Raw genomic sequence first — 54,846 nt, forward strand, 5'->3', positions numbered from 1 at the left:
ACGGGTGTCGTCGTCCCCCGATCCGTCGGTGGTGGGTGAGTCGGTTTCGGTGACGGCGACGGTGGCGCCGGTGTCGCCGGGTGCGGGGACGCCGACGGGCACGGTCACGTTCGACTTCGGTGACGGGTCGCCTGCTGTCACCCAGACCCTCGCCGGGGGAACCGTGACAGCCAACCACACCTACACGGACGTGGCGGGGAGCCCCTACACCATCAGCGTCTCGTACGGCGGGGACGCGGACTTCGCCGGTGCCACGGGCACGGACACCCAGACGGTGAACCAGGCGACGACCACGGCCACGGTGTCGTCGTCCCCCGATCCGTCGGTGGTGGGTGAGTCGGTGTCGGTGACGGCGACGGTGGTGGCGGACGCCCCGGGTGCGGGGACGCCGACGGGGACGGTGGTCTTCGACTTCGGCGACGGTTCGGGGACGACCACCGCGACAGTGGCGGGCGGGGTGGCCACGGCCACCCACACCTACACCACGACGACCGGCAGCCCGTTCACCATCAGCGCGGCCTACGGCGGGGACGCGAACTTCGCCGGCGACACCGCGACGGACACCCACGTGGTGAACCAGGCGACGACCACGGCCACGGTGTCGTCGTCCCCCGATCCGTCGGCGGTGGGCGAGTCGGTGACGGTGGCGGCGACGGTGGTGGCGGACGCCCCGGGTGCGGGGACGCCGACGGGGACGGTGGTCTTCGACTTCGGCGACGGTTCGGGAACGACCACCGCGACAGTGGCGGGCGGGGTGGCCACGGCCACCCACACCTACACCACGACGACCGGCAGCCCGTTCACCATCAGCGCGGTCTACGGCGGGGACGCGGACTTCACCGGCGACACCGCGACGGACACCCACGTGGTGAGCTGAACAGTCACGTGGTGAGGCAGGAGGCCCGGCGCCCAGCCACAGCAGCGACCGGGCCTCCCTCGGGGAGCGGGGCCCGACCGGCAACACCGGTCGGGCGCCGCCCCTTTGTACGGGCGCCGACCGGATGGGCGGGTGTCAGGGACCCGTCGCGTGCAGAGTGGCCGCCGGGTCGTTCACCGGCTGGGGCGTGCCGGTGAGGTCCAGCACGAACAGAGGGACACCGAGGGCGTCCGCGCGGGTGCGGGCGTCCTCGGCGTACCCGGCCAGGGAGATGTAGACGCAGTCCGCCGGCTCCGTCATGGCTGTCAGCCACAGGCACTCCACGTCGCGCACCGAGGCGGGGCGGATCGTCGGGTCGACCTGGGCCAGCAGTCCGCACGCGGCCAGCCGGATGCCGGACGGGGGCCGCTCGTCGGCGCGCCGGATGTCCCCGTAACCCAGCCAGTGGAGGTAGAGGGCGGCGGCGGTGACGACGTCCCGGGCGGTGTGGATGGTCACGGGGTGGAAGGCGGGGCGGCCCTCGGGCGGGTCCGCCTCGGGGAGGGGCGGCGCGGACCGCGGAGGGCCGGGGGAACTTCCCGGGCGACGGGTGACCGGAAGGCCTCCCCTGACCGGGACCCGCAGCACCGTCCCACAGGAGCAGCCCAGTTCCGGATGCGGCCACTCGTCCAGCCGGCCGCAGGACGCGCAGCGCACGCCGACCCACTCCTCGTCCCAGACGCGGTGGACGAGCTCGGTGGGCGGGGCGCCCTGGTCCAGCGCCGGGGTCACCGGGGCGCCGCACGCGCAGGGATAGGCCGGCGCGGCGTAGACGTGCTCGCGCCGACAAGCCGGACAGCGCACCGGCACGCTCTCGGACATGGCCCACTCCACGGCGTCGCGTCGTAACAGCGCTCCCATCGTGCTCCCGCCGGGGCCCGCTTGTCCGGCTCTTGACGGCCTTCGGCGCACCTCATAACCTCGATTTCAGATAGCAGAAAAGAATTTCCGCAATGTGGAATCAGCGGAAGTGAGAGGGAATCATGTGCCGCGCGGGCGCGACGGGTGCGCATCCGACAGCCGAAGCAGGAGTACGAGATGGCTCGAATGACCGCCGCTCGCGCGGCAGTTGAGATCCTCAAGCGTGAGGGCGTGACCGACGCGTTCGGCGTCCCGGGCGCGGCGATCAATCCATTCTACGCGGCGCTCAAGGCCTCCGGCGGGATCACTCACACCCTCGCCCGCCATGTCGAGGGCGCCTCGCACATGGCGGAGGGCTACACGCGCACCGCACCGGGCAACATCGGCGTCTGCATCGGTACGTCCGGGCCCGCCGGAACCGACATGATCACCGGGCTCTACTCCGCGACGGGCGACTCGATCCCGATCCTCTGTGTCACGGGCCAGGCCCCCACCGCCATGATCCACAAGGAGGACTTCCAGGCCGTCGACATCGCGGCCATCGCCAGGCCGGTCACCAAGATGGCCGTCACCGTGCTGGAGGCGGCGCAGGTGCCGGGTGTCTTCCAGCAGGCCTTCCACCTCATGCGCTCCGGACGCCCCGGGCCCGTCCTCGTCGACCTGCCCGTCGACGTCCAGCTCACCGAGATCGAGTTCGACCCCGAGACGTACCAGCCGCTGCCGGTCTACAAGCCGGCCGCCGGCCGGGCCCAGATCGAGAAGGCCCTCACCCTCCTCGGCGACTCCGAACGGCCGCTGATCGTCGCAGGCGGCGGTGTCATCAACGCGGACGCCTGTGAACTGCTCGTGGAGTTCGCCGAGTTGACCGGCGTCCCGGTCGTCCCCACCCTCATGGGCTGGGGCGCCGTCCCCGACGACCACGAGCTGAACGCCGGCATGGTCGGCCTGCAGACCTCTCACCGCTACGGCAACGCGACGTTCCTGGCGTCCGACTTCGTCCTCGGCATCGGCAATCGCTGGGCCAACCGCCACACGGGCCGCCTCGACGTCTACACGGCCGGCCGGACGTTCGTGCACGTCGACATCGAACCCACCCAGATCGGCCGCGTCTTCGCCCCCGACTACGGCATCACCTCCGACGCCAGGGCCGCGCTGGAGCTGTTCGTGGAGGCGGCCCGGGAGTCGAAGGAGGCCGGCCGGCTGCCCGACCGGTCCGGCTGGGCCGCCGCCGTGCAGGAGAGGAAGGCCCGCCTCCAGCGCCGTACGCACTTCGACGACATCCCCATCAAACCGCAGCGCGTGTACGAGGAGATGAACAGGGTGTTCGGCCCGGAAACCCGGTACGTCACCACGATCGGCCTCTCACAGATCGCCGGCGCCCAGATGCTGCACGTCCACCGGCCGCGCCACTGGATCAACTGCGGGCAGGCCGGCCCCCTCGGCTGGACCGTCCCCGCCGCGCTCGGCGTCGCCAAGGCCGACCCCGAGGCGCTGGTCGTCGCGCTCTCCGGCGATTACGACTTCCAGTTCATGATCGAGGAGCTGGCCGTGGGGGCGCAGCACAAGATCCCGTACGTCCACGTCCTGGTCAACAACTCCTACCTGGGCCTGATCCGCCAGGCACAGCGGGCCTTCGGCATCGACTTCGAGGTCAACCTGGAGTTCGAGAACATCAACTCGCCCGAGCTGGGCGTCTACGGCGTCGACCACGTCAAGGTCGCCGAGGGACTCGGCTGCGGTGCGATCCGCGTGACCGACCCGAACGAGCTCCGCCCCGCCTTCGAGCAGGCGAGGAAGCTGGCCGCCGAACACCGGGTCCCGGTCGTCGTCGAGGTGATCCTGGAACGCGTCACCAACATCTCGATGTCCACGACCAACGACATCGGCGATGTCGTCGAGTTCGAGGAGATCGCCACCGAGCCGTGGCACGCGCCCACGTCGGTCAGGAGGCTGAAGGTCTGACGCTCGGCACGCCCCGCGACGGGGCGGCCGCCGTGCTCGACGCTTCCTGGCGCCCACACGGTGACGGTGTCGCCCCCTCACGCCCACGCGGGACGCTCCGCGCCTGCGGCGACCGCCGTGGTGGCGCGGAGCCCACCCGGCAGCGGTGTGACCTCGCGTTCCGCGAGCCGCTTCGTCGCACCGCTGCTCAGGGTTCCCCCGTATCCCCGTTCCCTCGTTCCCCCGTTTCGAGGCCCGCCGCCCCCGTGCCGGCGGGCCTCATGTGCCGAGAATGTGCCCGTCCCCGGGGGCTGTTGAAGCCTCCGGGCGTGTCTTCAGAGCTTGATTTGAGGGTGACGTAGACGGGCTACGTACGGGGGCGTACGCGCGACGGTGTGTCAGACCCGGGCGCCGGAGAGGCGCTCCACGGCGCGCAGCAGGGCCGAGTGGTCCAGGCCGCCGTCGCCCTGGGCGCGCAGGCTCGCGACGAGCTGGGCGACCACGGCGCCGACGGGGAGGGCGGCGCCCACGGCGCGGGCCGCGTCCGTCACGATGCCCATGTCCTTGTGGTGCAGGTCTACGCGGAAGCCCGGCTGGAAGTCGCGGTTCAGGAAGTTGTCCTTCTTCCGCGTGAGCACGGTGGAGCCCGCGAGCCCGCCGCTCAGGACGTCGAGTGCCGCCGCGAGGTCGACCCCCGACCTCTCCAGGAAGACCACGGCCTCGGCGCACGCCTGGATGTTCACGGCGACCATCAGCTGGTTCGCGGCCTTCACGGTCTGGCCCGAGCCGTGCGGGCCGCACCGTACGATCGTCCTGCCGAGCGCCTCGAAGACCGGCCGCGCGGCGTCGAAGTCGGACTGCTCGCCGCCCACCATGATGGACAGCACGGCCTCGATCGCGCCGGCCTCACCGCCGGACACGGGAGCGTCCAGGACGCGGATGCCCTTCTCCCTTGCAGCCGCCGCCAGCTCGATCGACGTCCGCGGGGTGACGGAGGACATGTCGATCAGCAGGGCGCCCGGCCCGGCGTTCTCCAGGATGCCGTCCGGGCCGTACGCGACGGCCTCGACCTGCGGCGAGGCGGGCACCATCGTGATGATCACGTCGGCGTCCCGCACGGCCTCCGCGACGGACCCGGCCACGGTGCCTCCGGCGGCGGCCAGCCGGTCCAGCTTCTCCTGCTCCAGGGTGAATCCGGCGACGTCGTAACCGGCCTTGATCAGGTTCTCGGACATGGGGGAGCCCATGATGCCGAGGCCTATCCAGCCGACCTTGGGAAGGTTGCTCATGGTGAGGGTGCCTCTCGCTCCAGGGGGCGGTGTTCAGCGGGCGGCGCGCGCCTCGCGCGGCAGCCATGCGAAGGCCTCGGCGCTCGGCCGGTCGCCCGGCTTGTACTCCAGGCCGACCCAGCCCGCGTAACCGGCCTTGTGGAGCTGGTCGAGCAACTCCTCCAGCGGGAGCGTGCCCGTGCCCGGCGCGCCACGGCCCGGGTTGTCGGCGATCTGTACGTGACCGGTCCTGTCCGCGTACGCGGCGATCACCTCCGGCAGGTCCTCGCCGTTCATGGACAGGTGGTACAGGTCCATCAGGAAGCGCGCGTTGCCGAGACCGGACGCCCGGTTGACCTTGTCGACGACCTCGACGGCGGCCGGTGCCGACACCAGTGGGTAGCGCGGCGACTCGGGCTCGTTGAGGGCCTCCACGAGCAGGGTCGCGCCGATCCGGTCGGCGGCCTGGGCCGCGAGCACCAGGTTCTCCAGGGCCAGCGCGTCCTGCTCGGCGGGGTCGGCGCCCTCGACCCGGTTGCCGTACAGGGCGTTGAGCGCCGTGCAGCCGAGGGAGGCGGCGAAGCCCGCGGCCACGTCGATGTTCGCGCGGAACCGCTCCGACTCCTCGCCGGGGACCGACAGGGCGCCGCGGTCCGGGCCGGGCAGCCGCCCCGCGTAGAAGTTCAGCCCCGTGAGCCGGACGCCCGCGTCCTCGACCGCCGCCCTCAGGGCGTCGAGCTCGGAACGCCCGGGGGTGGGGGAGCCGACCCACGGCCACCACAGCTCGACCGCGGTGAAGCCCGCCGCGGCGGCGGCCGCGGGGCGCTCCAGGAGCGGGAGTTCCGTGAAGAGGATGGACAGGTTGACGTTGAAGCGGTGCTCTGCGAATCCCACCGGCCCCGAGCCTCTCTCCGTGGACTTCTCTCCGTGGACTTCCGTGGAAGGCTCTTCCGAGCCTTCCATATTACGGAAACCAATTTCTGCGTAATGGAAGGCTGCCCAGGTGTGGTGGTGGCTGTCAAGAGCGCTCACACCAAGCGCCCCCGCACACGTGCGCGGGGGCGCTTGAAGGGGTGAGGGGCGTTGCTCAGAGCGCGTCCACGGCGCTCACCTTCCAGCCGCCGGAGGTGCGGGTCAGCGTCATCCGTACCCGGTTCAGATCCACGCGGGAGCCCGAGACCTGGGTGCTCCTGGTGACCTGGTTGACGAAGAGCAGCACCGTGACCCTGTCCGGCGAGGCCGACACGACGGAGGCCGTGGCGACCGTCGCCTCCACCACACCGCGGTACTTCTCGGCGGTCGGGCCGACCACGGTCGACGTGGTCTTCCGGTACTGGTCGCGGAAGTGCCCGGTGAGCCGGGCGCGGGCCCGGGCGAAGTCCCGGTCCAGGTGCCGGTAGTCGTACGACAGCACGACCGGCGCCGCCTTCCGCGCGGCCGCGAGGGCCTGCCCCCGTGCCTGCTCCGCCTGCCGCCCTTCCCGGTACTGCCACCCGAGCACACCGACGGCCACCAGACCCGCCACGAGCACGCCGCACAGCAGCAGAGCGAGCAGCGGCCGGCGCGGTCGGCGTGGCCGGCGCGCGGGAGCGCCTTCCGCCGGCTCCCGCTCGGACTCCGCCGCAGGCTCCGGCGGGTCGTCCCAGCCGTCCGGGGCCTCGATGACCACGGTGCGTCCGGAGGGCTGTCCCTCGTCCCGCTCGGGCTCCGCGCGCCGGGTGCGTTTGGCCGCCGCGCGGGCCGCCGCGGTCATGGCGCTGCGGGTGCCGGAGCCGCGGCCCCGGATGGTCGTCCTCGTCATGGTCGTCCTCCTCAACTCCGGTGCCGTCAGCCGACGAACTCGACGTCGGACGTCAGCCAGCGGCCGCCCTCGAGCACGAGGTCGAGCTGGAGCCGGTACGTGCGCGCCTCGCCCTTGGGCACGGCGGTGTTGGTCACCTTGCTGTCGGCGACGACCAGGACCCTGGCCGACCGCTCGTCGGACCGCACGATGCCCGCTTCGAGGACCTGTCCCTCGGACACGGACCTGTTCTGGGCGACGAGCTCGGTCAGCTGCCGGGTCTGCGCGGTGAACTGCTTCCTGAAGTCGCCGGTGGCGCCCTTGAGCACGTTCGCGCTGTCCCGGTCGTAGTGCCGGTAGTCGAGCGAGGTGAAGTTGAGCGCCGACTGGCGGGCCGCGGCGAGGACGTCCTGGCGCCGCTGGTCCGCCTCGCGCTGGTGGTGGAGCCCGAGGCTCAGCCAGAGGGCCAGCGCGGTGGTGAGGACGGCCGCCACGGCCAGTCCCACCATGAGGGCCCTGTTCATGCCATCGGGCCGACGAGCAGCCATTGCCACGACTCCTTTCCGAACACGGTCTGCTGGCCGCCCGTCGAGCCGATCTCGACGGGCGTCCCGTCCGGGCCGGTGGCGGTTCCGGTCTCCGGGTCGTACGGGGTGACGTAGGCGGCCCGGCCGGCACCGCCCGAACGGCCCGACGCGCCCGGGGCGTTCTGCGCGCCGCGCACGGACGTGCCGCTGCCGCGCGGGGCCGTGCAGCGGGCGTCGGTGTTCGCCGCACGGGTGCTGGTGTCCGCCGGGTCGCGGCGCCGCGTGCCGCCGTAGCCCTGGGTGCACGGCGGCGGGTCGTCGGCGTTCAGGACCAGCCCGAAGTGGGTGGTGCCGTCGCCGGGAACGACCGTGTAGCTGCCCGCGACGACCACCGGGAAGGTGACCAGGGCCTGTTCGACGCCCGGCAGCCGTGCCACGGTGACCTGACCGCCGCTGATGAGGTTGGCCAGCAGGACCGGGAGGTCCGGCCGGGTGGACTTCAGGAGCGAGTCGATCTCCTGCGCGGCGGGCACCGCGTTGCCGATCAGCCGCCGCAGGTCGCCGTCGCTCGACTTCAACTGCGCGGTGAGCGCCGCCAGATCGCGGGAGAACGCCTTGATGGACGAGCCCTGGTCGGCCTGCGTCCTGAGCACCTTCCGCGAGTCCTCGATCAGCGCGACCGTCTCCGGGAGCGCGTCGGACGCCGACTCGACGAGCTCGTTCCCCGAGTCCACCAGCCGGCTCAGCCGCGGCCCGGTGCCCGAGAAGGCCTTGCCCAACTCGTCGACGGTGACGCGCAGATCGTCCTTGCCGACGGAGTTCACCAGGCGGTCCAGGCTGAGGACGAGGTCCGTCGTCGGCAGCGGCACCCGGGTGCGCGCCCGCGGGATCGGGCTGCCGTCGGCCAGGTACGGGCCGCCCGACCGCCGCGGCTGCAGGTCGACGTACTGCTCGCCCACCGCCGAACGGTTGGCGACGACGGCCAGCGTGTCCGCCGGGATGCGCGGCGCGTCGTCGTCGATCTCCAGCGGCACCGACACCCCGTCGCCGGTCAGCCGCAGCGCGCCCACGCGGCCCACCGGCACACCGCGATAGGTGACCTCGGCGCCGGGGAAGACGCCCCCGGAGTCGGCGAAGTCGGCCCGCACGGTGTAGCCGCGGTCCAGGACGTCGTCCACCAGCCCCGTGTACTCGGCGCCGACGTACGACACCCCGACAGCGGTGACCGTGGCGAAGGCGAGCAGCTGTGCCTTGACCGTACGTGTGATCACGGCTGTATCCCCTTCAGCAGGAGCTCGGCGAGCGCGAGGTCGATGCCCGGCGGGAGGCGGGGCGCGTCCCCTCCGGTGCCATGGCCCGCGGTCCCGTAGTCCGCGGTGCACACCGGCGGGCACAGCACGTCACCGTCGTCCGTGGGCGCCGAGGGCGTGTCCGGTGTGTCCGGGGTGTCCGGGGTGCCCGGCAGCGCGGTCGGGGTCGGGAGGCCGGGCACGTCCGGCAGGTCCGGGACGCCGGGCGTGCCGGAGCCGCCGTCTCCCTTGCCCGAGCCGCCCGGTCCACCGGACCCGCCGTCCTCGTCGGTGAGGTTGCCGTAGAGGCCCGCCAGGTCGAGGTCGGCGGTGAGGTGCAGGTTGACGTAGTCACCCTTGATGGCGTCCGTCGCGTTGCGCGGGAACGGGTAAGTGGTCAGCAGCTCAAGGGAGTTGGGCAGGTCGCTGCCCGCCTTGTCCAGCTGCCGCAGGATCGGCCGCAGCGCCTTCAGGTTGGCGACGGTGTCGTCCCGCGAGGCGTTCACGACCCGGGTGCCGGTCTCGCCGAGCTTCGACAGGGCGGTGAGCATCCGGGTCAGGTCGCGGCGCTGGTCGGCGAGGACCTTCAGCGCGGGCGGCAGCGTGTCGACGGCCCTCGCGATCGTGTCCTTCTCCGTCCGCAGCCGTTCGGCCAGCCGGTCGACGCCCTCGATCGCGCGGACGATCTCCGCGCGCTGGTCGTCGAGCCCGCCGAGGAACGTGTCGAGCTCCCTCAGCAGCGATCCGACCCGGTTCTCCCGGCCCTCCAGGGCCTTGTTGAGCTCCACGGTGATCGTCTTCAGCTGGGCCACACCGCCGCCGTTGAGCAGCGCGGAGAGGGCGGACAACACCTCCTCGATCTCCGGGTTGCGGCCGCTGCGGGACAGCGGGATGCGGTCGCCGTCACGGAGCCGTCCCACGGGTTGGGCACCGGGCGGCGCGGACAGGGCCACGTACTTCTCGCCGAGCATGCTGGTCTGCCGCAGCTCCGCGACCGCGTTGCCGGGCAGCTTCACCGAGTCGGCGACCCGCAGCCGCACCCGGGCGTGCCAGCCGTCCAGTTCGACCTTCTCGACGGCGCCCACGGTCACGTTGTTGACCTTGACGGCCGACTGCGGCACCAGGTCCAGGACGTCCCGGAACTCGACCGTGACGCGGTAGGCGCGCCCGTCCGAGGCGGCCCCTCCGGGGAGGGGGATGTCGTACCAGCCGTTGAACTCGCAGCCGGTCAGCAGCAGCGAACCGGCCGCCGCCCACGCGGCCACGCTCGTCCTGCGGACGAGACTCCTGGGGGACGAACTCCTACGGGAGACACTCATGCGCCGGCCCCCAGGATTCCGCCGAGCGTCCGGTCGACCGTGCCCGTTCCGGATCCGGCCGCCGGCACCTCGGGCAGGGAGTCGAACACCTTCTTCAGCTCCTCGCAGTCGGGGTTCTTGCCGCCCTCGTCGCCGGTCGTCCTCAGCAGGGAACACAGCAGGGCGGCGGGGTCCTGCGCCTGCTGGGCGTTGTTGCGGGTGTCGAGGGTGCCGGCGGACGCGTTGTAGGTGTTCTGCAGGTTCGACAGGCCCGTCGGGGCGACCTCCAACAACTCCTCCAGCGCGGCCCGTTGGGTGACGAGGACCTTGGTGACCTTGCTGAGTCCCCGTACGTTGGAGGTCAGCGACTTCTTGTTGGCGCGCACGAACTCGGACACGTCGCCGAGGGCCGCGGCCAGATGCTTCAACGCCGCCGCGAGGTCCTCGCGCTCCCCGGCGAGCTGCTCCGCCACCTCCGCGAGGCTGCTGTTGAACGACCGCACGCTCTTGTCGTCGGCCGCCAGCGCGGCGGTGAACACCTGCAGGTTCCGCACGGTGCCGAACAGGTCGCCACGGCCGTCGGAGAGCGTCGTGACCGCCTGCGAGAGGTCCTCGACCGTCCGGTTGAGGTTCTCGCCCTGCCCGTGAAGGTTGTCCGCGCTCACGCCGAGCAGCCGTGACAGGGAGCCGTCCTGGTTGGCGCCCTTCGGGCCGAGCGCCTCGGACGTGGTGTGCAGGCTGTCGAAGATCCGGTCCAGCTCGACGGGGACGGCCGTGCGCGACTCGGGGATGACAGCGCCGTCCCGCAGCACCGGGCCCTTGCGGTACACCGGCAGCAGCTGCACGTAACGGTCGCTGACCACCGAGGAGTTGATGATCGCTGCCTGGGCGTCGGCGGGGACCCGGCGGCCCTCCTCGTACTCCAGCTCCACCCGGACCCGGCCGCCCTGAGGGGTGATCTCCTTCACTTCGCCGATCCGCACACCGAGGACGCGGACGTCCGAGCCGGGGTAGATGCCGACGGTGCGCGGGAAGTACGCCGTCACGCGGACCGTCCCGGCGCGCGGCCACAGCGTGACGGCCAGCGCGGCCACCACGGCTAGCGCGGTGAGCAGGGCCAGGGCGCGCCGTCGCGGGAAACGTCCGGTCATCGTGTGCCTCCCGTCCGCGGGGTGACCGGAGCCGCCACCATGTTCTGGACGTAGGAGTCGAACCAGCGGCCGTTGCCGAGGGTGTTGCTGAAGACCCTGACGTACGGGGCGAGCAGCTCGACGCTCCGGTCGAGGCTCGCCTGGTTGCGTTCGAGCATCCTGACGAACGTGTCGAGGTTCTTGAGGGCGGGACCGATCTCCTCGCGGTTGTCCTCGACCAGTCCCGACAACTCGACTCCCAGCAGGGCCGAGGTCTTGAGGAGCCGGTGGATCGCCTCGCGCCGCCTGCTGATCTCCTTGAACAGCTTGTCGCCGTCCCTCACCAGCGCGGTGAAGTCCGCCGAGCGCTCGGCCAGCACCTTGGTGACACCGTTCGCGTGGTCCAGGAGCCCGCGCAGCGCCTTGTCGCGCGAGGCGATGGTCCGCGAGACCCGCGACAGGCCCTCGATGGACGCCCGCACCTCCGCGGGCGAGTCCTGGAACGTGGTCGAGATGGTGTCCAGTGCCTTCGCGAGCCGCTCCGTGTCGACCCGCTCGGTCGTGGTCGTCAGGTCGCTGAAGGCCTGCACGACGTCGTACGCCGAAACGGTCCGCCGCAGCGGGATCTCACTCCCGGGCTTCAGCTGCCCCCGCCCCCGCGGGTGCAGCGCCAGGTACTTCGCGCCGAGGATGGTCCTGACCCGGATCGACGCGCCGGTGGCGGTGCCGAACGCGGGGTCGCCCTTGACCTTGAAGGTCACCTTCACGTGGTCGCCGTCCAGGTCGACCTCCTCGACCTTGCCGACCTTGACCCCGGCGATCCGCACCTCGTCGCCCGGCTTGAGCCCGCCCGCCTCCGAGAAGGCGGCGCTGTACGTCTCGCCGTCGCCGATCAGCGGCAGCCGGTCGGCGTTGAACGCGGCCACGGCCAGCAGCGCCAGGGTGGTGAGACCCACGGCACCGATGACCACGGGGTTCCTCTCACGGAACGGCGTCAGACGGTGCCCCCCGCGGGGCAGCAGTCTCGGCAGCCTCGGCGGCAGGACGCGGACCTTCACCAGCGGCTCGGGCCGGCGCTTCCCGCGCGGGAGCGGCCGTGGCCGCGGCCACGGCAGCCTGGGCAGCCTCGGCGGCAGGACGCGGACCTTCACCAGCGGCTCGGGCCGCCGCCTGCCGCGCGGCGCGATGCGTGACGTTCTCATCCGCCGCACCTCGCCCGTGCGACGTGGAGCTCGGGGGTGAGTACCTGTTTCGTCTTCGGCAGCACGATGCGGCCGTCGAAGTCGCACAGGTAGAAGTTGAACCACGAGCCGTAGGACGCCGTCCCCGTCAGTTCGTTGAGCTTGTTCGGCAGCCGCTTCAGCACGCCCTCCACGGTCTTCTCGTTGTCGTTCAGCGTTCCGGTGAGCTCCTTCAGCCCGGCGATGTCGTCCTTGAGCGGCGGGCGCGCGTCCTTAAGCAGCCCCGACGTGGCCTCCGTGAGGTCGCCGATGCTCACCAGGGACGCCCCGATCGGCTTGCGGTCGGCGGACAGCCCGGAGATCACCCGCCGCAGTTGCGTCAGCAGCTCCGAGAAACGCGCGCCCCGCCGGTCGAGCGTCTCCAGCACGCCGGTGAGGTTGTCGATCACGGAGCCGATCAGCTCGTCACGGTCGGCGAGGGTCGTCGTGAGTGACGCCGTGTGCGCGAGCAGGCTGTTCACCGTGCCGCCCTCGCCCTGCAGGGTGCGGATGATCTCGGTCGCCAGCTGGTTGACGTCGTTCGGGCTGAGCGCCGCGAACAGCGGCTTGAAGCCGTTCAGCAGCGCGTTCAGGTCCAGTGCGGGCCGGGTCCTGGACAGCGGGATGGTGTCGCCGGGACGGAGCCGCCGGGTGCCGTCGCCCGCGCCCTCGGTCAGCGCGACGTACCGCTGCCCGACCAGGTTCCGGTAGCGGACGACCGCGCCCGTACCGGCGAGCAGCGGGCGGTCCGCGGTGACGGTGAACGTGACCTCGGCCAGCGTCCTGTCCTTGATCCGGATGTCCTCCACCTCACCGACCCGCACCCCGGCGACACGGATGTCGTCGCCCTCCTCAAGGCCCGTCACATCGCTGAACACCGCGTGGTACGTGTGCTTCGCGGTGAAGGAGACGTTGACGATGGTGGCGGCGAGCAGAGCCGTCGCCAGGATCGTGACCAGCGCGAACAGACTGAACTTCACCAACGGCGCCATGGTGTGACGCGCTCCTGTCGTCCTCATGCGACACTCACCGCCGTCCCACGGGCCAGCGGACCGAACAGCAGGGTCGCGACGGGCGGCACCTCGTCCGCGGGCACACCCATGACGGGGGCCACGAGCGAGCCCACGGCCCGCTGTTCGGCCTCGGTGGCGGACACCCCGAGCCCGGCGAGCGGTCCGCCGCCGCCCGGACTCCCCGACGACGTACCGTCCTTGAGGCGGGTGTGCGGCCCGGGCACCCGCGGATGCGGCAGCCCCCGGCAGTTGGGCCCCGAGCGCTCCCCGTAGCGCGGTTCCTCACCGGGCTCGTACGCGGCCTGGGGACGGACGACTTCGAGGGTGATGTGCATCGTGCCGTTCCGGAACGCCTCCTGGGACGCCTTGTCCTGCCGGACCAGGCCTTCGAGGAGACAGGGGTACTCGGGGGAGTAGCGGGCGAAGAGCTCAAGCGTGGGGCGGGAGACCCGGCCGAGGGTGATCAGCCGGTCACCGTTCTCGGCGAGGACGTCCTCGGTGGTGCCCGCGACGGTCGCGGTGGAGCGGAGGGCGGCGGCGAGCCGGTCCTTCTTCTCCACGAGCGTGCGGCTGGTGGTGACCGTGTTCCGCAGGATTCTCATCAGGTCGGGCGCGGCGTCCCCGTACACCTCGGCCACGTCGGCGAAGCGGGAGATGTCCTCCTTCAGGGACGGCAGATGCGGGTTGAGGCGGCGCAGATAGCCCTCGACCCGGGTGAGGTTGTCGCCGATCCGGTCGCCGCGGCCCTCCAGCGCGGTGGCGAACGCCGAGAGCGTGGCGTTGAGTTCGCCGGGCTCGACGGTGCGCAGCAGCGGCAACAGGTCGTTCAGCAGCCGCTGCACCTCGATGCCGGCCCGGGTGCGGTCCTGGGTGATGACGTCACCGGCACGGATGGGCCGGGCCGCGGAGTTCCGCGGTGCGACGAGGTCGACGTACTTCTCGCCGAACAGCGTCTTGGGCAGCAGCCGCGCGTGCACGTCCGACGGGATGACCGCGACGTACTCCGGCTTCAGGGCGATGCCGAGCGTCGCCTTCTCCCCGTCCGCGCGCACCTCGCGCACCTCGCCGACCAGCAGCCCGCGCAGTTTGACGTCGGCGCGCGGATCGAGCTGGTTGCCGAGGCTGTCGGCCTCCAGGGTGATCCGTACGACGGAGGTGAACACCTGCTGGTAGGCGGCCACCGCGAGCGACAGCAGCAGGGCGAGGACGGCGACGAAGACGACGCCGTACAACCGCAGTCTGATCCTTCGCACCCGTCTCACCCCGCTATCCGTACGGTCGTGTTGGCGCCCCAGATCGCGAGGCTCAGGAAGAAGTCCAGGACGTTGACGGCCACGATGGACGTGCGCACCGCGCGGCCCACCGCGACACCGACGCCCGCCGGGCCGCCGCTCGCGTGGTAGCCGTAGTAGCAGTGCACCAGGATGATCAGGACGGCGAAGACGATCACCTTGCCGAAGGACCACAGCACGTCGACGGGCGGCAGGTACTGCTGGAAGTAGTGGTCGTACGTGCCCGTGGACTGCCCGTAGTAGCCGGTGGTGATGGTGCGGGCGGCCAGGTACGAGGACAGCAGCCCGACCACGTACAGCGGGATCACGGCCACGAAACCGGCGATCATCCGCGTCGTCACCAGGAACGGCACCGAGGGCACACCCATCACTTCGAGCGCGTCGGTCTCCTCGCTGATCCGCATCGCGCCCAGCTGCGCGGTGAACCCCGCGCCCACGGTGGCGGACAGGGCGAGCCCGGCGACCAGCGGGGCGATCTCCCGGGTGTTGAAGTACGCCGACAGGAACGCCACGAAGTTCGAGGTGCCGAGCTGGTTGAGCGCCGCGTAGCCCTGGAGACCGACCTCCGTGCCGGTGAAGAACGACAGGAAGGCGATGACGCCGACGGTGCCGCCCACGACCGCGAGAGCGCCACGGCCGAAGCTCACCTCGGCGAGCAGCCGCAGGATCTCCTTCTTGTAGCGGCGCAGGGTACGGCCGGTCCAGGCCAGCGACCGCCCGTAGAAGGAGAGCTGGGACCCCAGCTCCTCCAGACGATGCAACAACGCCATGCCTCAGCCCCTCTGCGGGACGACCTGGAAGTACACCGCGGTCATCACGAAGTTCGTCACGAACAGCAACATGAAAGTGATCACTACCGATTGGTTGACGGCGTCGCCCACGCCCTTGGGCCCGCCCTTGGCGGTCAGCCCCTTGTACGAGGCGACGATCCCCGAGATCGCCCCGAACACCAGCGCCTTGATCTCGGCCGCCCACAGGTCGGGGAGCTGGGCGAGCGTGGTGAAGGAGGCGAGGTAGGCGCCCGGAGTGCCGTTCTGCAGGACGACGTTGAAGAAGTAGCCGCCCGCGACGCCGACCACCGACACCAGGCCGTTGAGCAGCACGGCCACCACCATCGAGGCCAGCACACGAGGCACCACGAGCCGGTGCACGGGATCGATGCCGAGCACCTGCATCGCGTCGATCTCGTCCCGGATCTTCCGCGCCCCGAGATCGGCGCAGATCGCCGTGCCGCCCGCGCCCGCGATCAACAGCGCGGTGACGATGGGCGAGGCCTCCCGCAGCACGGCCAGCACGGACGCGGCGCCGGCGAACGACTGGGCGCCGAGCTGCCGGGTCAGGCTGCCGATCTGCAGCGCGATGACCGCGCCGAACGGGATGGAGACCAGGGCGGTCGGCAGGATGGTGACGCTCGCGACGAACCACGCCTGCTGGATGAACTCCCGCGCCTGGAAGGGCCGTCGGGGTAGGGTCCGCACGACGTCCAGCGCCATGGCGAACAGGTTCCCGGACTGCCGCAGCGCCCCGGTGGGGGAGAGGCTCACGCGCCCGCCACCTCCTTCCGGTGCAGCTCGGCCTCCCGTCTCGCGATCGCCTCCCAGCGGGGCGGACGGGTGATGCCCGGGCTCGGCAGCAGACGCGGCGTCAGTTCCCGTACGGGCGCAGGGTCGACGAGCGCGGCGAGCTCCTGTTCCACCTGGGCGGCGTCCTTCTCCTCCGCCATGCCGATCGGGCCCTGCATCCGGCCGCCCAGGAACTGCCGTACGACCGGTTCGTCGCTGCTCAGGAGCTGCTCGCGAGGCCCGAACATGACCAGTTCGCGGCGGAACAGCAGCCCGATGTTGTCCGGGACCTGGCGGGCCGAGGCGATGTCGTGCGTGACGATCAGGAAGGTCGCGTCGATCTGGGCGTTGAGGTCGACGATGAGCTGGTTGAGGTAGGCCACGCGGACGGGGTCGAGGCCCGAGTCGGGCTCGTCGAACAGGATGATCTCGGGGTCCAGGACCAGCGCACGCGCCAGCCCGGCCCGCTTGCGCATGCCGCCCGAGATCTCACCGGGCAGCTTGCCCTCGGCGCCGATCAGCCCGACCATGTCCATCTTCTCCAGCACGATGCGCCGGATCTCGCTCTCGGACTTGCGCGTGTGCTCACGCAGCGGGAACGCGATGTTGTCGTACAGGTTCATCGAGCCGAACAGGGCGCCGTCCTGGAACAGCACGCCGAACAGCTTCCGCACCTCGTACAGCTCGTGCTCGCGCAGCCTGGTGATGTCACGCCCCGCGACCGTCACGGAACCACGGTCCGGCTTGAGGAGCCCGACGAGCGTCTTGAGGAACACCGACTTGCCCGTGCCCGAGGGCCCGAGCATGACCGAGACCTCCCCGGCGGGCAGCGTCAGCGAGACGTCCTGCCAGATGACCTGGTGACCGAAGGACTTGGTCAGCCCTTCCACACAGATCTCGACACCCATCCGTTCCACCCTCCAGCCCGCGTACAGCCCATGGCGCAGCTCCTGACATCTGCTCTACGGGGAGGGGAGGGGCGTCCGTCGCGGGGAGTGCGGATTTTTTTCTGGCTGTGGCGGAGGGAGCTCGTGTGTGCCTGCGCGCGTGGTGTGGCCGGAGCCGCCGGGCGGCTCCGCCGTTTGTGGCTTGGGTGCCTACGCGTGGGTTCCTGGGGCGGGGGCGGGAGGGGCCTGTCTCCGGGCATTGCCTGCGCCATGGCTGTCGGTACGTTGTACTGCCGGGCGCGTCCATGCTTTAAGGGGCGCGGGGCTGTATCGATGTGCGGCTCCTCCCCCACTCTCGGCTTCGCTCGAGCGGGGGGACCCCCATCGTGGGCGCGACCAGCCACGATGAACCCGCAGCCGCCCGACGACAGACCCAGGCAGACGAGACGCCCCGCCCACCCGGAGCTACGGGAGCGACGGGCTCAGCGTGGGGACGACGATCTCCGCCGACGGGACGGCCGACGGGAGGCCGGGGACCTCCGGGGTCTCCGGGACCGCCGGGAGAACCGACCCGAGCGGCACATCGGGAAGCTCCGGCACGCCCGAGACCCGCGGCACCTCGGGAACCGCCGGTGCCGACAGAGACACCTCCGGCAGCGGCGGAACGGACAGCGGCACCAGCGAGCCGTCGCCGGGCGAGGCCGCGGGGCCGCGCCCGGGGGCCGCCGACGTCCTGGCGCCCGGTTCCCCCGCGCCTTCCGTACCGTCGCCGCCGTCCGCAGCCGGGGCCGTCGCCGGACCCGACACCCCGGGCGCCGGAGACGGACCGCTCCCGCTCCCGTCCAGCGCGTACGGCAGCACCAGCACCGCCGCCGCGAGCGTCACCGCCGTGGAGGCGGCGACCACGACCTGGGAATGGCCGCCGCCGCGCGGCCGGCCGCGCCCGAGGAGGAACAGCACGACCCCCAGCGTCCCCGCCAGCGAGGCGCGCAGCGTCCGCCGCGCCCGGGCCAGCAGCGACTCGACCGTCCGGTAACTGAGCCCCATCCGCACGGCCACCTGGCTCACGTCCAGGTCCTCGGACTTCAGCCGCAGTGCCTCGGCCTGCCGGGCGGGCAGCTCCCCGCTGCGCGTGGCCAGCCAGCGGGCCTCGTCCCGGTCGCACACCGCCTCCTCGACGGGCACCGGGCCGGGAGTGATCAGCGTGGGGCTGGTGTGCACCTCGGCCTCGCGGTTGACCTGCCGGTGGCGGTCGACGCACAACCGCATCGTCACGGTCGTCAGCCAGGCGCCGAGACGCTCGTCGTCGAGGTCCGGTCGCTCCGCGGCGCGCAGCATCGCCTCGTGCACGGCGTCCTCGGCGTCCTCCAGGCTCACCGACCTGCGCCGGGCCACCTTGAGCAACTGCTCGCGGTGGCTCCACATGCGCTGCCAACGGTCGTCGGCAGCCCCCGCCTGCCCCGGCGTGTCCGTCGCCATCGAGGACCCCTTCACGTTCACCCGCCGGAATCGTGCCGTCCGGCGGGTGGCGACATTACCGTTCGGTAGCCGCGGTTGTGGAGGGGCGGGCGCCTATCGAATCGGCATCGGACTCCCGTCGACGCCGGTCAGCGGGCCCGTGCTCGGCGTCACCCCGCCGCCCGGCACGTCGATGTCCGGTTCGGGCAGGGGGAGTTGAGGGCGCGCCGACGGCGTGGGCGCGGTGCTGTGTCGCGGCGACGGCGTGGACGACGGGGCCGACGGAGACGACGGGGACGGGGAGCCGGATCCCCCGCCGGCCCCGCTGCCCCCAGGGGCCGGGGAAGGGGACGCTTCGGGCCGGGGCGCACCGGGCGCTCGGGGGCCGCGGCGCGAGCCGTCCGGCGCGGTACCGCTCGCGGCCCCGGCGTCGGGCACCACCCGGTGCCCTTCCAGGAAGTACGAGAACCAGGCCCTGACCGTCCGCAGATAGGCCCGCGAGCGGTTGTAGCCGAGGATCGCCCGGTCCAGGTCGCCGGGGTCGGACAGGTTCCGGCCGCCCGCGCACAGGTAACGGCCTGCGGCGAGCGCCGCGTCGAAGACGTTGTGCGGGTCGGCGCGCCCGTCACCGTTGCCGTCGGAGCCCCAGACGGCCCACGTCGACGGGATGAACTGCATCGGGCCGACCGCGCGGTCGTACACCGTGTCCCCGTCGTACGCGCCGCCGTCGCTGTCGCGGATGACGGCGAAGGGGCCGCCGTCGAGCCGCGGCCCGAGGATCGGCGTCAGCGTCGTGCCGTTCGCCGACACCCGTCCGCCACCGGCCTGCCCGGACTCCACCTGCCCGATCGCGGCGAGCAGCTGCCAGCGCAGCCGGCACCCGGGCACCGTGCGCGCGAGCTCGGCCTCCGCCCGCCGGTAGGCGGCGAACACGCTCGCGGGCAGCGCGCCGCCCTCCGTCGCCGAGGCCCTGCCGGTCCCGGCCCGCCGGGGCGCCCGCAGGGGTGGGAGATCGGTGCGGTAGGGAGCGTCGCCGGAAACGCTCGGCCCGCCCCCGGGTGCTCGTACCGGCTCGGCGGCCCGCGCCGCCACCGCCCCCGGTGCCTGGGACGCGGTCAGCGCGGCCATGGCCGCCACCGCGATCACCGTCCCCTTCGTCCCCGTCGCCCTTCTCCGCCCTGTCACGTGGGCCCCTCCCTGGTCGTCGGCGCGGACCTCGGCACGCGCTCGTCCGCACACATCTGCTCATCCGCTCTACGCGGCAGACAGGCGCGTCCGTCGCGGCGGTCTCGGTCTCGGGCCGCGGTCCCGGTCGCGAAGGGCCGGCCGGCCGTGCCTACGCTGGAGAGGTGGCTCGGTCCAACGACGAGGTCGCCGCGCTGCTCCAGGAGTACGCGGACCTGATCTCGATCACCGGAGGCGACGCGTTCAAGGTGCGCGTCTACGAGAAGGCTGCCCGGTCGATCGGCGGCCACCACGCCGACGTCTCCACGCTCGACCTCAAGGGCCTGCAGGAGATCCCCAACGTCGGCAAGTCCATCGCCGGGAAGGTCCTCGAGTACTTCCGCACCGGCCGTGTCGCGGCGGTCGAGGAGCTGCGGTCCAAGATCCCCGCCGGTGTGCGGCGGCTGACGGCGATCCCCACGCTCGGCCCGAAGAAGGCGCACGCGCTGTACGAGGAGCTGGGCATCTCCACGATCGACGAACTGGTCGGCGCCATCCACGCGGAGCGCCTGCGCGACCTGAAGGGCTTCGGGCCCAGGACCGAGGAGAAGCTCCTCCACGGCATCGGCCTCCTGCGGTCCTCCGGAGACCGGGTCCTGCTCGACGTCGCCATGGACCTCGCCGAGGACGTCGTCTCCGCGCTGTCCGGGGTGACCGGCTGCCGGCGGTGCACGTACGCCGGATCGCTGCGCCGCCTGCGCGAGACGATCGGTGACATCGACATCCTGGCCGCGGCGAAGGAGTCGGGCCCGCTCATGCGGGCGTTCACCGAGCTGCCGTACGTCACGGAGGTCGTCGCGGCGGGCACCACCAAGACGTCCGTCCGCACCGACAGAGGCCTGTCGGTGGACCTGCGCGTCGTACCGCTGGACTCCTGGGGAGCGGCGCTGCAGTACTTCACCGGTTCCAAGGCGCACAACATCCGCACCCGGGAACGGGCCGTGCACCAGGGCCTGAAGCTCTCCGAGTACGGGCTGTTCGACGTCGAGAGCGGGAAGAAGATCGTCTCCAGGACGGAGGAGGACGTGTACGCCCGGCTCGGCCTGCCGTGGATCCCGCCGACGCTGCGTGAGGACCGCGGGGAGATCGAGGCGGGGCTGCGCGGCGAACTGCCCGCCCTGGTGGAGGAGGCGGACCTCAGGGGCGACCTGCACACGCACACCGACCTCACCGACGGCCTCGCCCCGCTGGAGGAGATGGTCCGCACGGCCGCCGACCGCGGGTACGCCTACTACGCGATCACCGATCACGGACCGGACCTGTACATGCAGCGGATGACCGACGAACGGATGCTGGCCCAGCGCGAGCGCGTCCGGGAACTCGACCGGGCCCGCGGCACCGGCGGCGGGCGCGGAGGCATGCGGCTGCTGCACGGCGCCGAGCTGAACATCGATCCCGACGGCGGCGTGGACTGGCCCGACGACTTCCTGGACGGCTTCGACCTGTGCGTGGCCTCGGTGCACTCGCACTTCAACCAGGGGCGCGAGGAGCTGACCCGCCGGTTCGTACGGGCCTGCGAGAACCCGTACGTCAACATCATCGGCCACCCCACCACCCGCATCATCGGCAAGCGGCCCGGACTCGACGCCGACCTCGACGCGATCTTCGCCGCCTGCGCGCGCACCGGCACCGCCCTGGAGATCAACGCCCATCCGGACCGCCTCGACCTGCGCGACGAGGACATCCTGCGGGCCAGGCGGCACGGGGTGAGGTTCGCCGTCGACAGCGACGCGCACGCCACCATCCACCTCGACGACATGCGCTACGGCGTGGGAACGGCACAGCGCGGCTGGCTCACCAAGGACGACGTGATCAACACCTGGCCCGAGGCCCGGCTGCGGCGCTTCCTGCGCAAGGGCCGGACGGAGCGCCGCTCCGCAACGGCGCCGAGGTGACGGCGCCCGCGCAGCCGGTTCAGCCCGCCGCAGCCGCCTCGTCACGGGAACCGGCGGACCGCAGGTGCCGCCGCAGCCAGAGCTCGGTGTTGCTGACGTGCAGCAGGGCGGCGGCCTGGCTCAGGGCGGCGTCACGGGCGCGGAGGGCGTCGTAGATCGCCTCGTGCTCGGCGAGGGTTCGTCCGGACGCCTGGTCGTCGACCAGGCCGCGCCAGACGCGGGCGCGCAGGGTGCGGCCCGAGATGCCCTCCAGGAGGGTGAGCAGGGTCTCGTTGCCCGTGGCCTCGACGACCGCGCGGTGGAAGGCCGCGTCGTGTGCGTTGAGCCGCTCGACGTCGTCACGCGCCTCGCGCATCGCGTCCAGGTGGCGCTTGACCTCCGCGAGTTGCCCGTCCGTGATCCTGGTGGCGGCGAGCCCGGTGGCGAGCGGTTCGAGCAGCCGCCGGACCTCCATCAGGTCCAGCAGAGCGCCCTTGTCGCTCTGGAGGAGCTCCACCGCACCGCCGAGCCCCTCCAGCAGGAGACTCGGCTGGAGGCTGGTGACGTACGTGCCGTCGCCCCGCCTGACCTCCAGCACCCGGGCGACGGCCAGCGCCTTGACCGCCTCGCGGGCCAGGTTGCGCGACAGACCCAGCTGCGCCGCCAGCTCCGGTTCCGGGGGCAGTTTCGCTCCGGGCGGCAGCGCGCCCGAGCGGATGAGCTCACGGATCTGCCCAATGGCCCTGTCCGTCAGGGACACCGACGTCTCCCTCCGTGAGTGTCCTGTGCGTCCGGGCTCCGGTCGTGCGTCGTCCGGGATGTCGCACGCGAGTGGCGATGAATGATAGTCCCCGCTGCGGACGCCGCCCTCCAGGGCATAGGGTCGTGCCGCCGGAGGAACGGGCCGGGACCGGGAGAACGCGCCGGTCGGGGCCGATGACATGGGGGCGCAGTGCGACTGAGAGTGGAGTTCACGACCGAACCCTTCGACCTCGACGAGGCGCCCGCGCACGCGTTGGTGGCCCGTGAGGTCATGGAGACGGCCGACCTCGACACCGTGGAGGTCGGGCCCTTCGGCAACACCGCGGAAGGCCGGTCCGACGCGGTGCTCAGTACGGTCGACGCCGTGCTGCGCAGGGCCCTGGAGGCCGGTGCCACCCGTGTGTCACTGCAGGTGAACGTGGTCGACGGGGGCGAGGGGGCCGGCAGGTGACCGGCAACGGGGACGACCCCTTCGTCGCGGCGGTGAAGCCGCTGGTCGACGCCATGGGCGGCGAGATGCTGCCGCCCGGCGAGGCCGGCCCCGATGACGTGGTGCTCTCCTGGGCGGGTGCCGACGTCGTGGCGGTACGGCTGCCGCAGCTCGCCGACTCGCTGGACCACATCCTGGCCGCCATGGAGCGCGCTCAGGGCAAGCCCCTGGCCGAGCTGGACCGCAGGGCCAAGCAGCAGATCGTGAAGACCCTGGAGGCCCGCGGCGCCTTCCTCGTACGGCATGGCGTGGAGACCGTGGCCGGGGCGCTGGGCGTCAGCCGCTTCACCGTCTACAACTACATCAACTACGCCAACGAGCAGCGGGCCAAGGCCCGTGAGAGCGACGAGCGGTCGCGCCCGGACGACTGAAGCGGCGCGGCGACGGCCCAAGCTCCCCGGCAACCCCCCCCAGCCCCCCAGGCCCCCCCAGCCCCCCCCGGGCCTCTCCGGTCAGGAGGGATCAAGCACCACCGGAAGTTCCGCCAGCCCGCGGAACGCGGGGAACGGCACGGTCAGCCAGCGTGCGTCCTCCGGCGGCTCGGCCAGGACCATGTGCGGGTACCGCTGGAAGAGGGCGGTGAGCGCGATCTGCATCTCCAGGCGTGCCAGCGGGGCGCCGATGCAGTAGTGGGGGCCGACACCGAACGTCAGGTGGTCCGCCTGGACGTTCGGGCGCCTGACGTCCATGCGGTCCGGCTCGGGGAAGGCCTCGGGGTCACGGTTGGCCGCGGCGATGGAGATCTGGACGAGCGCGCCCTTGGGGATGAGCGTGTCGCGGATCACGACGTCTTCCTTGGCGTAGCGGAACGTCGAGTTCTCCACGGAGGTCTCGAACCGGAAGATCTCCTCGACGGCCGAGGCCATGGCGCTCGCGTCCTGGAGGGCCAGACGCTTCTGTTCCGGCTGGGAGAGCAGGTGGTAGAGGCCGTTGCCGAGCTGGTACGCCGTCGACTTGTGCCCGGCGAAGAGCAGTACCCAGGCGGTGGAGACCAGTTCGTGGTCGGTGAGCGCGCCGTCCTGGTCCTTCGCCGTGACCAGAGCGCTGAGCAGGCCGGAGTCCGGCTTCTGGCGCTTCCGCGCGATCAGATCCACCAGGTAGTCGCGCAGATTGCCCTCGGCCACCTCCAGCGCCTTCCTCGCCTCCGGACCGAACCCTGTCCGGGCGACGGTGCTGGACCACGCGTGGGCCTGCTTGCGCTCGTTCTCCGGGACGCCCAGAAGTTCGCAGATCACCACGAGCGGCAGCGGGAAGCAGAACTCGGGCAGCAGGTCCACGGGTTCCGAGGCCGGGCACCGGTCGAGCAACTCCTCGGTGATCTCCTGGATGCGCGGACGCAGTGACTCCACCCTCTTCGGAGTGAAGGTGCTGCCGACGATCCTCCGGAGCCTGGTGTGCTTCGGAGGGTCCGAGAAGAGCATGTTGTCGTCCAGGGCGATCGACGAGTCACCGAAGATGCGGTGGTACGTGTCGATGGCGCCGTACATGTCCTTGCTCAGACGGGGGTCGGCCAGGGCGGCACGGGCGTCGTCGTACCGGGTGATGAGGTACGTGTCGACCCCGTGGGGAGGCGACAGCGGACACACCGGCGCCGTCTCCCTGAGCGTGGCGTAGACGGGATAAGGGTTGGCGCGGAACTCCCGACCGCAGGACGAGGCCGCGGCGGCGGCCTCGTCGGACGACATTTCCTCAGGTGCGAGCGCTTCCGTCATGGCGTTTCCCAGGGGTCGAGGTGCCGGCGGCGGCTGTGAGGTCCGGTTCTCACCGGAACACCCCTGACCGCAGGGGTGAGTTCCACCGGTCAACGGCACCGTTTCCCGGACGGCATCGAGAAATAAACGTCGGTGGGCCATATGGACCCGCTCCGGTCGCGGGCGTCCGCGCCCCTTGTTAGACACGGATGGACAGGCCGGTCCCCGATTCTCGGACCTGGCTCCGCCGGAGGGGTAGGAAATCAGTGAGCGGACGCGCAGCGACATCTGTACCTGTTCTCATCGTGGGCGGGTCCTTGGTGGGACTTTCCACTTCTGTTTTCCTGGGGCGCCTGGGAATCGAGCACATGCTCGTGGAGCGGCATGCCGGCACGTCGATGCACCCGCGCGGTCGCGGGAACAACGTACGCACCATGGAGATCTTCCGGACCGCCGGCCTGGAGCCGAGCATCCGGGAGGCCGCCGCCGCCCTCGCCGGGAACGAGGGCGTTCTCCAGGTGGCCACCCTCTCCGGACACCAGCGCCGCTGGATCATCCGGGACATCTCCGCCGGCATGGACGTCTCCCGGGTCAGTTCGTCCAACTGGTGCCTGTGCAGCCAGAACGATCTCGAACCGGTGCTGCTGGCCCACGCCCGCGGCCAGGGCGGCGACATCCGCTTCGGCACCCGGATGCTGTCCTTCACGCAGGACGGAGAAGGAGTCCGGGCCGAGGTGATGCACCGGGACACCGGTGAGACGTACACCGTGAACGCCGATTTCCTGGTGGCCGCCGACGGGCCCCGGAGCCCCGTCCGGCGATCCCTGGAGATCGGTCAGTCGGGGCCGGGTGAACTCTTCCACAATGTCAGCGTCACCTTCCGGAGTGAGAAACTGAAGGACTGCATCGGGGAAAAGCGGTTCGTCGTCTGCTATGTCACCGACCCGAAAGGGGAAGGGGCTCTGCTGCCGGTGGACAACGAGGAGCAATGGGTGATCCATGTTCCCTGGTCCCCGGACACCGGCGAAACCCTGGAGGACTTCGACGACGACCGGTGCGTGGCGCACATCCGCGCGGCCGCCGGAATTCCGGACATCGACGTGGAGATCACGGGGAAGGCCCCCTGGCACGCTTCCAGCCGTGTCGCGGACAGCTACGGAAAAGGCCGGGTCTTCCTGGCCGGTGACTCGGCGCATGAAATGCCGCCCACCGGGGCGTTCGGTTCCAACACCGGAATTCAGGACGCGCACAACCTCGCCTGGAAACTGGCCGCGGTGCTCCGTGGATGGGCGGGCATGCCGTTGCTGGACACCTACCAGCAGGAACGGCGGCCCACCGCTGTCGCGACCATCGAGCGGGCGTGTCTGCAGGCGGTCGAGGAACAGCATCCGGGATTCAGCCCCGCGCCAGGACGGAACGACGATCCGGCGGACCTCATGACCGTCGCGCTCTGCTACCGCTACACGTCGGACGCCGTCATGGGCGCCTCCCCGCAGCGGCCGGTGGTCCCGGAAGCCTTCGAACTCGGCGGCGATCCAGGCACCCGCGCACCGCACATGTGGGTCATGAGGGACGGCGCCAGGATCTCCACGCTGGATCTGTACGAGCGTTCCTTCGTCGTCCTCTCCGGGCCCAGGGGCCAGACGTGGCGGAACGCGGCGGCGAAAGCCGCCGAAACCCTGGGCGTTCCCGTCGAGGCCTACCTCGTGGGCGACGGCCCTGACTGCGACCTCGTGCCCGAACCGGACGCCGACTGGGCGAAGTGGCACGGCGCGGCCGAGGACGGCGCGGTCCTCGTGCGCCCGGACGGCTACGTCGCGTGGCGGGCCCATGCCGACATGCCGTATGCCGACCGCCTGCTGACGAACGTGCTGCGGACGGTGCTCTGCCGCGACTGAGCGCGCACAGGAAACCCCCGACACTGCCGTGTGTCACCGCGAGGCGGTGCACGGCAGGGAAGCAGAGACATCAGAGAAGAGGACATGGCGATGACGCTCGTGGGAGAGTCCCCGTTCCAGGACGGCCGCGTGGACGTCCACCACCACTTCACCGCGCCCGCCTGGCTCGACTGGGCGGAGGAACGCGGCGTCGTCAACCGCGAGAAGCTGCCCTGGTGGACGCGCTGGGACCTGAACACGGCCCTCGACGTCATGGACAAGGCGGGCATCGGCACGGCCGTCATGACGGTGGCGATGCTCGGCCGGCTCCGGGAGCGCGCGGAGCGCCGGGACAGCGCGCGGGTCGCCCTGCGGGCAGCGGCCGACGTCGTCGAACGTCACCCCACCCGCTTCAGGTTCTTCACGCCCGTGTTCCTCGACGACCTGGAACTCTCCTCGTGGAGCCTCCGCTACGGTCTCGACGAGCTCGGTGCCGTCGGGGTGAGCACGAGAACGAGCATGAACGGCGTCTACCTCGGCGACGACGCACACGACCGCCTGTTGCGGGAACTCGACGAGCGGTCCGCGGTCATCAGCACCCACCCCATGGAGGTACCGGCGGGCAACGACCCCGGTATGGGGCTGCCGGGAGTGCCGCCCTTCGTCTGCGACTTCCTGGTGGACACCACGCGCGCCGCCATCAACCTCATCAAGAACGGCACCCTGGACCGCTATCCGAACCTCACCTTCATCCTCCCCCACGGCGGGGGCTTCCTTCCCTACATCGCCACCCGGCTCGAACTCTTCGGCGGGCGTCTCACCCCCGAGATCGAGCCGGGCCGGGTCCGTGACTACCTGCACCGCTTCTACTACGACACGGCGGGCCCCATGTCTCCCTCGGCCACGCCCACCCTGATGGCCACCGTGGACCCCGGCCGCATCCTCTTCGGCACGGACTGGCCGCCCACCCCCGGCCAGGTCGTCACCGACATCACGACACCCGCTCTGGACAACGACCCGGCCATCTCCGACCGGCAACTCCAGGCGATCAACCGGGAGAACGCCCTGCGGCTGCTGGGCAACACCGCGTGACCCCCGCGTGATGTCCCGCGTGAGGCCAGGGCCCGGGGCCGCCTCCCCGCCTCCGGAGGGCGGCCGCCAGGACCCCGTTTTTTCAACAAACTGTTGACGTCGTGTCGCCGGAGGGCGTTAGCTGTTCGCACAGCACGTCCCGCGACACGCCACGGAGGCTCCGTGACTTCGAGTCCTTCCCCGCCGGGCCTCGCCCGGTTCAACGCCCTGGAGGAGCACGCGGCCGGCGCGGCGCTGCACGAGGTGTGCGCCTCCACGCAGTGGGGGCGCAGGCTGCTCGCGGGGCGGCCCTACGCGACGGCCGACGACCTCCTGCGGGCCGGCGACGCCGCCATGGCGGAACTGACCACGGAGGACCTTGACCAGGCGATGTCCGGGCACCCGCCCATCGGCCGCCCCAGGCCCGGCGACCCGGTCTCGGCCCGGGAACAGCGCGGCATGGCCGGGGCCTCCGACGAGCTCAGGGCCGAGATGCTGGAACTGAACCTGGCCTACCAGGACAGGTTCGGTCATGTCTTCCTGATCTGCGCCACCGGGCTCACCGGCGAGCAGATGCGCGACGCGGTCAGGGAACGGATCGGCAACCCGCCCGAGCGGGAGCGCGAGATCGTCCGCGCCGAACTGGCCAAGATCAACCGCATCCGGCTGACCCGACTCGTCGAAGAGGACACCCCCGCATGAGCACCAACAGCGCGGACCGGCAGAGGAGTTCGGTGTCCACGCACATCCTGGACACCAGCGCCGGCCGCCCCGCACAGGGCGTCCCCGTCTCGCTGTCGGCACGTGAAGGCGACAAGTGGACGGTGCTCGGCACCTCCGCAACGAACGCCGACGGACGGTGCCGGGACCTTCCGGAGCCGCCGGAGGGCACCACCCACGTACGGCTCGTGTTCGACACCGAGGCGTACCTCTCCGCACACCGGGACCGCGGTGCGTTCTTCCCGGAGGTGACCGTCACCTTCGCCGTCGTGCCGGGTGAGCACTACCACGTACCGCTCCTGCTCAACCCGTTCGGCTACTCCGTCTACCGAGGGAGCTGACATGCCCGTCCTTGGACAGAACCAGTACGGCAAGGCCGAGAACCGGGTCGTCAGGATCACGCGGGACGGCGCCACCCACCACATCAAGGACCTCAACGTGTCGGTGTCGCTCAGCGGCGACATGGACGAGGTCCACTACTCCGGCGTGAACGCCGGTGTCCTGCCGACGGACACCACCAAGAACACGGTGTACGCCTTCGCCAAGCAGCACGGCATCGACTCCGCCGAGCAGTTCGGCATCCACCTCGCCCGCCACTTCGTGACCTCCCAGCCGGCCATCCACCGGGCCCGCATACGGATCGAGGAGTACGCCTGGGAGCGCGTCGAGCACGGCGGTGAGGGCGCCCACTCCTTCGTCCGCAAGGGCCAGGAGACCCGGCTCGCCCAGATCACGTACGACGGCGAGAGCTGGGAGGTCGTCTCCGGCCTCAAGGACCTGACCGTGATGAACTCGACGAACTCCGAGTTCTGGGGCTACGTCAAGGACAGGTACACAACGCTCCCGGAGGCGTACGACCGCATCCTCGCCACCGACGTCTCCGCCCGCTGGCGCTTCGGCTGGGCGGACGACGAGGAACAGGCGCCCGACTGGAACGCGTCCTACGAGCAGGTCAGGAAGCACCTGCTCCAGGCCTTCGCCGAGACGTACTCGCTGTCGCTGCAGCAGACCCTCTACGCCATGGGCGCGCGCATCATCGACCACCGCCCCGAGATCGACGAGGTGCGCTTCTCGCTCCCGAACAAGCACCACTTCCTGGTGGACCTCGAACCGTTCGGGCTCAAGAACGACAACGAGGTGTACTTCGCCGCCGACCGGCCGTACGGCCTGATCGAGGCCACCGTCCTGCGGGACGGCCGTGAGGCGAGGATCCCGGCCGACCTCACCAACCTCTGACGCGGGTACCCGCGGACACGGACAGCAGCACGCGCGGCAACCGCAGCACCCGGAGAGAAGAGGACGAACGAACGATGGCTCAGCGCATCGTCATCGAGAACGCGGCGATCGCGACCGTGGACGCGAACGATACCGAGTACACCTCGGGCCACGTGGTCGTGGCGGACAACCTGATCGAGTCGCTCGGCGAGGGCGGGGCCCCCGAGGGGCTTCAGAACGTCGTCCGCCGCATCGACGCCACCGGCCACCTGGTGACGCCGGGACTGGTCAACACCCACCACCACTTCTACCAGTGGATCACCCGGGGCCTGGCCACGGACCACAACCTGTTCAACTGGCTGGTCACGCTGTACCCGATCTGGGCGCGCATCGACGAGCCGATGACGTACGCGGCGGCGCGCGGCTCCCTGGCGATGATGGCCCGGGGCGGCGTCACCACCGCGATGGACCACCACTACGTCTTCCCGAAGGGCTCCGGCGACCTGTCCGGCTCCATCATCCGCGCCGCCCGCGAGACGGGCGTCCGCTTCACCCTCGCCCGGGGGTCGATGGACCGCGGCGAGAAGGACGGCGGGCTGCCCCCGGACTTCGCCGTCGAGACCCTCGAAGGCGCCCTCGCCGCCACCGAGGCCACCGTCGGCGAGCACCACGACGCCTCCTTCGGCGCCATGACCCAGGTGGCCGTCGCCCCCTGCTCACCCTTCTCCGTCTCCACCGAACTCCTCAAGGAGGGCGCCGAGCTGGCCCGCCGTCTCGGGGTGCGGCTGCACACCCACGGCTCGGAGACCGTGGAGGAGGAGAAGTTCTGCCACGAGCTGTTCGGCATGGGCCCGACCGACTACTTCGAGTCCACCGGCTGGCTCGGCGAGGACGTGTGGATGGCGCACTGCGTCCACATGAACGACTCCGACATCGCCGCCTTCGCCCGCACGAGGACGGGCGTCGCCCACTGCCCCTCCTCCAACGCCCGGCTGGCGGCGGGCATCGCGCGGGTGCCCGACATGCTGGCGGCCGGCGTCCCCGTCGGCCTCGGCGTCGACGGCACCGCGTCCAACGAGTCCGGCGAGCTGCACACCGAGTTGCGCAACGCCCTGCTCGTCAACCGACTGGGTCCGCACCGTGAGGCCGCGCTGACCGCCCGCCAGGCCCTGCGGCTCGGCACCCACGGCGGCGCCCAGGTGCTGGGCCGGGCACGGGAGATCGGCTCCCTGGAGCCGGGCAAGCTCGCCGACCTGGTGCTGTGGCGGATGGACACCCTGGCCCACGCGTCGATCGCCGACCCGGTGGCCGCGCTCGTCCTCGGCGCGGCCGCACCCGTCACCGCCTCCTTCGTGAACGGCGAGCAGATCGTGGAGAACGGCCGGCTGCTGCACGTCGACGAGGACGCCGTCGCCCGCTCCACCCGGGCCGAGGCCCGGCGCCTCGCCGACATCGCCGCGCGGGCCTGAACCCGCGCCCTGCCTCAGGAGGTCTCCGAACCGACTGTCCCCGTACGGCGGCTGTGACCTGTCAGGAGAGCGCTGCGAGCCGGTCCCGGACCCGGGTGGCAAGCTCGTACGTGTCGCCGGCCGGCCGGGTGGGGAGCGGGCCCGGGTCGCGGATCCAGCGGTCCTCCAGCGCGAACCAGTCGGTCTCCTTCGGGCTCCGCCCCTCCCGCAGGGCGGCCTTCAGCTCGGTGAAGTACGTCGACCAGCGCAGCCGGTACAGCCCGCCGACCAGCCCCGCCCACTCACGGTTGGCGTAGTCCCGCAGGCCCGCGTCCGCGCCCGAGCGGGTGCCCCACACGGTCAGCAGCGAGAGGTTGTCGTACGCGAGCTGTTCCCGCTCCCCGGCGCTCGCGCCCCACGAGCGCGCGTCCGCCACCCAACGGCCCAGCAGGTGGCGGGAGTCGGTGGCCAGCAGCCGGTCGAGGAGGTCCATCAGGGACAGCCACACCTCGGCCAGCTCGGCGAGACGGGCTCCGTCCCCGGCGTCGTAGGCCTTCTTGATGTCCGGGAGGAGGACGCGGCTGCGGTTGGACAGGGCCTGGCGGGCCACGTCGAGGAGGTCGCGGCGGTACGCGGAGGACTTCCGCAGCTCCGCGCGCACCTGGAGCAGTTCGGTGAGGGCGGGCTCGAAGTCGGCCGCGTCGTAGCGGAGTCGCTTCGGGGACCAGCGGGCCGCCCGGACGGCGGTCAGTGACGGACGGGCGCCGAACAGACCGTCCGCGGCCTCGCTCCACCGGTCGGCGCGCGTGGTGCCGTACGCGGTGCGGCGCAGGACGTCCCACGCGGCCTCCGCGTGCGGATCACGGTCGCCGTAGCGGGCGCGGGCCCATTCGCTGAACCACTTCTTGAGGTCCAGTTCCCCCTCCCGCCAGGCGAGTTCGGAGAACAGGGCGAAGGCGGCGGGGTTGTTGTCGGCGGCCTCCGGCATGAGCGCGATGCCGCGCAGCCGGCTGCCGTCCTTCGTGCGCCACTTCTCGTACAGCGAGGCCCAGTCGGAGGTGTTCGCGCCGAGCGCGGTGTGACCGCCGAAGTTCCAGATCGAGCCGAAGGCGTACGGGGTGTCACCCCAGTCGGCCTCCCGGTCGGTGACCGTGGGGAAACGGTCGGAGAGGCCGTCGACCACCAGCATGTACCGCTTGTCGACGGCGTCGACGATCGCGCGCGGCGGGTTGCGCTGCCAGCCGAGGATCACCCAGGTGGCGCCGGGACGGGCCTTCCGCAGGGCCCGTTCGACCCCCTTCGCCGCGTCCCCGACGGGCACGTCACCGGGGGTTCCGCCCTCGTGCAGCAGGTCCATCTTGTACAGCGTCGACGGGCCGCCGAACATCTCGCCCTGCACGCGGTAGAAGGCCTCCGCCACCCGGGCGAAGTGGTCCGTGCGCGGGTCCAGCCAGTCGGGGCGCGCGAGGCCCATCCACTTCCCCTGCGGGATCGTGCGCGCACCGTGGTTGCGCTGGGCGAATCCGGGCGGGACCGTCCCGAAGTAACCGGGCAGCACCGGCGTCATGCCCAGCTCCCGCACCCGGTCCACGATCCGGCGCCCGAGGGCGGCCCGTGCGTCCAGGAGCTGCCGGGACACGGGGTGCGGGAACCCGGAGAGGTTCTGCAGCAGCCACCAGGGCTGATGGGCCGGCCCCGGAATCCACGCTCTCAGCTCCTCGTCCTCGTACCCGAACTCCTGGAACAGCCGGTGGTAGAGCGCGTCCGCGCCCGTGTAGACGAGGATCTCGTTGTAGCCGTGCAGGGCCAGGACGTCGAGCTCGCGCTCCCAGTACGTCCAGTCGAGGTAGGCGCCCGTGTAGCCGTCGTTCGTGTCGTTGAGGGCGAAGCGGTGCGGGACGCCCGCGCGGCGGGTGACGGTGCCGTCGAGGGCCGGGAGGTCGCGGGGCAGGAGGCCGGTCTGCTCGCCGGCCCAGTTGATGTCGGCGTACGCGACGTACCGCAGGTACCAGTTGAGGCCGGTGAGCTGGGTCGCGGGAGTGTCGCCGGACACGGTGACGCGGCCCTTGTCCGCCGACACCCGGAAGGTGTCGCGCGCGCTCTCCGTGCGGAAGGTGATCTGCTGCCAGTGACGGGGCAGCAGCCGCCGGGCCGCCGCCGTCGCCGCGGACGCCCCGTCCGGCGCCCCGGCGGAAGCCTTCCCGTCCGCCCCGTCGGCCGGGATCGCACCGGCCGACGTGCAGGCGACGGCGGCTCCGGCCGAACCGGCGGCGAGGGCGGTCAGAAGGACACGGCGGGGGAGCGGCATGGTGTCTCCGGGGTCGCGGGTGGGGGAACGCCGTCGGGAGGGATACCCGGCGGGGCACCACCTGTGTCCGGACACACGGCCACATGAGGGAGAACCTGGCGTGAACGGCTGAATGTGCCACCCCATGAACCCTCCTCGCGCTAGGTGGGGGCGCCCTCCCAAGCCATCAGGTTCGCCAGCAGCTCGGCCTGCTCGATGGCGTCGTCGAGGGCGTGGTGGGTGTGCAGCCGACGGGGGAGCAGCTCGCGCGGCATGGCTCGCTTGGCGGCCGCCCGCAGCGGCACCCCGGCCTTCGTCGCGTACAGCGTCTTCATGTCCAGGCAGCCCGAGTGACCGAAGGGGCTCTCGCCCGTGAAGCGGATCAGATACCAGTAGAGGAACATCCAGTCGTACGACGCCGGGTACCCGCACATCACGGGCTGCGCCCCCGCTTCCGTGCTCACCTCACGCACCCAGGTGCCGAACTCGGCCAGGGCGGCGGCCGGTTCGGCGCCTTCCTCGACGAGCCGGGCACGGTCGAGGCCGCTGACGGCCAGCGCGTCGGGTACGAACTCCTCGCTGATCGGGCGGAGCTCACGGTAGAAGGTCAGCTCATCCGGGCCGGCCGCGCTGAAGCCGTCGGCGTCCTGACGGCCCGCGACGGCCGCGCCCAGGCTGAGCATCGAGTACGGGCCGGGGATCGGGCCGTCGGCCTCGATGTCGACGGAGATGTACAGGCTGGGTTTCGGTGTACGCGGCGCCATGGAAGCAGGATGACGAGCGTGTGGGTGGTACGCACCCGGATTTCGCGTCCGGCATGGCCACGGTCGGTGGCTCGCGCGGACGGACCGCGACGGCTGACGGCGGAGACCCGCCGTCGCGGTGCGTCAGCTGCTCACCCGTTCGTGCGGGCGTCCGCCGACGTGGCCTTCTCACGGTGCGGCCGAAGTACGGCCGCGGCCAGAGCCAGGGCCGCCACAGCGATCACGGTGGCCAGGCCGAAGGCCAGGCGGTAGCCGGCCGGGAGGGCCGCGTCGCCGCGGTCGAGCAGACCGTCCGTGCGGGCAGCCGCCGGCGTCGTCAGGACGGCCAGGCCCAGCGAACCGCCCACCACCTGCGTGGTGTTGAACAGCCCGGAGGCCAGTCCCGCGTCCTCCTCCCGGGCTCCGGACATGGCCGGCCCGGTCACGGCGGGCATCGCGGCGGCGAACCCGGCGGCCAGGAGAAGCACCGGCGGCAGCACGCCCCAGCACGAACCGGAGCCGCTGGACGCGTAGACCTCGCGTGGCCCCGGCGAGGATCAGAGGCCGAACGCCTTCGCGTCGGACACCATCGCCTCGAACACCCCGCGCCTGTCGGCGACAAGCCTGCGTGGACCGGCCGACCGCGGGTGGGCCTCAGGCCCGGCGGGGCGACGCCAGTACGTACCGCGTCGCGCTGCGTGGCTCCGCGTGCTCGCTGACCTGCCAGCCCGCCTTCTCCAGCGTGGCCGCGCAGGCGCGCAGCGCGGTGACGTCCGGGTCCCGCACGGCGACGGCCTCCGGCTGCGGGGTGGCCCGGACCCGGTAGCCGGCCTCGTCCGTGCCCGCCGCCGGTCTGTGGCCCGCGGCCTCCAGCGCGAGCGCGGCGGCCTGCACCAGATGCGTGCGCTCCCAGCCGCAGGGCCGGTCCGCCGCGCCGTCGGGGTTCGTCATCCGGCGCAGCTCCAGCAGCCCCTGCCAGGCGCTGTGCACCTCACGTGTGCGGGCCGGGCCGGGCGGGGGTGCTTCCTCGCCGCCGACGCGCGCCGCGAACACCCCGGAATCCGCGGAGGCGGGGGCCGGGGCGGGGCCGGGCGCGCCCGGCTCGGGGGGCGCCTCCCGTACGCGGTGCCCGGCCGGAGTGAGGAAGTGGTCGTGCGGCGGGCGCGGGTGCCGGAAGGCGAGGCCGCGCTTGACCAGCGCGGCGAGCTGCGCCTCCGTACCCTTCAGCCGGCCCGTCACGGGGTCGGCGGCGTCGATGACCCGGCGCTGCGCGGCGGTCGGCGGTCGTGTCACACACCCTCCTCCCAGTCCTTTCGAGACTAGACGGAGGGTGTGACATTCCAGCTCGCGATGACCGGCCGCCCGTGCTCCGTGCTCAGCCGGCTGACGGTTGCCGTCTCCAGCCGGAACAGCGCGCCACCCGACGGCGGCAGCCCCAGCCACCGTGCGGTCAGCACCCGCAGGAAGTGCCCGTGGGCCACGAGGACCACACTGCCCTCGGTGTCCGCCGACGCGTCCCTCACCTTGGCCAGCATCCGGTCGGCCCGCGCCCCCACCTGCTCCGGGCTCTCTCCGGGGTGCCCGGGCGGCCCCGGCACCACACCGTCCGTGAACAGGAACCAGTCGGGCCGCGTGCGGTGGATCTCGGCGGTGGTGATCCCCTCGTACCCGCCGTAGTCCCACTCACCGAGGTCGGCGTCGGTGCGCACGTCGCGCAGCCCGGCCAGTTCCGCCGTGTCCCGGGCCCGCTTCATCGGACTGACGAAGACGGCCCCCAGCCGCCGGCCGCCCAGCAGGGGAGCCACCGCGCGCGCCTGTTCACGGCCCTTGTCGGTGAGCGGGAGGTCCGTCCAGCTGGTGTGCTGTCCGGACCACGACCACTCGGTCTCGCCGTGCCGGACGAGGAGCAGGTCAGCCATGGTGATCCGCGGCGTACGAGACGAAGCCGGCCCAGCGGTCGGGTGTGAGCACGAGGCGGGGGCCCTGACCGTCCTGCGCGCCGTAGCCGCTTCTGAACCACTCCAGCTCGGGGCCGGTCCCGGCAGAGGGGTTGATCGTCATGTCTCTCCCAGCGCTTTCCGACGAGAGCCGGCGACTCTCCGGGCGTGAGGGTCTGAGTCCGAATGATCCCATAGCGGGCGGGCGGCTCAGCTCGTGGGGCCCGCACTCCGGGAACGCCGTGCTCCGTATCGAGCCCTTGTCAGTGGACCACGTCGAAGACGTTCTTCTGCAGGCCGTTGGCGTAGGCCTCGTGCTCGACCAGCTTCAGCTTCTGGGTGTCCTTGTCCGTGGCGCTGAAGAGCCGCTTGCCCGCGCCGAGCAGGAGGGGGAAGACGAGCAGGTGGTAACGGTCGATCAGGCCGGCGTCCGACAGGCTCTGGTTCAGCGCGGCGCTGCCATGGACGATGATCGGGCCGCCCTCGGTCTCCTTCAGCGCGGCGACCTCGTCGAGCGAGCGTAGGATGGTGGTCTCGCCCCAGTTCGAGACCAGGTCGTCCTCGCTGAGGGTGGTGGAGACGACGTACTTCGGCATCACCTTGTAGTCGGCGAAATCCTCCATGTCCGGCCACACCGGGCTGAAGGCCTCGTAGCTGACCCGGCCCATCAGCATCGCGGTGGCTTCCTTCTGCTCCCGGCCCTTGAGCTCGAACGCCTCGGGGAGGAACTCGACATCCTTGAAGGTCCACCCGGAGTTCCGGTAACCGGGCTCACCGCCCGGGGCCTCCACGACGCCGTCGAGCGAGATGAAGGCGGTACTGATCAGAGTGCGCATCAGAGGTTCCTCGGTATTTCGTGTCTGGCGTGATGGGGATGGTGCGGTCTAGTCGGCCCGTCTGTGACGGAGGAGAACTGTCTGGGAGTCGAAGGTCCTGGTCTCGGTCAGGGTCAGGTCGAACCGCTGCTGCGGGGTGGTGAAGACGGGCTTGCCACCGCCGAGCACGACGGGGTGGACGAAGATCTGGTACTCGTCGATCAGCTGGTGTTCAGTGAGGAAGCCGGCCAGCGTGGAGCCGCCGAACAGCAACATATGCGCGCCGCCGTCCTTGAGGGCGGTGAGTTCCTCGATGATGTCGGTGTTGATGACGCGGGTGTTCCAGTCGGCCTCGGTCAGCGTCGAGGAGATGACCACCTTGGGCACTTTGCGCCAGACGGGCGCGAACGCGAGGTCGTGCTCGTGGGTGGAGAACTCCTCGGCGTGGGGCCAGTAGCCGGACATCATGTCCCACACCACGCGGCCGTAGAGGAAGGTGTCGGCGCTGTCAGTGAGGGCCTGTGAATAGGCGGACAGCTCGCCGTCCATGCGTGGCCAGTCGAACTCGCCGTTCGGCCCCGCGATGAAGCCGTCCAGCGACTGGTGAACAAAGTGCGTGATCTTGCCCATGAGCAGTGAATCCTCCTGATGAAGGAATCTCCGGGAGGTCGGTGAACGTCCCTTGTGTGACCCGTCAGACGGTCTTTGGAGCGGGCCCCGGTCGCGGCCCCGGTCGCGCTGCGGCGTCCTGCGGGTACCAGCGCAGCTCCACCGTGTTGCCGTCCGGATCGCGGACGTAGATCGATGTGGCGGTGCCCCGCGCGCCGAAGCGTTCGACGGCGCCCTGCAGGACCGTGAAGGCTCCCGACTCGACGACCTCGTCCCAGTCCAGCGGCTCCACGGTGAGGCAGATGTGGTCGACGTTGGATTCGCCCCTGGAGAGGTCGACCAGGTCGATGACGGTCTCCGGGGTGACTCTCACCGACGGGAACGGGACCTTGCCGGCCCGCCACTCCTCAAGCCGTACCGGTTCCAGGCCGAGGAGTCCGGTGTAGAAGCCCAGGGACCGCTCGACGTCCTCCACGTTGAGAACCAGATGATCGAACGCCTTCACTCGCACGGCGCTCACTTAGCCTCCAGGGCGAGGGCGCGGCGCAGCCAGTCCGTGAACAGGTCGGGGTCGACATCGTCGGCGGCCCTGAGCTTCACGGAGGCCATCCGGCGGGCGCCGGGGACCAGCCGCCCCGACGGGTCGGCCACGTCCTGGCCGCGCCAGAGACCGAAGGTGACGTAGGACTTGTAGGCCTTGAGCAGGCAGACCGGGGTCTGCCCGGGCTTGTCGCCGAGACTCCAGGTGGGATGGCCGTGCCACATCGCACCGGTGGCGTCCGGCAGGGTGGCGTCGATGACACGACGCGTCCTCTCCCCGATGGCTCGCAGGTGGTCGTCGAGCCCGGTCAGGTAGGTGGTGATGTCCGACGTGGGCATGGGGTTCCCTTCATGGCGGGTCATGGCGGGTCATAGCAGGTCATTGCGGTCATGGCGGGCCGTGGGGCGCTCGGGGCGCGTGGTGGGGCCACGCCGGTGTCGGAGACGGCCGGGTGCGCGAGCGGCGGACGGCCGGATCGCGTTCCCACCCCGACGGCCGGGTTGACGTCTTCTACGATCCGCCGCGCGAAAGCCGCGATCAAGGCATGATCGGAGCATGATCGTTGAGCCGGATTCAACGCTGGGGGGAGAATCATGCTGGAACGGCTGGAGATCGAGATCTTCCTGACGCTCGCCGAAGAGCTGCACTTCGGCAGGACCGCCGAGCGGCTGCGGATCACGACCGGGCGGGTCAGTCAGGTGATCAGGAAACTGGAACGCCGGATCGGCGGCATGCTGTTCGAGCGCAACAGCCGTACGGTCCGGATCACCCCCGTCGGACGGCAGTTGGCCGATGACCTGGTGCCCCTGGTCGCGGCCATGGAGGAGGCGCTGAACAGGGCGGCCGACGCGAGTCGCGGTATCACGGGAGAACTCCGGGTCGCCTTCCTCGGCGAGTGGACGGCACCCCTGCTGCTCAAGACGGTCGGTGTGTTCGCCGAACGCCACCCCGAATGCCGGGTCGAGGTACGGGAGGTTCAGCTGTCCAATTCCCGGGCCAGCCTGGTGGACGGCTCGATCGACATCCTCCTCGCCTCCTACCCGTTCGACGGGATGGCCTGCGGCCCCGTGTTGCTCAGGGAGAAACGGGTGCTCGCCGTGGCGGCCGGGCACCCGCTGGCCGGCGAGCGGTCGGTGTCGGTCGAGGTACTCGCGGAACATCCCGTGGTGCAGTACCCGGAGGTGACCTCCGCGGCGTTCAAGCGGGACCGCACACCGGACCGCACACCGTCGGGCAGGCCGGTTCCGAAGGGGCCCGTCGGCGGGTCGTTCTCCGAGATGCTCACCCTGGTCGCGATGGGCAGGGGAGTCCTCCCGGTCGGAGAGCACTCCCGCCAGTACTACCCCAGACCTGACCTGGCCTACGTGCCGCTCCACGACGCGAAGCCGGTCGAACGGGGGCTGGTCTGGGCGGCGTCGAACACGACGGAGCGGGTCCGCGCGTTCGTACGCGCGGCGACCGATGTCGCCGAGACGCTGCCGGCCGCTTCCGCTTGAAGTGCCACGGCTCACCGCGCTCGGCGACGACCGTCACCCGTGCTGCCGGTACCCGCTCAGGAACCGCCCGATCCGGCTGATCGCCGCGTCCAGGTCGTCCACGTGGGGGAGCGTGAGGATGCGGAAGTGGTCGGGGGCCGGCCAGTTGAAGCCGGTGCCCTGCACGACCTGGATCTTCTCCCGCAGCAGCAGGTCCAGGACGAACTTCTCGTCGTCGTGGATCGGGTGCACCTTGGGATCGATGCGTGGGAACGCGTACAGCGCGCCCTTCGGTTTCACGCACGACACGCCCGGGATCTCGTTGAGCTTCTCCCAGGCGCGGTCGCGCTGCTCGCGGAGGCGGCCCCCGGGCACGGTGAGGTCGCGGATGGACTGTCGGCCGCCGAGTGCGGCCTGGATGGCGTACTGCGCGGGGGCGTTGGCGCACAGCCTCATGGAGGCGAGCATCGTCAGGCCCTCCAGGTAGTCCTTCGCGTGCTGCCGGGGCCCGGTGACGACCAGCCAGCCGGAGCGGAAGCCCGCCACCCGGTAGGTCTTGGACAGGCCGCAGAAGGTGAGGACCACGAGGTCGGGGGCGAGTGAGGCGGCCGAGTGGTGGACGGCGTCGTCGTACAGGATCTGGTCGTAGATCTCGTCGGCGAAGACCATCAGGCCGTGGCGGCGGGCCAGGTCGAGGATGCCCTCGATGATCTCCTTCGGGTAGACCGCGCCGGTGGGGTTGTTCGGGTTGATGATGACGACGGCCTTCGTCCGGTCGGTGATCTTCGCCGCCATGTCGTCCAGGTCCGGGTACCAGTCGGCCTGCTCGTCGCACAGGTAGTGGACCGCCTTGCCGCCCGCGAGGGTCGTGACGGCGGTCCACAGCGGGAAGTCCGGGGCGGGGATCAGGATCTCGTCGCCGTCCTCGACCAGCGCCTGTACGGCCATCGAGACCAGCTCGGACACGCCGTTGCCGAGGAAGACGTCGTCGACTCCGACCTCCAGGCCCAGGTTCTGGTAGCGCTGGGCGACGGCGCGGCGGGCGGAGAGGATGCCGCGCGAGTCCGTGTAGCCGTGCGCCTGGGGGAGCATCCGGATCATGTCCTGGATGATCTCCTCCGGCGCCTCGAAGCCGAAGAGCGCGGGGTTGCCGGTGTTCAGGCGGAGCACGCTGTGGCCCGCCTCCTCCAGCGCGTTGGCGTGCTCGATCACCGGGCCCCGGATCTCGTAACAGACCTCGCTGAGCTTGTTCGACTGCCGGAACTCCATGCGCTCTCGCCCCTCCGGTACGTGGTGTTGCTTGGTTTTACCAAGTAGCAGCTTGGAAAGTCCAACAACATGTCTAGACTGCGTCGCATGTCACCTCGCCGAAGCTACGACCAGTACTGTTCCGCCGCCCGTGCGCTCGACGTCGTCGGTGACCGCTGGACTCTCCTGATCGTCCGGGAGCTGCTGGCCGGTCCCCGCCGCTACACCGACCTGCACGCGGACCTGCCGGGCGTCAGCACGGACGTACTCGCCTCGCGGCTGAAGGACATGGAGCGGGACGGCCTGACGACCCGCCGCCGCCTGCCCCCGCCCGGAGCGGCGTACGTGTACGAACTCACCGACCGCGGGCGGGAGTTGCTGGCCGTGCTCCAGGCGCTCGGCGAGTGGGGCGCACCTCTGCTGGAGGAACGCAGGGCCACCGACGCCGTACGGGCGCACTGGTTCGCGCTGCCGCTGTCGAGGGAGCTCCGGGAGCCGGGGCTGGTCGAAGTGCGGCTGGAGGAGGGGCAGTTCCACCTGTGGGCCGGCGCGGAGGACGGTCCGGTGTACGGGGACGGGCCGGCCCCCGAGGAACCCGACGCCCGGTTGTCGTTCGACGCGGAGACCTGCGTGGCGGTGAGCCGGGGAGAGCTGAGCCTGCGGGACGCGGTGCGGGAGGGGCGGGTCGAGGTGCTGGGGGACGGCGCGTTGGCGAAGGAGCTGCGGGAGGGGTGACGCACGGTCCTGGCGGGCCGCCGGACCGGCAGGGTTCGGCGGCCCACCAGGGGCGCGGGACCGTGTCCGTACGCGGCTCCGCCGCGGGGGCGCGACCAGCCGCACCACACCCGCGGACTCCCTACGGCATCACGGGGCTGGTGCTGATCGGGGGTCGGGCGCGCAGCCCCGGGGAACCGGCGAAGGCCGAACCCCTGGCGCCGGCACCCGTGTTGGCCGCCAGGACCGCGGGGTCAGCGCATGCCGGCCCACAGCCGCGAGCGGGGCGAGCACGCCGCCGACCGCCGTCCACGCCCAGCGGTCGGCACGGGTCGGTTCGGCCGAGGCCGCGTCCGCCGCGGTGGTGCGCGTCTGTGTCCCGCCCGCACAGGACCGGCGGCGCTGCAGACCGTCGTACACGCCGGGCTGCGACACGACGGCGCCCAACCGGCTGGTGCCCACCGTCGTGACACACGCGTCCCGTCATGCCCCGCTGCCTTCGTCGAACAGGCCCGCGAGGCGCGCCCGGTACAGCACCGCGATGGTGAAGCCGTCGGTGATCTCCCCGCCGCGGACCATGTCCTCCGCCTCGGCCGGCGACACGGTGACCGCCCTGCGGATCCCCTCGCCCTCCTCCAGGTCGCCGATCCGGTCCACGCGCGCCGCGTACAGGCTCACCTTGTGTGCGAGGAGTCCGGTGTCGGGGTGGACCTCGCCCAGGGGGATCACCTCGGTCGGGCTCGTGCCCAGCTCCTCGCCGAGTTCCCGGGCGACGTTCTCCTCCCCGGAGGCGCCCGCTTCACCGAAGCCGCGGGCCACCTCCCAGTGCCATGCCCGGGTGGCGTGCCGGTGGTGCTCGATCAGCACGACGTCCCCGCCGGGGCCGAGCAACGGCAGGATCACCACACCCGGGCTCGACGCGGGCGGCGGCATCAGCCGGTTGTAGAGGCCCGTTCGGCCGCCGGGGAAACGCACCGGATCACGCAGGTGCAGCAGGTAACGGTCGGCCGAGACCACACCGACCGGCACCGGCCGCAGCGCCGCCCACAGCCTCGCCCACCAGGAGCCGGGCCCGACGAGGCCCGCCGCCCGCCATGCCGCCCCCGCTCTCGCCCGTCGGCGGACCTCGCGGACGACGGCGGGGTCGGTGAGGATCTCGGTGCCTCCGGGGTCGTCGCGGAACCACTCGGGCCGGTCTCGGCGCAGGGCCTCGTAGGAGTTCACCTGACGCCTCGCACGAGGTGCACTAGTACTCCAGCAGATCGTCGTTGTCCTGGGTGGTCGTGGAGGCGGTGGCGCTGGGCGCGGCGCCCGTCGTCTCCCGGTAGCCCGGCAGCCTCCTGACCAGATCGTGGAACTGCGACCATTCTCGTTCACTCGCCAGCCGCACGGCGGCGATCTCGCGGGCGAACCGCTGCTCCTGCCGCCCCTCCAGCCGGTTGCGCAGGACCAGCTGCACCGAGCCGCCCACCGAACCCGACACCGCGAGCGGGGCCAGGGCGCCGGTCACCTCCCACACGCCCTCGCCGGTGATCGTCGTGAACACCGCGGCGCCCAGGGTGACGACCACTTCGATGACGGGGCGCCACTTCTTCGGTGTGGCCTGCCTGCGCTCCTGGGCGAGCTTCAGGATCTCCGAGTTGAGCCGGACGTAGCGGTCGAAGACGCGGCCGACGGAGTCGTGGAAGGCGCCGGGGTCGGCGGTCAGCGCGCCGAAGGCGTCGACGTAGTCGTTCCACGCGGTGCTCTGCCGCAAGGTCCAGATGTCCGGGAGGGTCAGCGCGTCCACGGCCGACGGGGTCAACTGATCCTGGACGGCGGTGAACGCCTGCCGCCGCAGGAAGGTGAGCAACTGCTCGGGGTCCTCGACGAAGCCACGGGTGGCCCTCGCCTCGCGCGCCTCCTGCAGCGCGACGCGCCGGAGACTGCCCGCCGGGGTCAGGGGGTAACGGTCAAGGGCGTCGGCCAGGTTGACGTTGTATATGAGGTCGAGGAGCTGCTTTATCTCCGCGGCGAAGGGCTTGTTCCCGTCGTACCTGCCGTCCGCGACGTTCGTCCCGGGCGCCGACACGAACTCCTTGTACAGGACGTTCCGCACGACCGGCTCTCTGCGGACGCTGAGGTCGTTGCTGAATCCGACGACCTCGCCCAGCCGTCTTCTGAACCGGTCGGTGTCCTCCGGCGCCACGCCGACCTGGGCGGCGAGGATGTCGGTGTCCTTGGCCGTCAGCCCCTGGACCTTCTCGGTGAACGGCTGGAACAGCCGGGTCCGGGTCTGCTCCTTGTTCACCCGGTCCTGCTCGGGGTCGTCCCACGACATGCGCACGCACCGCACCCGGTCGCCGGACCGCATGGTGCTCAGGGTCTCCTGCCACGCGGTGAAGCCTGCGGGCCGCGTGTCCAGGTAGGCGGGCGGTTCCTCGGCGGGGTGCCGTTCGTTGAGCAGGAACGGCACGAGGGCCCCCGAGGCCAGCAGGCGCTGGTGGGCCGTGCGCGACTGGTCGCCCCCGGTCAGATCGCAGCTGATCGCGTCGTTGTTGTAGAAGTACGCGCGGTTGATCACGACCTGACGGGCGTTGATGAGGCTGCGGAAGTACTCGGCCCGTACCTCCTTGAGCCGCCGTTCGCCGACCTGTTCGAGGGACTTGCCCCGTTTGATCATGTCCCTCGCGAGCTGTCGCGGAACCCACTGGTTGTCCAGCGACTGCGCGATCACCGCCCCGGGGTCGAGCTGGTCCGGGCGGATCGGTGCCATCAGGTCGTCGATGCTGCCGACGTCGCTCATTCTTCTCCAGACTGCTTGGGCCGCTCCAGCTCCATAGACGTACACCGCCAACGGGGTGTGAGGGGCCGATTTCCCGTGGTCCAGGGGGCATTCGGGGGCGCACGTTCCCGTGCGCGGGGCGCACAGGGGCGTTGGAGAGGTCAGTGAGGCTCCGGCAGGCAGGTCAGTGAGGCTCCCACTCGCAGCGGAGCGGGTTGCCCAGGGAGGCCCAGATGTCTCCGGGGCGGCCGGGGGACATCCTCATCAGCGTCAACGCCTTGGTAGGCAACGGTTCTTCGAGGAGGGCCGCGAGATCGGGAGTGCGCGGCAGCTGCGGTACCGCTGCCTCCAGCGCACCCCTCAGCGCACCACCCGACCCCGCCACGGCCGCCAGCGACCCCGCCACCAGCGACCCGAACAGTTTGCGTCGCAGCGCGGTCACGTCGTCCGTGACGATCCGTCCGGTGAGCCGTGGGGGTGCGATGCCGTGCCGGGCCAGACGCGCGGGGCTGACCCGGATGTCGGCCAGATCGCGGTACACGAGCCGGAGCGGGTCACCCGCCGGGGACAGGACCACGAGCAGGTTCTGGCCGTGCGCCTCCAGGGCCACGCCCAGCTCCAGCAGACGGAGGCAGGCCGTAAGGGAGAGGAGGGTGAAGTCGGCCAGCCACGAGGGCGAGGACGGCAGACCGGTCGTCGCGAGCGCGGCCACCGGGACGACACGCTCACCGCTGTCCGCGTCCAGGTACGCCTCGGGCGACTCGCGCACGACCGCCGCCAGGTCCGGGGAGCCGCTGGTGACCGCGCCCAGCGTGCGGGTGACGTGCAGCAGGCCCTCGGCGCGGGCGGCGATGTCCTCCATGAAGGCCGAGACGGTGGCCGACGTCTCGATCGAGTACACCGAGATGTCCCGCACCGAGGACGTCAGCCGGGCGCTCAGCGCGGTCTTGACGTGCGGTCCGACGTCGGGGAGCGCGAGGGTGCGCAGCGACATCAGGGGGTGCGCCGGAACACCGTCCCCCACGGGGGACTTGAGCACGTGCTCGGCCTGCCAGGGGTGCACCGGGATCAGCACCCGGCCCCCCGCACGGAACCGCTCCGGCCAGGCGCCGACGACCAGACAGTCGTCCGCCTCCGTCAGGCCGAGCCGCACGACCGGCCGGTGCTCCGGTCCGAACGCGAGCTGCTCGGCCGCCGAAAAGCCGGGACGGGAACGGCAGTTGGGGTGGAAGGGGTGACCGTCGACGACGCGCTGTTCCCACTCCCGGCTCGTGGCCGGCGCGGGGGAGCCGGCCGGCTGGTTCGCCCGGGACAGCGCCAACGAGGCGACACTGTGGTCGAGTTCGGCGGCGAAGGCCGGGCCGTGCGGGACGGTCAGGTCCGCCATCAGCCGCGTCGGCCGGTCGTACGGCCTGCCGTCGAGCCGGAGTTCGGTGGCGTACGCGGCGGTCGCGTACGGGTCCGTGTACGGGCCGTGCAGCCGGCGCCCGTCGGCCAGGTGCAGCGTGAGCCCCTCGCGTCCGGGCTCCTTGCGGGCGACCCACGGCAGCGGCTCGTGCACGAGCGCGCGCCACAACCGCGTCAGCACGGCCGCGCGGGCGCCGGGAAGCGCGTCCTCGTACGGCTGTGTGAGGTCGGGGCGCTCGCCGGCGAGTTCCTCGGCGAGCGCGGCCTCGGCCTCGGTCGGGATGAGACGGTGCACGGGCGGGCTCCTCGGGTACGGAGACGGGGGCGGGACGGCGTACGACGGCCGGGACGGCATCGCGCCGGCGAACGGCGACCGACATACTGATCACCAGTGCACCGTAGGGAACGAATGGACGCCGTGGACGCCAAGGATCCCAGGGACGTCGCCGCGGCGGCCGACGCGTACGCCGTCGCGCCGCTGCTCAACTGTCTGCTGCGGGAGGTGGGCGAGCGCGTCGGGCCGGGCGTGTACCGGCTGCGGACCGGCGGGCGTCTGCTGCGGGTGCGCGGCAGCCGCCGCCCCACCGCCCCCGAGGTCCACGCGGGCGGCGCCTGGCACCCCCTCACCCACACCGAACTGGTCAAGCTCACCGCCGAGGAACTGCGCCGCCACACCGGCCTGTCCAACTCCGAGCTGCCCGCCGAGATGCTCGACAGCCGGAACGCGGTGGCCGCCCTCCTCACGGCCCGCGCCCACGCCACGGCCCCCGCGGACCCGTACCTGCGCTCCGAACAGTCCCTCGTCACCGGGCACCCCTACCACCCGGCCCCCAAGGCCCGCGGCGGGGGCCCCGTCGCGGCCTGGCTGCCGTACGCGCCCGAGGCGTACGCCGCCTTCCCGCTGGCGCTGCTGGGCGTGCGCGAGGACGCGGTCGTGGAGGAGGGCGACACCGCGGCCCTGGACGCGTACGGGGCCGCACCGCGCGGCTATCGCCTGCTGCCCGCCCACCCCTGGCAACTGGACCTCGTCGCACGCGAGCTGGCGCCCGCCTTCGCGGACGGCCGGCTCGTCCGGCTGGGCCGCACCCCCGGACAGGTCGCGCCCACCGCGGCGATCCGCACGGTGTACGCCACCGAGCCCGCGCCCGAGCACGCCCGGTACGCCCCCGAGGGCGACCTCTTCCTCAAGTTCAGCCTGGACGTGCGCATCACCAACGACGTGCGCCGCCTGTGGCGCCACGACCTGCTCGGGCTGCGCCGCGCCGACACGGCCGTCACCACGGCGTTCGCGTCGCTGCCGGGAGCCTGGCTGAGCGACCGCGGCTACCGGACCGCCGACTTCGCCTTCGAGGAACTCGCCGTCCTCGTCCGGGACGGCCTGCGCGCCCACCTCGCCCCCGGCGCGACACCCCTCCTCGCCGCCGCCCTCACCGAGGACTTCGACGGCAACCCGCTCGACCGGGCCGCCGACCCGGGCGCCTGGTGGGAGGCGTACCTGCGGGCGGTCGTCCCGCCGGCGCTCGGCGCCTTCCAGCACCACGGCGTCGTCCTCGAAGCCCACCTGCAGAACACGGTGGTCGCCGTCGACGCCGACGGCACCCCCGTCCAGGCCCTGTTCCGCGACGCGGAGGGCGTGAAGCTCCTGCGGGACGTGACGCGCGCCGCGGGCTGGGAGCGCCTGGTGTACTGCCTGGTGGTCAACAACCTGATGGAGATCGCGGAAGCCGTCGCCGAACGCCACCCGGGCGCCGACCTCTGGCCCGCCGCACGCCGGGAGCTGGCGCGGCACCGGGACATCCCCGAGATGGCCGGCCTGCTGGACGCGCCCACCCTCCCCGGCAAGACGAACCTGCTGCTGCGCTGGACGGGCGCGGACGGCGCGGACGCCCGCTACCTGCCCCTGCCCAACCCCCTCCGCGGACCATGACGAACCCTCCTGGCCGATGCTGACGAGGACACGCCCGCTCCGGGCGGGGCGGGCGTGGCGGGACGGCCGAAGCCGGGCCCTCAGTGGCGCCTGGTGGTGCACCGTGGCGGCTTCAGCCGCTGTGACGCCCACTGGGCCCGGCGCCGGGACGACGTCCGGCTCATCGACGGCGAGCTCCTCGAGCGGTGGGGCAGCGGGACGCCGCTTCGGGAACTGATCCCCGTGACGCGGCCCACTGGCTCGTCCTGAGCGGCCGTAGCGGGCGGGTCACAACGGCGCGGTGTTCTCGCCGAGGTCCCAGGGGACCGTGGCCGGCTGGGAGGCACGGGTGTGTTCGGAGAGGTCGAACTCCACGTCCACGACCCCCTCGACGGCCCGGACCAGACGTGCTGCCACAGGGACGAGGGACGTGTCCCGGACGCGGCCGCCGAGCGTCACGACTCCCTCCCGCACCGCCACGCGCACGGCCGACGCCGGCGCGGGGAAGAGGTACGCCACGACCTCCCGGCGGACCTCCTCGGCGATGTCCTCGTCGTCGCGCAGGAACACCTTGAGCAGGTCGGCGCGGCTGACGACGCCCTGCAGCATGCCGAGTTCGTCGACGACGGGAAGCCGTTTGACCCTGGCGTGCGCCATGGTCCGGGCGGCCTGCGCGAGCGTGGCGTCCGCGCGGACGGTGAGGGCGGGAGAGGTCATCAGTTCCCCGGCGGTCACGGCGCCGGCCTTCGCGAGGTCGGTCAGGCGCTGGAGCTGCGTGTGCCGGTCGGGGTCGCTGTCGCGGAACTCCTCCTTGTGCAGCAGGTCGGCCTCGGACACGACGCCGACGACACGGCCCTCGCCCTCCAGGACGGGCAGGGCGCTGACCTTCCAGTCGTGCATCATCCGCGCGACCTCCTTGAAGGCGGCGCCGCGGCCGATGGCGGCGACGGTGTGGGTCATCACATCGCTGACGATGTGCGGAGTGCCGTGCATCATCCCTCCCTGATGGCTGTGGTGCTGTCAGTCGTGGCCGCGGTCACAGGAGGCTGCCGCTGCCGTAGGGGGCGTACAGGTCGAGCAACCTGGTGCGGGCCGAGCGCAGGCGGTGTGCGAGGACACCGCCCACCCACTCGGCGACGCTCGCGCCGAGCGCGGGGTCGTCCCGGCACATCGAGCGGATCGCGGTGGCGTCGAACTCGTAGGCGCGCACCGGACTGGTCGCCTCGGCGCCCAGGTGCCAGGCGTACGGGGCGAACAGCCAGGACCAGCCGATGAGCTCGTTGTGCCCGAGGGTCTCGATGACGGCGGCGCGCTGCCCCGGCACGCGCATGTCGAGGTCGACCGAGCCGGTGCGGATGATCCAGAACCGGTCGGCGCGGCCCCCTTCCTCGAAGAGGCGGGTGCCCTGGGGGAACGACACCTCCCGGGCGCAGCGCATCAGTCGCTGCCGGTGCTCGGCCGGGAGTGCCTGCAGCATGCCGACCGTGGCGGGAGCGTTCATGACGTGCCTCCAATCAGGGCGTACGAACCTGGCACGTCCAGCGTGTTCCCGTGCCTGGTGCCGGGCCATGGGCCACCCGGCCCCATGACCGGGCCGCCCGGCACCGCGTCCGGGCCCTTCGGCACCCTGTGCACGGGCCGGCCCGGAGGTTCGATGAGGAGGGGAGCCGACCGCAGGGAAGTGGCTTCTCCTCCTCACCCGCCTTCTTCACCCGCCTTCTTCGGCTTCGACCGGGCGGAGAACGAACCGCCGCACGCCATCAAGGCCGTACTCGCGGCCCCTGGAGGACTCACGCCATGCGCATCGTCATCGCTCTCGGCGGCAACGCCCTGCTGCAGCGGGGCGAACGCCCCGACGCCGCCGTACGGCAGGCGAACATCGACCGGGTGACCACCGCCGTCGCCGCTCTCGCTCTCGAACACGAGATCGTCGTCACCCACGGCAACGAGCCGCAGATCGGCCTGCTCGCCATGGAGAGCGCGGCCGGCCCGGTGCTGACCGCCCCCCGCCCGCTGGACCTGCTGGGCGCCCAGACCGAGGGCCTGATCGGCTCGCTGCTGGTCCGGGCCCTGCACGACACGCTGCCCGGCCGCAAGATCGCCGCACTCGTCACCCACACCCTGGTCCGCGCCGACGACCCGGCCTTCGCCCGGCCCACGAAGCGCGTCGGCCCGGTCTACCCCCGGGACGTCGCCCGCACCCTCGCGCGAAGGCGGGGCTGGCACATCGCCCGGAACGGCGGCGGGTGGCGCCAGGTCGTCGCCTCACCCGCGCCCGAGGGGATCGTGGAGACCGAGACCATCCACGATCTGCTGACCTGCGGAGCGCTGGTCATCTGCGCCGGCGGCGGAGGCGTGCCCGTCACCGCCGACCGCGACACCGGCGCGCTGCACGGAGTGGACGCGGTCGTCGACAAGGACCTCACCGCCGCCCTGCTCGCCGAGGAACTCAAGGCCGACTTCCTGCTCATCCTCACCGACGTCCCGTGCGTCTACACCGGCTACGGCACCAGCGACCCGCGGCCCGTCCTCGACGCCACCCCCGACGGCCTGCGCCGCGAGGGCTTCCCCGCCGACTCCATGGGCCCCAAGACGGAGGCCGCCGCCCGGTTCGTCGAACGCACCGGGGGACTGGCCGCCATCGGTGCCCTGGACGCCGCGTACGAGATCGTCCACGGGAGGTCGGGGACCCTGGTACGGCCCGATCTCGCCGTGGGCTGAGGCGCCGCCGGAACGCGCGGGGCCGGACGGCCCCCCGGCCCGGGCAGCGGCACCGTGCCGTGGGGGCCCCAGCGGGACCTGGTGCCGCTTCCCGCGGTGGGGGCTGCTCTGCGGTGCCCCGCCCGGGCCGCGGCACGTCGAGCGGCTGTCCGCCCGACCGTGGACCACGGCCCACGGCCCGCGCGCCGCCCTGCCGCACCGAAGGCGGCCCCGAGGCCCCGAGGCCCCGAGGCCCCGAAGCCCCCGCGGACCCGCGGCGCGTTCCGCGCGCGGCGGGTCGACAACGTCATGCCGAGTTGCCGGCCGCCCGCCTGGCCCTCAGCGCGCCTGGCCCAGGGCGGTAGGCGCGGCGACGGCGTTCGGAACACGGGCCAGGGCCAGGGCCGTGCTCAGGCTGGGGTGCAGTTCGAAGACGCCTGCCAGGCCCGCGGCGCGAAGGACGCGCCGGAAGCTGTGGCTGTGTGTGACCAGTCGCAACCGGGCACCCCGGGCCAGAACTCGGTTCCGGGCCCGGCACAGCACACCCAGACCGGCGCAGTCGATGAACGCCGTCGACCGGAGATCCAGCACCAGATCGGGGTACGGGCCGGCGGTCAGGGCCTCCAGCCGGGCTGCGAGGCACGGCGCGGTGAAGATGTCGATCTCGCCGCACAGCTCCACGACGGTTGCTTCACCGACGGTGCGTTCCATGGGGTGAGGCGCGGACCGGAGGTCGATGTCGGACATGGTCCGAGACGACAGGAAACGGCGAGGCACGGGTAGGGCCGATGGTCCCTACTGTCCGGCTTCGCTGGATATGCCGGGCCGCAGCCGGACCTGCGGGCCCGTCGAGCAGGGTGTGACACGGGTCGTTCTCCGGCCCGGCCGGGACCGATGGCCCCTCACTACCGGGTCTCCCCCGGCTCAGTATGGAAGGACGCAGAACCGCTCTACCAGGCGAAAGACGGGCTTGCTGATGTACCCCAACGACGGTTTCCAGGAACTCGGGCGGCAGGAGTGCCTGCGGCGGCTGACCGGCGTGCCCGTCGGCCGCATCGTCTACACGCGCCACGCCCTGCCCGCCGTGCTGCCGGTGAACTTCGGCGTGGACGGCGACGGCGCGGTGGTGCTGAGCACCTCTGCGGCCTCGGAACTGGTCCGCGCGGTCGACGGCGCGGTGGTCGCCTTCGAGGCCGACGACGTCGACGCGGTCCGGCACGCGGGCTGGAGTGTCGTCGTCACCGGAACGGCCACGGTGGTGACCGACCCCGCCGAGCACGAACGCCTGGCCCGCACCGTTCCGGCGTCCTGGGTGCCCTCACCGCGGGAGGTCTTCGTGCGCATCGCACCCGAACTGGTCACCGGACGTGAACTCGTCGGCGGACGCACCCTGTACGGGGTCGACCTCACCGCCTGAACGCCCGGCACGCGGGCCGGCCGGTGCCTCGCGGCTTGTGCGGAGTGCGCCGGCCGGTCAGATCAGGCTGCTCCAGTAGGGCCAGAAGCGGGTGAGGACGAGCAGCGCGATGATCCCGTACCAGGCGCCGAGGATCATCCAGTGCGTGTCCCGGAGGACGTACAGCACGCCCCGGGGCACTCGGACGATCCCCCGTTCCAGACAGTGCACCGTGACGTACCAGAACAGGGCGATGGTGACGACCCAGACGGCGGCGCAGTACGGGCAGAGCTTGTTCAGCTCATAGAGCGACTGTCCGATCAGCCAGTGCGCGAACACCACCCCCACCAGAGCTCCGGCGTCCAGCGCGAGCCACAGCCGTCGGTGCAGGCGCGCTCCGGAGAGAACGGCGACACCCAGGGCGGTCACGGCGACGAAGGCGCCCAGTCCGAGCAGCACAGGACCTGCGAGAAGGGCGGATCGAGGAGACCGGCGGCCGCGGAGGAGTGTGCGGCTGCGGCGGCGAGGAGGAGCCGGCCGAGCCCGAACTGGACGTGCGGGAGGTTCCGCACGCCCTGCGCCACGCCACCGTCTTCGGCGCCCTGGACGCCGTCCCCGCGGGTACCGCGATGGTGCTGGTCGCCCCGCACGACCCGTTGCCGCTGCTCGCGCAGATCGAACAGCGCAGCCCGGGAGTCTTCGCCGTGGAGTACCTGGAGCGCGGCCCCGACGCCTGGCGGCTGCGGCTCAGCCACCGCTGACCCGCGGCCACTCGACCCCCGGCGGTGCGCGCACGTCGCCCACCGGCGTGCGCACCGCAGTACCCGCAAGCACACGAGGCATGAGAAAGAAGGACAACACGTCATGGACGGATCGCACCGCCGAGCCGGAACCCTGCTCGGGACGGCCGGCATGGCGCTGGCAGCCGCCGGACCCGTCATGCTGTGGCGCGGCCGCAGCGGCAGGAAGGAGATCCGCACCGAGCTCGCCGCCCAGAAGATCACCTTCCCCGAGCGCGGGCTGCCCGCCGAACTCGCCGCCTACGCCGGGCGCCGCGTGGAGACCGGCCCCGAAGCCCACGCCTACGCCGAGTTCATCAAGGGCAACCTCGCCCACGCCACGGGCGGCCGCACCTATGCGGAGATCAGCGCCGAGCTGCACGCCGCCGGCGGCGACGACGAGAAGCTCGCCGAGCTGCGCCAGGCGGCGTTCATGGGCCAGTCCTGCGCGCCTCGCTGATGTCGGCCTACCAGGCGTGGCACCTCACGACACTGGTCACGGGCCTGGGCGCCGCCCTGACCGGCCTGGGTGTCGCCCTGGTGGCCACCGCGGACGCCGCCCTGGTGCCCTGCCCCCCGAACCCCTCCTGACCACGCGGCGGCGCGCACGGACGACATCCGGCTCCCGTCCGCGTGAGGCCCCAGGAGGACACCCGCGACCCACGCGCGCCGTCACCGATCGCCCTTCTGACGGCCCGTCCGGCGTCGGCGCCCCCGTCCCGCGCCGGCGCCCCCGTCCCGAAGCAGGGCCTGTCGGCCCTCCCGGAGAAGACCAACGGCCGCCGCGCCGACCACCGTCGCAGGTGGATGCTGGCGGCGACCGATCCGGAGGTATCCCGTGCACGACCACATCGACCGCCCCCGAGGCCGATCCCGCCGCTGTCGCTCGCGACGGGTGCCGCGCACGGTACGGCCCGGTCACCGGCCGGGCTCCTGGCTTGGACACCCCGTCCTGAGCGCGTCGAAGCAGAACAGCGGCGAGCGCTCGCACCAGCCTCAAGGAGCGGCATGACCGGCATCGCGGCCGGGCCCACCGGGACCGGAAACGGGAGTGGGCCCGGCACGTACCCCAACAGGCCCGGGGCGTCCGGCGTGAAGGCCCGTCATCTGCGCGCCCACGTCCTGGTCGTGGGGTGGCTGGGCCTTGCCCTGCTGGCGGTCGCGGCGCAGGAGTCGCTGCCGGTGGCGCGGTGGATGGCTGTGCACATGTTCCTGCTCGGCGCCGTCACCACCGCCGTCCTCATCTGGAACGAGCACTTCGCCGTCGCCCTGCTGCACGCGAAGACCCCCGACGCACGAGGGAGTGCCGCCCGGATCGCGGCGGCCAACCTGGCCGTGGCCGGCCTGCTCATCGGCGTGTGGACCGCCCTGCCCCTGCTGACCGCGGTTTCCGCCGCCATGGAATGGCCCGACCTGCGAGCCGCGATCGCCCTCCCACGCCACAAGCGGTGCCACCCCCACGTGCTGATCCGCCTCGGCTACGGCCGGGACGGCGCCACCACACCACGAGCACCCGGACACCCCGTCACCCGCCCGGCAACACCGCCCGCGACCGACAGCGGAACGGACTGAGCGCCGCGGTCACTCACCGCGCTCCGGCCCAGCGCTCTCGCTCCGTACGCACACGCGGTCCCTGCGCGGCCCTGGCGGTTCGGCCTCCGGGGGGGCGGCGATGCAGAACCGGGATCCCGTCGTCCGGCTGCTACCCGCCGCGGACGCGCAGGTGCGGCGCCGGAGCGCGTGGTGCTCATGGCGACCCGCCGCGGGCTGTCTCACCGCGAGGCGCGCGTTCCCCTGAGTTCGCGTCCGGTGACCATCTCCGACTCGATCCGCAGGAACACCGGGTCCCGCAGGGGCATCCAGGACGTGGGGCCGCTCTGCGAGAGCCGCTCCCGCTCGGCGGGGTCGGTCACCACGGTGGCCCGCCCGGTGACGACGACGCTCCAACCGGACCGGGTCGCCGCGTCGAACTCGTCCGCCTCGAAGGCGACCACGACGCCGTCGATGGCACGGACGAGATCCGAGTCCCGCGAGGTGCGCAGCAGGACGGAGGCGTCCGTGTCCAGGGAGAAGTTGACGGGGAGGACCGCCGGCAGTGCGTGCCGGGTGTAGACCACGCGGCCGACCGGCGCCTTGGCGAGCAGGCGCAGGCACTCCTGCCGGTCGAGTGCGCGGAAGGCGTCGTTCTGGAACATCAGTCCATCCTCGCCGCGGTCCCCGTGCGGGGGTAGGGCCGATCGGCCCTACCCCCGCACGACGGGAGGGACGGCCGGGCCCGGCCCCGGGGACCCGTCTGTCCGTCGGCAGGGCCTCATGGCCCATGCCCCCGGTGATCCCTGACGCGGACAGTGGTTCCGGGATTCCGTTCCGCAGGCAAGGGGCCTGCGACGCACGTGCGGTCCCGGTGACGCAGTACCACCATCAAGACGAAAGGGACGGACAACATGGTCCAGCCGTTGAAGTCGAAGGGCGGCAGTTCACCGTCAGGCGCGCCGGTGTCCGGCCGGGCGCGGCTGATGCTGGCCCTGGCCACGGTCGGTTTCGCTGTGAACTTCTGGGCGTGGGCGCTGCTCAGCCCGCTCGGCCCCCGGTTCAAGGACAGTCTCGACCTGTCGTCGTTCGAGCAGTCGTTGCTGGTGGCGGTGCCCGTCGTGGTCGGATCGCTCGGCCGGATCCCGGTCGGCGCGCTGACCGACCGGTTCGGCGGCCGG

At 71.9% G+C, this 54,846-nt stretch carries 57 protein-coding genes and 1 pseudogene (1 of these 58 only partly in view); 21 read left to right on the forward strand and 37 right to left on the reverse strand.

What is annotated here, in order from left to right; genetic code table 11:
* The first annotated feature begins 4 nt into the window (after window positions 1-4).
* Entirely contained in the window at window positions 5-877 is an 873-nt protein-coding gene (locus ACZ49J_RS15245) for an Ig-like domain repeat protein (protein ID WP_468349345.1), read from the forward strand.
* 135 nt (window positions 878-1,012) lie between these two features.
* Here the strand turns inward: ACZ49J_RS15245 and ACZ49J_RS15250 are convergent, their stop codons facing one another.
* A complete protein-coding gene (locus tag ACZ49J_RS15250) occupies window positions 1,013-1,738 on the reverse strand; it encodes a hypothetical protein (RefSeq protein ID WP_467453235.1) in 726 nt (241 codons plus the stop codon).
* A gap of 216 nt (window positions 1,739-1,954) precedes the next feature.
* Between ACZ49J_RS15250 and gcl the strand changes: the two genes are divergently transcribed.
* Window positions 1,955-3,739 (forward strand): glyoxylate carboligase, encoded by a 1,785-nt coding sequence (gene gcl / locus ACZ49J_RS15255; RefSeq protein WP_467453233.1) that lies wholly within the window; start codon window positions 1,955-1,957, stop codon window positions 3,737-3,739.
* 377 nt (window positions 3,740-4,116) lie between these two features.
* Here the strand turns inward: gcl and ACZ49J_RS15260 are convergent, their stop codons facing one another.
* The 15 genes from ACZ49J_RS15260 to ACZ49J_RS15330 all read right to left on the reverse strand — a co-directional run bounded on the left by ACZ49J_RS15260 (window position 4,117) and on the right by ACZ49J_RS15330 (window position 19,627).
* A complete protein-coding gene (locus ACZ49J_RS15260) occupies window positions 4,117-5,007 on the reverse strand; it encodes a 2-hydroxy-3-oxopropionate reductase (protein ID WP_467453232.1) in 891 nt (296 codons plus the stop codon).
* Window positions 5,008-5,040: 33 nt separating this feature from the next.
* Entirely contained in the window at window positions 5,041-5,880 is an 840-nt protein-coding gene (locus ACZ49J_RS15265; RefSeq protein ID WP_467453231.1) for a TIM barrel protein, read from the reverse strand.
* A gap of 193 nt (window positions 5,881-6,073) precedes the next feature.
* The gene (locus tag ACZ49J_RS15270) at window positions 6,074-6,787 is read right to left on the reverse strand and encodes a hypothetical protein (RefSeq protein ID WP_467453230.1); all 714 of its coding nucleotides are present in this window, start codon (window positions 6,785-6,787) and stop codon (window positions 6,074-6,076) included.
* 26 nt (window positions 6,788-6,813) lie between these two features.
* The gene (locus ACZ49J_RS15275) at window positions 6,814-7,314 is read right to left on the reverse strand and encodes a hypothetical protein (protein ID WP_467453229.1); all 501 of its coding nucleotides are present in this window, start codon (window positions 7,312-7,314) and stop codon (window positions 6,814-6,816) included.
* The gene (locus tag ACZ49J_RS15280; RefSeq protein ID WP_467453227.1) at window positions 7,287-8,564 is read right to left on the reverse strand and encodes an MCE family protein; all 1,278 of its coding nucleotides are present in this window, start codon (window positions 8,562-8,564) and stop codon (window positions 7,287-7,289) included. Before ACZ49J_RS15280 ends, ACZ49J_RS15275 begins: the two co-directional genes overlap by 28 nt.
* On the reverse strand, window positions 8,561-9,901 hold the full coding sequence (locus ACZ49J_RS15285) for an MCE family protein (protein ID WP_467453226.1): 1,341 nt from the start codon (window positions 9,899-9,901) through the stop codon (window positions 8,561-8,563). Before ACZ49J_RS15285 ends, ACZ49J_RS15280 begins: the two co-directional genes overlap by 4 nt.
* Window positions 9,898-11,031 (reverse strand): MCE family protein, encoded by a 1,134-nt coding sequence (locus ACZ49J_RS15290; protein WP_467453225.1) that lies wholly within the window; start codon window positions 11,029-11,031, stop codon window positions 9,898-9,900. The genes ACZ49J_RS15285 and ACZ49J_RS15290 overlap by 4 nt, the downstream gene beginning before the upstream one ends.
* Window positions 11,028-12,008 carry an MCE family protein gene (locus tag ACZ49J_RS15295; protein ID WP_467453265.1) on the reverse strand — a complete coding sequence of 327 codons (981 nt, stop codon included), beginning with the start codon at window positions 12,006-12,008 and terminating at the stop codon, window positions 11,028-11,030. Before ACZ49J_RS15295 ends, ACZ49J_RS15290 begins: the two co-directional genes overlap by 4 nt.
* Before the next feature lie 200 nt (window positions 12,009-12,208).
* Window positions 12,209-13,249, reverse strand: coding sequence for an MCE family protein (locus ACZ49J_RS15300; protein WP_467453224.1), 1,041 nt, complete (start codon window positions 13,247-13,249; stop codon window positions 12,209-12,211).
* On the reverse strand, window positions 13,246-14,496 hold the full coding sequence (locus ACZ49J_RS15305; RefSeq protein WP_467453223.1) for an MCE family protein: 1,251 nt from the start codon (window positions 14,494-14,496) through the stop codon (window positions 13,246-13,248). The genes ACZ49J_RS15300 and ACZ49J_RS15305 overlap by 4 nt, the downstream gene beginning before the upstream one ends.
* 5 nt (window positions 14,497-14,501) lie before the next feature.
* Window positions 14,502-15,305, reverse strand: coding sequence for an MlaE family ABC transporter permease (locus ACZ49J_RS15310; protein WP_467453221.1), 804 nt, complete (start codon window positions 15,303-15,305; stop codon window positions 14,502-14,504).
* 3 nt (window positions 15,306-15,308) lie between these two features.
* A complete protein-coding gene (locus ACZ49J_RS15315; protein WP_467453220.1) occupies window positions 15,309-16,079 on the reverse strand; it encodes an MlaE family ABC transporter permease in 771 nt (256 codons plus the stop codon).
* Window positions 16,076-17,005, reverse strand: a complete 930-nt coding sequence (locus tag ACZ49J_RS15320) for an ABC transporter ATP-binding protein (RefSeq protein ID WP_467453219.1) — start codon at window positions 17,003-17,005, stop codon at window positions 16,076-16,078. Before ACZ49J_RS15320 ends, ACZ49J_RS15315 begins: the two co-directional genes overlap by 4 nt.
* 444 nt (window positions 17,006-17,449) lie before the next feature.
* Window positions 17,450-18,463 (reverse strand): RNA polymerase sigma factor, encoded by a 1,014-nt coding sequence (locus tag ACZ49J_RS15325; protein ID WP_467453218.1) that lies wholly within the window; start codon window positions 18,461-18,463, stop codon window positions 17,450-17,452.
* A gap of 93 nt (window positions 18,464-18,556) precedes the next feature.
* Window positions 18,557-19,627 (reverse strand): lytic transglycosylase domain-containing protein, encoded by a 1,071-nt coding sequence (locus ACZ49J_RS15330; protein WP_467453217.1) that lies wholly within the window; start codon window positions 19,625-19,627, stop codon window positions 18,557-18,559.
* 164 nt (window positions 19,628-19,791) lie between these two features.
* Between ACZ49J_RS15330 and polX the strand changes: the two genes are divergently transcribed.
* Window positions 19,792-21,561, forward strand: coding sequence for a DNA polymerase/3'-5' exonuclease PolX (polX, locus tag ACZ49J_RS15335; RefSeq protein ID WP_467453216.1), 1,770 nt, complete (start codon window positions 19,792-19,794; stop codon window positions 21,559-21,561).
* A 19-nt stretch (window positions 21,562-21,580) separates the two neighbouring features.
* Here the strand turns inward: polX and ACZ49J_RS15340 are convergent, their stop codons facing one another.
* A complete protein-coding gene (locus ACZ49J_RS15340; protein ID WP_467453215.1) occupies window positions 21,581-22,300 on the reverse strand; it encodes a FadR/GntR family transcriptional regulator in 720 nt (239 codons plus the stop codon).
* A gap of 192 nt (window positions 22,301-22,492) precedes the next feature.
* Between ACZ49J_RS15340 and ACZ49J_RS15345 the strand changes: the two genes are divergently transcribed.
* Both ACZ49J_RS15345 and ACZ49J_RS15350 read left to right on the forward strand, forming a co-directional pair.
* Complete coding sequence (locus ACZ49J_RS15345) at window positions 22,493-22,753, forward strand: YkoF family thiamine-binding protein (RefSeq protein ID WP_467453214.1); 261 nt, start codon at window positions 22,493-22,495, stop codon at window positions 22,751-22,753.
* Window positions 22,750-23,163, forward strand: a complete 414-nt coding sequence (locus ACZ49J_RS15350; protein ID WP_467453213.1) for a helix-turn-helix domain-containing protein — start codon at window positions 22,750-22,752, stop codon at window positions 23,161-23,163. Before ACZ49J_RS15345 ends, ACZ49J_RS15350 begins: the two co-directional genes overlap by 4 nt.
* An 81-nt stretch (window positions 23,164-23,244) precedes the next feature.
* Here the strand turns inward: ACZ49J_RS15350 and ACZ49J_RS15355 are convergent, their stop codons facing one another.
* A complete protein-coding gene (locus ACZ49J_RS15355; protein WP_467453212.1) occupies window positions 23,245-24,504 on the reverse strand; it encodes a cytochrome P450 family protein in 1,260 nt (419 codons plus the stop codon).
* A gap of 188 nt (window positions 24,505-24,692) precedes the next feature.
* Here ACZ49J_RS15355 and ACZ49J_RS15360 point away from each other — a divergent pair, with 188 nt between their 5' ends.
* The 6 genes from ACZ49J_RS15360 to ACZ49J_RS15385 all read left to right on the forward strand — a co-directional run bounded on the left by ACZ49J_RS15360 (window position 24,693) and on the right by ACZ49J_RS15385 (window position 30,835).
* Complete coding sequence (locus ACZ49J_RS15360) at window positions 24,693-26,381, forward strand: FAD-dependent oxidoreductase (protein ID WP_467453210.1); 1,689 nt, start codon at window positions 24,693-24,695, stop codon at window positions 26,379-26,381.
* A gap of 90 nt (window positions 26,382-26,471) precedes the next feature.
* The gene (locus ACZ49J_RS15365) at window positions 26,472-27,452 is read left to right on the forward strand and encodes an amidohydrolase family protein (RefSeq protein WP_467453209.1); all 981 of its coding nucleotides are present in this window, start codon (window positions 26,472-26,474) and stop codon (window positions 27,450-27,452) included.
* 162 nt (window positions 27,453-27,614) lie between these two features.
* On the forward strand, window positions 27,615-28,133 hold the full coding sequence (uraD, locus tag ACZ49J_RS15370; RefSeq protein WP_467453208.1) for a 2-oxo-4-hydroxy-4-carboxy-5-ureidoimidazoline decarboxylase: 519 nt from the start codon (window positions 27,615-27,617) through the stop codon (window positions 28,131-28,133).
* Complete coding sequence (gene uraH / locus ACZ49J_RS15375) at window positions 28,130-28,492, forward strand: hydroxyisourate hydrolase (RefSeq protein WP_467453207.1); 363 nt, start codon at window positions 28,130-28,132, stop codon at window positions 28,490-28,492. Before uraD ends, uraH begins: the two co-directional genes overlap by 4 nt.
* Window position 28,493: 1 nt before the next feature.
* The gene (gene pucL / locus ACZ49J_RS15380; RefSeq protein ID WP_467453206.1) at window positions 28,494-29,387 is read left to right on the forward strand and encodes a factor-independent urate hydroxylase; all 894 of its coding nucleotides are present in this window, start codon (window positions 28,494-28,496) and stop codon (window positions 29,385-29,387) included.
* Between the two features lie 74 nt (window positions 29,388-29,461).
* A complete protein-coding gene (locus tag ACZ49J_RS15385; RefSeq protein ID WP_467453204.1) occupies window positions 29,462-30,835 on the forward strand; it encodes an 8-oxoguanine deaminase in 1,374 nt (457 codons plus the stop codon).
* Between the two features lie 61 nt (window positions 30,836-30,896).
* Here ACZ49J_RS15385 and ACZ49J_RS15390 read toward each other — a convergent pair whose 3' ends face one another.
* The 10 genes and pseudogenes from ACZ49J_RS15390 to ACZ49J_RS15435 all read right to left on the reverse strand — a co-directional run bounded on the left by ACZ49J_RS15390 (window position 30,897) and on the right by ACZ49J_RS15435 (window position 38,084).
* Window positions 30,897-33,122, reverse strand: coding sequence for an alpha-N-acetylglucosaminidase (locus ACZ49J_RS15390; RefSeq protein WP_467453203.1), 2,226 nt, complete (start codon window positions 33,120-33,122; stop codon window positions 30,897-30,899).
* A gap of 140 nt (window positions 33,123-33,262) precedes the next feature.
* On the reverse strand, window positions 33,263-33,865 hold the full coding sequence (locus tag ACZ49J_RS15395) for a 3'-5' exonuclease (protein ID WP_467453201.1): 603 nt from the start codon (window positions 33,863-33,865) through the stop codon (window positions 33,263-33,265).
* Window positions 33,866-33,996: 131 nt separating this feature from the next.
* Window positions 33,997-34,344: pseudogene (locus ACZ49J_RS15400) on the reverse strand (MFS transporter); the annotation flags it as partial.
* A gap of 154 nt (window positions 34,345-34,498) precedes the next feature.
* A complete protein-coding gene (locus ACZ49J_RS15405) occupies window positions 34,499-35,137 on the reverse strand; it encodes a hypothetical protein (protein WP_467453200.1) in 639 nt (212 codons plus the stop codon).
* A 26-nt stretch (window positions 35,138-35,163) separates the two neighbouring features.
* Window positions 35,164-35,763 (reverse strand): histidine phosphatase family protein, encoded by a 600-nt coding sequence (locus ACZ49J_RS15410; protein ID WP_467453199.1) that lies wholly within the window; start codon window positions 35,761-35,763, stop codon window positions 35,164-35,166.
* Window positions 35,756-35,905, reverse strand: a complete 150-nt coding sequence (locus ACZ49J_RS15415; RefSeq protein WP_467453198.1) for a hypothetical protein — start codon at window positions 35,903-35,905, stop codon at window positions 35,756-35,758. The genes ACZ49J_RS15410 and ACZ49J_RS15415 overlap by 8 nt, the downstream gene beginning before the upstream one ends.
* A gap of 139 nt (window positions 35,906-36,044) precedes the next feature.
* Complete coding sequence (locus ACZ49J_RS15420; RefSeq protein ID WP_467453196.1) at window positions 36,045-36,617, reverse strand: dihydrofolate reductase family protein; 573 nt, start codon at window positions 36,615-36,617, stop codon at window positions 36,045-36,047.
* A gap of 48 nt (window positions 36,618-36,665) precedes the next feature.
* Complete coding sequence (locus ACZ49J_RS15425) at window positions 36,666-37,226, reverse strand: dihydrofolate reductase family protein (RefSeq protein ID WP_467453195.1); 561 nt, start codon at window positions 37,224-37,226, stop codon at window positions 36,666-36,668.
* A gap of 64 nt (window positions 37,227-37,290) precedes the next feature.
* On the reverse strand, window positions 37,291-37,716 hold the full coding sequence (locus tag ACZ49J_RS15430) for a VOC family protein (protein WP_467453264.1): 426 nt from the start codon (window positions 37,714-37,716) through the stop codon (window positions 37,291-37,293).
* Window positions 37,717-37,721: 5 nt separating this feature from the next.
* A complete protein-coding gene (locus ACZ49J_RS15435; RefSeq protein WP_467453194.1) occupies window positions 37,722-38,084 on the reverse strand; it encodes a DUF1801 domain-containing protein in 363 nt (120 codons plus the stop codon).
* Window positions 38,085-38,339: 255 nt separating this feature from the next.
* Here ACZ49J_RS15435 and ACZ49J_RS15440 point away from each other — a divergent pair, with 255 nt between their 5' ends.
* Window positions 38,340-39,242, forward strand: coding sequence for a LysR family transcriptional regulator (locus ACZ49J_RS15440; RefSeq protein WP_467453193.1), 903 nt, complete (start codon window positions 38,340-38,342; stop codon window positions 39,240-39,242).
* Window positions 39,243-39,275: 33 nt separating this feature from the next.
* Here the strand turns inward: ACZ49J_RS15440 and ACZ49J_RS15445 are convergent, their stop codons facing one another.
* Complete coding sequence (locus ACZ49J_RS15445; protein ID WP_467453192.1) at window positions 39,276-40,490, reverse strand: pyridoxal phosphate-dependent aminotransferase; 1,215 nt, start codon at window positions 40,488-40,490, stop codon at window positions 39,276-39,278.
* Window positions 40,491-40,577: 87 nt separating this feature from the next.
* Between ACZ49J_RS15445 and ACZ49J_RS15450 the strand changes: the two genes are divergently transcribed.
* Window positions 40,578-41,204, forward strand: coding sequence for a winged helix-turn-helix transcriptional regulator (locus tag ACZ49J_RS15450; RefSeq protein ID WP_467453190.1), 627 nt, complete (start codon window positions 40,578-40,580; stop codon window positions 41,202-41,204).
* Between the two features lie 462 nt (window positions 41,205-41,666).
* Here the strand turns inward: ACZ49J_RS15450 and ACZ49J_RS15455 are convergent, their stop codons facing one another.
* From ACZ49J_RS15455 to ACZ49J_RS15465, 3 genes are all read right to left on the reverse strand, one after another.
* Window positions 41,667-42,407: an NUDIX hydrolase gene (locus ACZ49J_RS15455; RefSeq protein WP_467453189.1), complete on the reverse strand. Its 741-nt coding sequence runs from the start codon at window positions 42,405-42,407 to the stop codon at window positions 41,667-41,669.
* A gap of 22 nt (window positions 42,408-42,429) precedes the next feature.
* Window positions 42,430-43,968, reverse strand: coding sequence for a hypothetical protein (locus ACZ49J_RS15460; protein WP_467453188.1), 1,539 nt, complete (start codon window positions 43,966-43,968; stop codon window positions 42,430-42,432).
* 163 nt (window positions 43,969-44,131) lie between these two features.
* Window positions 44,132-45,649, reverse strand: a complete 1,518-nt coding sequence (locus ACZ49J_RS15465; RefSeq protein ID WP_467453186.1) for an IucA/IucC family protein — start codon at window positions 45,647-45,649, stop codon at window positions 44,132-44,134.
* Window positions 45,650-45,763: 114 nt separating this feature from the next.
* Between ACZ49J_RS15465 and ACZ49J_RS15470 the strand changes: the two genes are divergently transcribed.
* Entirely contained in the window at window positions 45,764-47,281 is a 1,518-nt protein-coding gene (locus ACZ49J_RS15470; RefSeq protein WP_467453185.1) for an IucA/IucC family protein, read from the forward strand.
* 267 nt (window positions 47,282-47,548) lie between these two features.
* Here the strand turns inward: ACZ49J_RS15470 and ACZ49J_RS15475 are convergent, their stop codons facing one another.
* Both ACZ49J_RS15475 and ACZ49J_RS15480 read right to left on the reverse strand, forming a co-directional pair.
* Window positions 47,549-48,253 carry a CBS domain-containing protein gene (locus ACZ49J_RS15475; RefSeq protein ID WP_467453263.1) on the reverse strand — a complete coding sequence of 235 codons (705 nt, stop codon included), beginning with the start codon at window positions 48,251-48,253 and terminating at the stop codon, window positions 47,549-47,551.
* 43 nt (window positions 48,254-48,296) lie between these two features.
* The gene (locus tag ACZ49J_RS15480) at window positions 48,297-48,761 is read right to left on the reverse strand and encodes a Crp/Fnr family transcriptional regulator (RefSeq protein ID WP_467453183.1); all 465 of its coding nucleotides are present in this window, start codon (window positions 48,759-48,761) and stop codon (window positions 48,297-48,299) included.
* Window positions 48,762-49,057: 296 nt separating this feature from the next.
* On the opposite strand from ACZ49J_RS15480, the gene ACZ49J_RS15485 reads away from it, so the two are divergent.
* Window positions 49,058-49,981, forward strand: a complete 924-nt coding sequence (locus ACZ49J_RS15485; protein WP_467453182.1) for a carbamate kinase — start codon at window positions 49,058-49,060, stop codon at window positions 49,979-49,981.
* 318 nt (window positions 49,982-50,299) lie between these two features.
* On the opposite strand, the gene ACZ49J_RS15490 is transcribed toward ACZ49J_RS15485, so the two are convergent.
* Entirely contained in the window at window positions 50,300-50,707 is a 408-nt protein-coding gene (locus ACZ49J_RS15490; protein ID WP_467453181.1) for an STAS domain-containing protein, read from the reverse strand.
* A gap of 229 nt (window positions 50,708-50,936) precedes the next feature.
* Between ACZ49J_RS15490 and ACZ49J_RS15495 the strand changes: the two genes are divergently transcribed.
* Window positions 50,937-51,377: a pyridoxamine 5'-phosphate oxidase family protein gene (locus ACZ49J_RS15495; RefSeq protein ID WP_467453180.1), complete on the forward strand. Its 441-nt coding sequence runs from the start codon at window positions 50,937-50,939 to the stop codon at window positions 51,375-51,377.
* 57 nt (window positions 51,378-51,434) lie between these two features.
* Here the strand turns inward: ACZ49J_RS15495 and ACZ49J_RS15500 are convergent, their stop codons facing one another.
* Window positions 51,435-51,815, reverse strand: a complete 381-nt coding sequence (locus ACZ49J_RS15500) for a vitamin K epoxide reductase family protein (protein WP_467453179.1) — start codon at window positions 51,813-51,815, stop codon at window positions 51,435-51,437.
* 47 nt (window positions 51,816-51,862) lie between these two features.
* Here ACZ49J_RS15500 and ACZ49J_RS15505 point away from each other — a divergent pair, with 47 nt between their 5' ends.
* The 4 genes from ACZ49J_RS15505 (at window position 51,863) to ACZ49J_RS15520 (ending at window position 53,707) form a co-directional block, all read left to right on the forward strand.
* A complete protein-coding gene (locus tag ACZ49J_RS15505) occupies window positions 51,863-52,117 on the forward strand; it encodes a DUF2249 domain-containing protein (RefSeq protein ID WP_467453178.1) in 255 nt (84 codons plus the stop codon).
* 103 nt (window positions 52,118-52,220) lie between these two features.
* Entirely contained in the window at window positions 52,221-52,595 is a 375-nt protein-coding gene (locus ACZ49J_RS15510; protein ID WP_467453177.1) for a hypothetical protein, read from the forward strand.
* Window positions 52,595-52,726 carry a hypothetical protein gene (locus ACZ49J_RS15515; protein ID WP_467453176.1) on the forward strand — a complete coding sequence of 44 codons (132 nt, stop codon included), beginning with the start codon at window positions 52,595-52,597 and terminating at the stop codon, window positions 52,724-52,726. Before ACZ49J_RS15510 ends, ACZ49J_RS15515 begins: the two co-directional genes overlap by 1 nt.
* A 417-nt stretch (window positions 52,727-53,143) precedes the next feature.
* Window positions 53,144-53,707 (forward strand): hypothetical protein, encoded by a 564-nt coding sequence (locus ACZ49J_RS15520; protein ID WP_467453175.1) that lies wholly within the window; start codon window positions 53,144-53,146, stop codon window positions 53,705-53,707.
* 200 nt (window positions 53,708-53,907) lie between these two features.
* Here the strand turns inward: ACZ49J_RS15520 and ACZ49J_RS15525 are convergent, their stop codons facing one another.
* Complete coding sequence (locus tag ACZ49J_RS15525; RefSeq protein ID WP_467453174.1) at window positions 53,908-54,330, reverse strand: pyridoxamine 5'-phosphate oxidase family protein; 423 nt, start codon at window positions 54,328-54,330, stop codon at window positions 53,908-53,910.
* 321 nt (window positions 54,331-54,651) lie between these two features.
* On the opposite strand from ACZ49J_RS15525, the gene ACZ49J_RS15530 reads away from it, so the two are divergent.
* Window positions 54,652-54,846, forward strand: the 5' end (the start) of a protein-coding gene (locus tag ACZ49J_RS15530) for an MFS transporter (RefSeq protein WP_467453262.1). 1,008 nt of this gene lie beyond the right edge of the window; 195 of the gene's 1,203 nt are visible here — the first part of the coding sequence; the start codon lies at window positions 54,652-54,654; its stop codon lies beyond the right edge, outside the window.

This window comes from Streptomyces sp. NPDC030840 (assembly GCF_055572015.1).

What these genes read in the sequence shown, in the direction of transcription:
- pucL (WP_467453206.1), top strand. Translation starts at nt 28,494, where the DNA reads ATGCCCGTCCTTGGACAGAACCAGTACGGCAAGGCCGAGAACCGGGTC.
- ACZ49J_RS15355 (WP_467453212.1), bottom strand. Translation starts at nt 24,504, where the DNA reads ATGACGGAAGCGCTCGCACCTGAGGAAATGTCGTCCGACGAGGCCGCC.
- ACZ49J_RS15445 (WP_467453192.1), bottom strand. Translation starts at nt 40,490, where the DNA reads ATGGAGTTCCGGCAGTCGAACAAGCTCAGCGAGGTCTGTTACGAGATC.
- ACZ49J_RS15490 (WP_467453181.1), bottom strand. Translation starts at nt 50,707, where the DNA reads ATGTCCGACATCGACCTCCGGTCCGCGCCTCACCCCATGGAACGCACC.
- ACZ49J_RS15420 (WP_467453196.1), bottom strand. Translation starts at nt 36,617, where the DNA reads ATGCGCACTCTGATCAGTACCGCCTTCATCTCGCTCGACGGCGTCGTG.
- ACZ49J_RS15460 (WP_467453188.1), bottom strand. Translation starts at nt 43,968, where the DNA reads ATGAGCGACGTCGGCAGCATCGACGACCTGATGGCACCGATCCGCCCG.
- uraH (WP_467453207.1), top strand. Translation starts at nt 28,130, where the DNA reads ATGAGCACCAACAGCGCGGACCGGCAGAGGAGTTCGGTGTCCACGCAC.
- ACZ49J_RS15270 (WP_467453230.1), bottom strand. Translation starts at nt 6,787, where the DNA reads ATGACGAGGACGACCATCCGGGGCCGCGGCTCCGGCACCCGCAGCGCC.
- ACZ49J_RS15260 (WP_467453232.1), bottom strand. Translation starts at nt 5,007, where the DNA reads ATGAGCAACCTTCCCAAGGTCGGCTGGATAGGCCTCGGCATCATGGGC.
- ACZ49J_RS15435 (WP_467453194.1), bottom strand. Translation starts at nt 38,084, where the DNA reads ATGCCCACGTCGGACATCACCACCTACCTGACCGGGCTCGACGACCAC.
- ACZ49J_RS15275 (WP_467453229.1), bottom strand. Translation starts at nt 7,314, where the DNA reads ATGGCTGCTCGTCGGCCCGATGGCATGAACAGGGCCCTCATGGTGGGA.
- ACZ49J_RS15360 (WP_467453210.1), top strand. Translation starts at nt 24,693, where the DNA reads ATGGACAGGCCGGTCCCCGATTCTCGGACCTGGCTCCGCCGGAGGGGT.
- ACZ49J_RS15325 (WP_467453218.1), bottom strand. Translation starts at nt 18,463, where the DNA reads ATGGCGACGGACACGCCGGGGCAGGCGGGGGCTGCCGACGACCGTTGG.
- ACZ49J_RS15415 (WP_467453198.1), bottom strand. Translation starts at nt 35,905, where the DNA reads ATGACGATCAACCCCTCTGCCGGGACCGGCCCCGAGCTGGAGTGGTTC.
- ACZ49J_RS15385 (WP_467453204.1), top strand. Translation starts at nt 29,462, where the DNA reads ATGGCTCAGCGCATCGTCATCGAGAACGCGGCGATCGCGACCGTGGAC.
- ACZ49J_RS15250 (WP_467453235.1), bottom strand. Translation starts at nt 1,738, where the DNA reads ATGTCCGAGAGCGTGCCGGTGCGCTGTCCGGCTTGTCGGCGCGAGCAC.
- ACZ49J_RS15515 (WP_467453176.1), top strand. Translation starts at nt 52,595, where the DNA reads ATGTCGGCCTACCAGGCGTGGCACCTCACGACACTGGTCACGGGCCTG.
- ACZ49J_RS15470 (WP_467453185.1), top strand. Translation starts at nt 45,764, where the DNA reads ATGGACGCCGTGGACGCCAAGGATCCCAGGGACGTCGCCGCGGCGGCC.
- ACZ49J_RS15520 (WP_467453175.1), top strand. Translation starts at nt 53,144, where the DNA reads ATGACCGGCATCGCGGCCGGGCCCACCGGGACCGGAAACGGGAGTGGG.
- ACZ49J_RS15450 (WP_467453190.1), top strand. Translation starts at nt 40,578, where the DNA reads ATGTCACCTCGCCGAAGCTACGACCAGTACTGTTCCGCCGCCCGTGCG.
- ACZ49J_RS15480 (WP_467453183.1), bottom strand. Translation starts at nt 48,761, where the DNA reads ATGAACGCTCCCGCCACGGTCGGCATGCTGCAGGCACTCCCGGCCGAG.
- gcl (WP_467453233.1), top strand. Translation starts at nt 1,955, where the DNA reads ATGGCTCGAATGACCGCCGCTCGCGCGGCAGTTGAGATCCTCAAGCGT.
- ACZ49J_RS15410 (WP_467453199.1), bottom strand. Translation starts at nt 35,763, where the DNA reads ATGGCTGACCTGCTCCTCGTCCGGCACGGCGAGACCGAGTGGTCGTGG.
- ACZ49J_RS15390 (WP_467453203.1), bottom strand. Translation starts at nt 33,122, where the DNA reads ATGCCGCTCCCCCGCCGTGTCCTTCTGACCGCCCTCGCCGCCGGTTCG.
- ACZ49J_RS15525 (WP_467453174.1), bottom strand. Translation starts at nt 54,330, where the DNA reads ATGTTCCAGAACGACGCCTTCCGCGCACTCGACCGGCAGGAGTGCCTG.
- ACZ49J_RS15510 (WP_467453177.1), top strand. Translation starts at nt 52,221, where the DNA reads ATGGACGGATCGCACCGCCGAGCCGGAACCCTGCTCGGGACGGCCGGC.
- ACZ49J_RS15320 (WP_467453219.1), bottom strand. Translation starts at nt 17,005, where the DNA reads ATGGGTGTCGAGATCTGTGTGGAAGGGCTGACCAAGTCCTTCGGTCAC.
- ACZ49J_RS15475 (WP_467453263.1), bottom strand. Translation starts at nt 48,253, where the DNA reads ATGCACGGCACTCCGCACATCGTCAGCGATGTGATGACCCACACCGTC.
- ACZ49J_RS15485 (WP_467453182.1), top strand. Translation starts at nt 49,058, where the DNA reads ATGCGCATCGTCATCGCTCTCGGCGGCAACGCCCTGCTGCAGCGGGGC.
- ACZ49J_RS15310 (WP_467453221.1), bottom strand. Translation starts at nt 15,305, where the DNA reads ATGGCGTTGTTGCATCGTCTGGAGGAGCTGGGGTCCCAGCTCTCCTTC.
- ACZ49J_RS15290 (WP_467453225.1), bottom strand. Translation starts at nt 11,031, where the DNA reads ATGACCGGACGTTTCCCGCGACGGCGCGCCCTGGCCCTGCTCACCGCG.
- ACZ49J_RS15285 (WP_467453226.1), bottom strand. Translation starts at nt 9,901, where the DNA reads ATGAGTGTCTCCCGTAGGAGTTCGTCCCCCAGGAGTCTCGTCCGCAGG.
- ACZ49J_RS15425 (WP_467453195.1), bottom strand. Translation starts at nt 37,226, where the DNA reads ATGGGCAAGATCACGCACTTTGTTCACCAGTCGCTGGACGGCTTCATC.
- ACZ49J_RS15440 (WP_467453193.1), top strand. Translation starts at nt 38,340, where the DNA reads ATGCTGGAACGGCTGGAGATCGAGATCTTCCTGACGCTCGCCGAAGAG.
- ACZ49J_RS15395 (WP_467453201.1), bottom strand. Translation starts at nt 33,865, where the DNA reads ATGGCGCCGCGTACACCGAAACCCAGCCTGTACATCTCCGTCGACATC.
- ACZ49J_RS15300 (WP_467453224.1), bottom strand. Translation starts at nt 13,249, where the DNA reads ATGAGGACGACAGGAGCGCGTCACACCATGGCGCCGTTGGTGAAGTTC.
- ACZ49J_RS15365 (WP_467453209.1), top strand. Translation starts at nt 26,472, where the DNA reads ATGACGCTCGTGGGAGAGTCCCCGTTCCAGGACGGCCGCGTGGACGTC.
- ACZ49J_RS15495 (WP_467453180.1), top strand. Translation starts at nt 50,937, where the DNA reads ATGTACCCCAACGACGGTTTCCAGGAACTCGGGCGGCAGGAGTGCCTG.